General features: G+C 69.7%; 50 protein-coding genes and 3 pseudogenes (1 of these 53 running past the window's edge). 12 read left to right on the forward strand and 41 right to left on the reverse strand.

Features of this window, described 5'->3' with window-relative positions:
- Positions 1–361: 361 nt before the first annotated feature.
- The 3 genes from manD to ACFC96_RS42115 all read right to left on the reverse strand — a co-directional run bounded on the left by manD (position 362) and on the right by ACFC96_RS42115 (position 3279).
- Complete coding sequence (gene manD, locus ACFC96_RS42105) at positions 362–1576, reverse strand: D-mannonate dehydratase ManD (protein ID WP_376617738.1); 1215 nt, start codon at positions 1574–1576, stop codon at positions 362–364.
- A 602-nt stretch (positions 1577–2178) separates the two neighbouring features.
- Positions 2179–2718, reverse strand: a complete 540-nt coding sequence (locus tag ACFC96_RS42110) for a GNAT family N-acetyltransferase (protein ID WP_376263872.1) — start codon at positions 2716–2718, stop codon at positions 2179–2181.
- 222 nt (positions 2719–2940) lie between these two features.
- Positions 2941–3279 (reverse strand): cupin domain-containing protein, encoded by a 339-nt coding sequence (locus ACFC96_RS42115; RefSeq protein ID WP_376617740.1) that lies wholly within the window; start codon positions 3277–3279, stop codon positions 2941–2943.
- 310 nt (positions 3280–3589) lie between these two features.
- Between ACFC96_RS42115 and ACFC96_RS42120 the strand changes: the two are divergent.
- Positions 3590–4054: pseudogene (locus ACFC96_RS42120) on the forward strand (hypothetical protein); the annotation flags it as partial.
- Positions 4055–4113: 59 nt separating this feature from the next.
- Here ACFC96_RS42120 and ACFC96_RS42125 read toward each other — a convergent pair.
- Positions 4114–4506, reverse strand: coding sequence for a hypothetical protein (locus ACFC96_RS42125; RefSeq protein ID WP_376617742.1), 393 nt, complete (start codon positions 4504–4506; stop codon positions 4114–4116).
- Positions 4507–4607: 101 nt separating this feature from the next.
- Between ACFC96_RS42125 and sigJ the strand changes: the two genes are divergently transcribed.
- Positions 4608–5525, forward strand: a complete 918-nt coding sequence (sigJ, locus tag ACFC96_RS42130) for an RNA polymerase sigma factor SigJ (RefSeq protein ID WP_376617744.1) — start codon at positions 4608–4610, stop codon at positions 5523–5525.
- Between the two features lie 318 nt (positions 5526–5843).
- On the opposite strand, the gene ACFC96_RS42135 is transcribed toward sigJ, so the two are convergent.
- From ACFC96_RS42135 to ACFC96_RS42230, 20 genes are all read right to left on the reverse strand, one after another.
- The gene (locus tag ACFC96_RS42135; RefSeq protein WP_376617746.1) at positions 5844–8786 is read right to left on the reverse strand and encodes an alpha-glucuronidase family glycosyl hydrolase; all 2943 of its coding nucleotides are present in this window, start codon (positions 8784–8786) and stop codon (positions 5844–5846) included.
- Positions 8787–9328: 542 nt separating this feature from the next.
- The gene (gene hypE / locus ACFC96_RS42140) at positions 9329–10402 is read right to left on the reverse strand and encodes a hydrogenase expression/formation protein HypE (protein WP_376617748.1); all 1074 of its coding nucleotides are present in this window, start codon (positions 10400–10402) and stop codon (positions 9329–9331) included.
- Positions 10395–11519 (reverse strand): hydrogenase formation protein HypD, encoded by a 1125-nt coding sequence (hypD, locus tag ACFC96_RS42145; RefSeq protein ID WP_340456580.1) that lies wholly within the window; start codon positions 11517–11519, stop codon positions 10395–10397. The genes hypE and hypD overlap by 8 nt, the downstream gene beginning before the upstream one ends.
- Positions 11516–11836 (reverse strand): HypC/HybG/HupF family hydrogenase formation chaperone, encoded by a 321-nt coding sequence (locus ACFC96_RS42150; protein ID WP_376263858.1) that lies wholly within the window; start codon positions 11834–11836, stop codon positions 11516–11518. The genes hypD and ACFC96_RS42150 overlap by 4 nt, the downstream gene beginning before the upstream one ends.
- Before the next feature lie 50 nt (positions 11837–11886).
- The gene (gene hypF / locus ACFC96_RS42155; RefSeq protein ID WP_376617750.1) at positions 11887–14244 is read right to left on the reverse strand and encodes a carbamoyltransferase HypF; all 2358 of its coding nucleotides are present in this window, start codon (positions 14242–14244) and stop codon (positions 11887–11889) included.
- Positions 14241–14993, reverse strand: coding sequence for a hydrogenase nickel incorporation protein HypB (gene hypB / locus ACFC96_RS42160; RefSeq protein WP_340456576.1), 753 nt, complete (start codon positions 14991–14993; stop codon positions 14241–14243). Before hypB ends, hypF begins: the two co-directional genes overlap by 4 nt.
- A 3-nt stretch (positions 14994–14996) precedes the next feature.
- A complete protein-coding gene (hypA, locus tag ACFC96_RS42165) occupies positions 14997–15395 on the reverse strand; it encodes a hydrogenase maturation nickel metallochaperone HypA (protein ID WP_376263851.1) in 399 nt (132 codons plus the stop codon).
- A gap of 134 nt (positions 15396–15529) precedes the next feature.
- Positions 15530–15634 (reverse strand): DUF6893 family small protein, encoded by a 105-nt coding sequence (locus ACFC96_RS42170; protein ID WP_376263848.1) that lies wholly within the window; start codon positions 15632–15634, stop codon positions 15530–15532.
- Between the two features lie 10 nt (positions 15635–15644).
- The gene (locus ACFC96_RS42175; RefSeq protein ID WP_376617751.1) at positions 15645–16187 is read right to left on the reverse strand and encodes a hydrogenase maturation protease; all 543 of its coding nucleotides are present in this window, start codon (positions 16185–16187) and stop codon (positions 15645–15647) included.
- Positions 16184–17620 carry a hypothetical protein gene (locus tag ACFC96_RS42180; RefSeq protein ID WP_376617753.1) on the reverse strand — a complete coding sequence of 479 codons (1437 nt, stop codon included), beginning with the start codon at positions 17618–17620 and terminating at the stop codon, positions 16184–16186. The genes ACFC96_RS42175 and ACFC96_RS42180 overlap by 4 nt, the downstream gene beginning before the upstream one ends.
- Positions 17617–18282, reverse strand: coding sequence for a DUF6084 family protein (locus tag ACFC96_RS42185; RefSeq protein ID WP_376617755.1), 666 nt, complete (start codon positions 18280–18282; stop codon positions 17617–17619). The genes ACFC96_RS42180 and ACFC96_RS42185 overlap by 4 nt, the downstream gene beginning before the upstream one ends.
- Entirely contained in the window at positions 18279–18932 is a 654-nt protein-coding gene (locus ACFC96_RS42190; RefSeq protein ID WP_376263840.1) for a DUF5947 family protein, read from the reverse strand. The genes ACFC96_RS42185 and ACFC96_RS42190 overlap by 4 nt, the downstream gene beginning before the upstream one ends.
- Positions 18929–19525 (reverse strand): hypothetical protein, encoded by a 597-nt coding sequence (locus ACFC96_RS42195; protein WP_376617756.1) that lies wholly within the window; start codon positions 19523–19525, stop codon positions 18929–18931. Before ACFC96_RS42195 ends, ACFC96_RS42190 begins: the two co-directional genes overlap by 4 nt.
- Entirely contained in the window at positions 19522–21300 is a 1779-nt protein-coding gene (locus ACFC96_RS42200) for a nickel-dependent hydrogenase large subunit (RefSeq protein WP_340456568.1), read from the reverse strand. The genes ACFC96_RS42195 and ACFC96_RS42200 overlap by 4 nt, the downstream gene beginning before the upstream one ends.
- A 92-nt stretch (positions 21301–21392) precedes the next feature.
- Positions 21393–22481 carry a hydrogenase expression protein HypE gene (locus tag ACFC96_RS42205; protein WP_340456567.1) on the reverse strand — a complete coding sequence of 363 codons (1089 nt, stop codon included), beginning with the start codon at positions 22479–22481 and terminating at the stop codon, positions 21393–21395.
- Between the two features lie 127 nt (positions 22482–22608).
- A complete protein-coding gene (locus ACFC96_RS42210; RefSeq protein ID WP_340456566.1) occupies positions 22609–24354 on the reverse strand; it encodes an enoyl-CoA hydratase-related protein in 1746 nt (581 codons plus the stop codon).
- Positions 24355–24734: 380 nt separating this feature from the next.
- Complete coding sequence (locus ACFC96_RS42215; protein WP_376617758.1) at positions 24735–25202, reverse strand: SRPBCC family protein; 468 nt, start codon at positions 25200–25202, stop codon at positions 24735–24737.
- Positions 25203–25855: 653 nt separating this feature from the next.
- The gene (locus ACFC96_RS42220) at positions 25856–27028 is read right to left on the reverse strand and encodes a thiolase family protein (protein WP_376227564.1); all 1173 of its coding nucleotides are present in this window, start codon (positions 27026–27028) and stop codon (positions 25856–25858) included.
- 83 nt (positions 27029–27111) lie between these two features.
- A complete protein-coding gene (locus tag ACFC96_RS42225; protein WP_376617760.1) occupies positions 27112–27870 on the reverse strand; it encodes a 3-hydroxyacyl-CoA dehydrogenase in 759 nt (252 codons plus the stop codon).
- 150 nt (positions 27871–28020) lie between these two features.
- Entirely contained in the window at positions 28021–29175 is a 1155-nt protein-coding gene (locus ACFC96_RS42230; protein WP_376617762.1) for an acyl-CoA dehydrogenase family protein, read from the reverse strand.
- Positions 29176–29294: 119 nt separating this feature from the next.
- On the opposite strand from ACFC96_RS42230, the gene ACFC96_RS42235 reads away from it, so the two are divergent.
- Positions 29295–29594, forward strand: coding sequence for a hypothetical protein (locus ACFC96_RS42235; RefSeq protein WP_376617763.1), 300 nt, complete (start codon positions 29295–29297; stop codon positions 29592–29594).
- Between the two features lie 35 nt (positions 29595–29629).
- On the opposite strand, the gene ACFC96_RS42240 is transcribed toward ACFC96_RS42235, so the two are convergent.
- From ACFC96_RS42240 to ACFC96_RS42255, 4 genes and pseudogenes are all read right to left on the reverse strand, one after another.
- Positions 29630–31294 carry a class I adenylate-forming enzyme family protein gene (locus ACFC96_RS42240; protein WP_376617765.1) on the reverse strand — a complete coding sequence of 555 codons (1665 nt, stop codon included), beginning with the start codon at positions 31292–31294 and terminating at the stop codon, positions 29630–29632.
- Between the two features lie 20 nt (positions 31295–31314).
- Positions 31315–32475, reverse strand: a complete 1161-nt coding sequence (locus tag ACFC96_RS42245; protein WP_376617767.1) for a CaiB/BaiF CoA transferase family protein — start codon at positions 32473–32475, stop codon at positions 31315–31317.
- Complete coding sequence (locus ACFC96_RS42250) at positions 32472–33239, reverse strand: crotonase/enoyl-CoA hydratase family protein (protein ID WP_376263817.1); 768 nt, start codon at positions 33237–33239, stop codon at positions 32472–32474. The genes ACFC96_RS42245 and ACFC96_RS42250 overlap by 4 nt, the downstream gene beginning before the upstream one ends.
- Before the next feature lie 214 nt (positions 33240–33453).
- Positions 33454–33588 (reverse strand): annotated as a pseudogene (locus ACFC96_RS42255) (helix-turn-helix domain-containing protein); the annotation flags it as partial.
- 248 nt (positions 33589–33836) lie between these two features.
- Here ACFC96_RS42255 and ACFC96_RS42260 point away from each other — a divergent pair.
- The 4 genes and pseudogenes from ACFC96_RS42260 (at position 33837) to ACFC96_RS42275 (ending at position 37971) form a co-directional block, all read left to right on the forward strand.
- On the forward strand, positions 33837–35078 hold the full coding sequence (locus ACFC96_RS42260) for an RNA-guided endonuclease InsQ/TnpB family protein (RefSeq protein WP_376617769.1): 1242 nt from the start codon (positions 33837–33839) through the stop codon (positions 35076–35078).
- A gap of 62 nt (positions 35079–35140) precedes the next feature.
- Positions 35141–35608, forward strand: a pseudogene (locus ACFC96_RS42265) (cation:dicarboxylate symporter family transporter); the annotation flags it as partial.
- 129 nt (positions 35609–35737) lie between these two features.
- Positions 35738–36652 carry a LysR family transcriptional regulator gene (locus tag ACFC96_RS42270; protein ID WP_376617770.1) on the forward strand — a complete coding sequence of 305 codons (915 nt, stop codon included), beginning with the start codon at positions 35738–35740 and terminating at the stop codon, positions 36650–36652.
- A gap of 236 nt (positions 36653–36888) precedes the next feature.
- Positions 36889–37971 (forward strand): tartrate dehydrogenase, encoded by a 1083-nt coding sequence (locus ACFC96_RS42275; RefSeq protein ID WP_376617772.1) that lies wholly within the window; start codon positions 36889–36891, stop codon positions 37969–37971.
- 85 nt (positions 37972–38056) lie between these two features.
- Here the strand turns inward: ACFC96_RS42275 and ACFC96_RS42280 are convergent, their stop codons facing one another.
- The 4 genes from ACFC96_RS42280 to ACFC96_RS42295 all read right to left on the reverse strand — a co-directional run bounded on the left by ACFC96_RS42280 (position 38057) and on the right by ACFC96_RS42295 (position 42425).
- Positions 38057–38221 carry a hypothetical protein gene (locus tag ACFC96_RS42280; RefSeq protein WP_376617774.1) on the reverse strand — a complete coding sequence of 55 codons (165 nt, stop codon included), beginning with the start codon at positions 38219–38221 and terminating at the stop codon, positions 38057–38059.
- Between the two features lie 299 nt (positions 38222–38520).
- Positions 38521–39861, reverse strand: coding sequence for an MFS transporter (locus ACFC96_RS42285; protein ID WP_376617776.1), 1341 nt, complete (start codon positions 39859–39861; stop codon positions 38521–38523).
- Between the two features lie 38 nt (positions 39862–39899).
- Entirely contained in the window at positions 39900–41381 is a 1482-nt protein-coding gene (locus ACFC96_RS42290; RefSeq protein ID WP_376617778.1) for an NAD-dependent succinate-semialdehyde dehydrogenase, read from the reverse strand.
- A gap of 270 nt (positions 41382–41651) precedes the next feature.
- On the reverse strand, positions 41652–42425 hold the full coding sequence (locus ACFC96_RS42295) for an IclR family transcriptional regulator (protein ID WP_340456552.1): 774 nt from the start codon (positions 42423–42425) through the stop codon (positions 41652–41654).
- Positions 42426–42754: 329 nt separating this feature from the next.
- Between ACFC96_RS42295 and fae the strand changes: the two genes are divergently transcribed.
- The 4 genes from fae (at position 42755) to ACFC96_RS42315 (ending at position 46743) form a co-directional block, all read left to right on the forward strand.
- Complete coding sequence (gene fae / locus ACFC96_RS42300; protein WP_376617780.1) at positions 42755–43303, forward strand: formaldehyde-activating enzyme; 549 nt, start codon at positions 42755–42757, stop codon at positions 43301–43303.
- Positions 43304–43386: 83 nt separating this feature from the next.
- Positions 43387–44322, forward strand: a complete 936-nt coding sequence (locus tag ACFC96_RS42305; protein WP_376617782.1) for an NAD(P)-dependent oxidoreductase — start codon at positions 43387–43389, stop codon at positions 44320–44322.
- Between the two features lie 200 nt (positions 44323–44522).
- The gene (locus ACFC96_RS42310) at positions 44523–45332 is read left to right on the forward strand and encodes a DUF4389 domain-containing protein (RefSeq protein WP_376617784.1); all 810 of its coding nucleotides are present in this window, start codon (positions 44523–44525) and stop codon (positions 45330–45332) included.
- A 127-nt stretch (positions 45333–45459) separates the two neighbouring features.
- Positions 45460–46743, forward strand: a complete 1284-nt coding sequence (locus ACFC96_RS42315) for a hypothetical protein (RefSeq protein ID WP_376617786.1) — start codon at positions 45460–45462, stop codon at positions 46741–46743.
- 16 nt (positions 46744–46759) lie between these two features.
- Here the strand turns inward: ACFC96_RS42315 and ACFC96_RS42320 are convergent, their stop codons facing one another.
- The 4 genes from ACFC96_RS42320 to ACFC96_RS42335 form a co-directional block, all read right to left on the reverse strand.
- Positions 46760–47200: a universal stress protein gene (locus tag ACFC96_RS42320; protein ID WP_376617788.1), complete on the reverse strand. Its 441-nt coding sequence runs from the start codon at positions 47198–47200 to the stop codon at positions 46760–46762.
- Positions 47201–47356: 156 nt separating this feature from the next.
- The gene (locus ACFC96_RS42325) at positions 47357–48865 is read right to left on the reverse strand and encodes a carotenoid oxygenase family protein (RefSeq protein WP_376617790.1); all 1509 of its coding nucleotides are present in this window, start codon (positions 48863–48865) and stop codon (positions 47357–47359) included.
- 136 nt (positions 48866–49001) lie between these two features.
- Positions 49002–50156, reverse strand: a complete 1155-nt coding sequence (locus ACFC96_RS42330; RefSeq protein WP_376617792.1) for a hypothetical protein — start codon at positions 50154–50156, stop codon at positions 49002–49004.
- A gap of 209 nt (positions 50157–50365) precedes the next feature.
- Positions 50366–50878 (reverse strand): MaoC family dehydratase, encoded by a 513-nt coding sequence (locus tag ACFC96_RS42335; protein WP_376617794.1) that lies wholly within the window; start codon positions 50876–50878, stop codon positions 50366–50368.
- A 271-nt stretch (positions 50879–51149) separates the two neighbouring features.
- Here ACFC96_RS42335 and ACFC96_RS42340 point away from each other — a divergent pair, with 271 nt between their 5' ends.
- Positions 51150–52349 carry an acetyl-CoA C-acyltransferase gene (locus ACFC96_RS42340; protein ID WP_376617796.1) on the forward strand — a complete coding sequence of 400 codons (1200 nt, stop codon included), beginning with the start codon at positions 51150–51152 and terminating at the stop codon, positions 52347–52349.
- Between the two features lie 116 nt (positions 52350–52465).
- Here the strand turns inward: ACFC96_RS42340 and ACFC96_RS42345 are convergent, their stop codons facing one another.
- From ACFC96_RS42345 to ACFC96_RS42365, 5 genes are all read right to left on the reverse strand, one after another.
- Complete coding sequence (locus ACFC96_RS42345; RefSeq protein ID WP_376617798.1) at positions 52466–52783, reverse strand: putative quinol monooxygenase; 318 nt, start codon at positions 52781–52783, stop codon at positions 52466–52468.
- Between the two features lie 51 nt (positions 52784–52834).
- Complete coding sequence (locus ACFC96_RS42350; RefSeq protein WP_376617800.1) at positions 52835–53884, reverse strand: phosphotransferase family protein; 1050 nt, start codon at positions 53882–53884, stop codon at positions 52835–52837.
- Between the two features lie 150 nt (positions 53885–54034).
- A complete protein-coding gene (locus ACFC96_RS42355) occupies positions 54035–54847 on the reverse strand; it encodes an SDR family oxidoreductase (RefSeq protein ID WP_340456537.1) in 813 nt (270 codons plus the stop codon).
- A 117-nt stretch (positions 54848–54964) separates the two neighbouring features.
- Complete coding sequence (locus ACFC96_RS42360) at positions 54965–55837, reverse strand: hypothetical protein (RefSeq protein WP_376617802.1); 873 nt, start codon at positions 55835–55837, stop codon at positions 54965–54967.
- 47 nt (positions 55838–55884) lie between these two features.
- Positions 55885–57053, reverse strand: the 3' portion of a protein-coding gene (locus tag ACFC96_RS42365; protein ID WP_376617804.1) for a long-chain fatty acid--CoA ligase. 364 nt of this gene lie beyond the right edge of the window; the window shows 1169 of its 1533 coding nt (coding positions 365–1533); its start codon lies beyond the right edge, outside the window — the gene reads right to left on this strand; its stop codon occupies positions 55885–55887.

Consider the following 57053-nt stretch of genomic DNA (forward strand, 5'->3'; position numbering starts at 1 on the left):
GCCGCGAGCGAACGCCACCTGGGACACCCAGCACGCCAGATCGTTGACCGTGCGCAGCGTGGAGCGCAGCGCGGCGGCCTGTTCGGCCTCCGGCAACAGCTTCACCTGCACCACAATCTTCATACCGAAACCCTATGCGGGGGCACTGACAACAAAGCAGACCCATACGTACACGCAGGTCACCCCCATTTTGAGAAGTGATTCCTCCCGGGCCTGAAGACCCCAGGGTTCCTCACTAGATCCCGCTGAACGAGCAGCCGTCACGGTGACAATCGACGTCGCGTGCCGGCGTCAGCCGGACGCTCCGGTCTCAGTGAACCACCAGTCCAAAAGTACCAAGACCGGAGCTGAGGAATCCGGCTCACCAATCGTGGACAGTACCGTCCTGCAGCCGGTTGACGGGCAGATAGGCGGCCTCGTAGGGGTGAGCGGCTGCCATGTCCTCGTCCAGTTCCACGCCGATACCGGGAGCCTCGCCCGGGTGCAGATGTCCGTCGGTGAACGTGTAGGCGTGGCGGAACACCTCCTCGGTCAGTGCGGTGTGGCCCGAGTACTCCTGGATACCGAAGTTGTGGACCGCCAGGTCGAGGTGGACGGCCGCCGCCATACCGACCGGTGAGATGTCCTCCGGCCCGTGGATGGCACTCTTGATCTGGTACTGGGCCGCGAAGTCGAACAGCTTGCGCAGTGGCGTGACACCGCCGAAGTGCGTGACCGCGGAGCGCACATAGTCGATCAGCTGCTCGTTGATCAGGGTCTGGTAGTCGTACACGGTGTTGAACACCTCGCCGATCGCCAGCGGCGTGGTGGTGCCGGCCCGCACCACGCGCAGCGCCTCCTGGTTCTCGGCGGGGGTGCAGTCCTCCAGCCAGAAGGGCCGGTACGGCTCCAGGTCCTTGCCGAGCCGGGCCGCCTGAACGGGGGTGAGCCGGTGGTGCGCGTCGTGCAGCAGAGGCAGATCGGCGCCGAACTCACCGCGCACGGCGTCGAACACAGCCGGAATGTGGCGCAGGTAGGCGTCGGTGTCCCAGTCCTCCACCAGCGGGCGGGCCTGCTGGTGCAGGACGGCCGAGCCGTCGCTGTCACTGCTGTCCACGCCGTACACGGCTTTGAGGCCGGGGATGCCCGACTGGATACGGACGGCCTGATAGCCCTCGGCGAGCCGCGCCCGCACCGAGTCGATGAGCTCGGGGATGTCACGCCCGTTCGCATGCCCATAGGTACTAATGCGCTCCCGGCTCGCACCGCCCAGGAGCTGGTAGAGCGGCAGACCGGCGGCCTTGGCCTTGATGTCCCACAGGGCGACATCGACCGCCGCGATCGCGGCCATCGTGACCGGGCCCCGCCGCCAGTACGCCCCGCGGTACAGGAACTGCCAGGTGTCCTCGATCCGGTGCGGATCCAGGCCGAGGAGGAGAGGCGCGACATGGTCGGTGAGATAGCTGACGACAGCGAGTTCACGGCCGTTGAGCGTCGCGTCGCCGAGGCCCGTGACGCCGTCGTCGGTTGTCAGCTTCAACGTGACGAAGTTGCGTCCGGGACTCGTGACGACGACCTTCACGTCGACGATCTTCATCGCATACCTCCATGTATACCCCGCCGTTCACGGCGGACAGGAAACAGACTCCTGCGCGAAAGGGAACCGGCCGCGATCCGCCACCATGGCGGATCACCGCGGTCCGACCCGCAGGACTGACGGTTACGTGATCAGCACTAGTCTGCGGGCACAGCCACGAACCAGTTGAAGCGGGGCATGCAGAGGACATCGGGGCGGGCGCAGTCGCGGCGCGCCTGCACGCCGGCAGGTGGGCCGGGTCCCGGTCCGGGCGCCACAACCGGGTGGCATGAGGGATCGAAACTGCGTTTCGGCAGAGTGCCGTCGGACGGTGCGTCATGCTGACGGGCACCCGTGTGACCGGCCGTCAGGGACGGCCGCCTGAGTGCGGTCCGAGCATGGCTCAGATGGTGCTGTCCGGGGGCAGGGTCTGGTGTGCAGCAACTCCCCGGCCTGTTCCGCGGCGTGGGAGGCCGGCAACCGACGCGAGAACGTCCGGCAGGCGGTAGGGACGTCGCTGCTGCCCGATCCACGCCGACACCTGGAGCATCTGTGGACGTACGCGCGCGCTCGGGGACCACGGAAGTCTCGCCCCAGGGCTGACCGACCTCGCGACCTTGGACTCAAGCGGACGGCGTGACCGGGGACCGCAGACCGAGCCACTGCTCGGCGTCCCAGGCCTGGAATCGCTCTACCTCGGTGAACCCCAGCTTTGCCGCGAGGCGCATCGAGCCGGTGTTGGCGCTCTGGGTGGTGAGCACCACGGGCTCACCGGGGAGGGCGCCGTCGAACCAGTCGAGCGCCGCCGCACACGCCTCGGCGGCATATCCGAATCCCCACGCTCGTGGCAGGAACAGGTAGCCGAGATCGGCCTTCCCCGCGGCAGCCGGTCGACGGTGCTCCGTTGCTCTCCTGAGCAGGATCTGGCCGATCATCGAACCGTCCAGATCGACGACGAAGTTCCCGGGCCACCGCTTGGGCGCCCCGGGCATCTCGCGCTCGATCTCGTCACGCGAGTGGGGGCCGCCAAGGTAGGTGTGCACCGCCGGCGACGCCAGCAGCTCGATGAACGCCGCACGGTCCCGGGCCTCGGGCTCACGGAGCACGAGCCTCTCGGTCTTGATCGGCTCAGGCGGCCAGAGGATGGGCCCCAGATCTGACATGCGCGCAGGCTAACAGCCCTAGAGGCGCAGTAGATAGGATTCCTCTCGACCATCACCACCACCCTCCCAGTGGGGCGCCAGGCGGTGGTCCCCCAGCGTCGGTGGCCGCCACCTCCTCGGTCAGCCGGCCTCGCCCTCACCACCGGCACCGTGCCGCAGGGGCCGGCCCTGCAGGTGGTCGGTTTCGACCGGCCCGCCCGCACCGCCCTCCCCCCTCACAGATCAGGCGCGATACCGGATTTCGAGCATCGTGCAGCCGGCCGGAGTGCGATAGGGGCCGTGGCGCATACCGGGTCGGCGGCTCGCATAGTGCCCCGGCCCGAAGGTCTGCCCGAGTGTGAGGTCGACCAGGTCGCCCTCCAGCAGGTACACCTCCTCCACGTAGTCGTGAGTGATCACACCGGCGGCACTGGTGTCCAGACCAGGCATCCAGCGCACAAGCCGGGTCAGCACAACAGGATCATCAGGGTCCCGCGACAGCACCTTCTCCTCGGTGCCCGGCTGTGCGGCGTCCCGCCACGGCGCGACGTCCCCCGCGAAGAACTCGAGTTCCTGTTTCATCACACCTCTTCCTGATCTCCAGCGGCCGTCCGCCGCCGGTATGCGATTCTTCCGGTCTTCCGGTTGAAGCTTCGAGGGTCTTCGTGGCGCCGGGACGGGTGCCGAGGGCTGGAGTTGACCACCGGGGTTGAGTCCCAGTCCGGCCAGCCTTGGCTGGTTGACACGTTGGCGGGTTGGCGGGTTGCCAAGACGGAGTATGGCCACCTGCCCGAACTCCAACGCCTACGCTGCCTCTGGCTCAGCGTTCGGTGTTTCAAAGACCGTGACGGCATCCTTCCCCGCTCTGGAGAGATCCACAAGAAGTAGCGCTCTGCTGGAGGAGCTCGGTGACGGCCACCCGCGTCCGCTCAGCTTCTGGCAGGCCCTCACCACCGCCGCGGAGCAGATGCATCTGGAGCGGAGCGCGGCCTGGTGCCGCTGGCGCTGCTACGAAATCCGGCACGGCATCATCCGAGCCGACCTCACGCTCAGACCCGCCCACGAAGCTCGCCGACAGACGCCCTTCTCAGGAGCGGGCGTCCTTCGATCGATGTGGAACATCGGGCCTCGAACCCCGACAGGCGAACCGCATCTCTACGTTGCCGGCCTCTGGGTGGAGTTCGCGCCGTTCATGGAGCCCGGCGGGCGGGCCACGGTGCGTCTCGCCCCGTTGTCACCGTCCAACTGGCAGCGCCTTCGGCCCGGTCAGGCAATCACCATGCACGAGGACCGGACCGTCGCCGGAACGGCGATAGTCCTGGACATTCAGCGCCCCTCAGCCCCGGTGCACTCGTAAGACAAGAGCTGCCCTGGACCGCGCTCGCGCAGCGCTCCCGGCGGGCCCTTTACCGGGCCTCAGCGCCGAGCCAGCGCCAGCACACTCAGGCCGAACATCAAGACCCCCAGGGGAAGATGGACCGACGGAACGTGCGCGATGCCGAGCACTACCTGGACCGAGGCGAGTGCGAGGAATCCCGACGCGTGCCAGACCGGCCGGGTCGAGCCGCCGCCTCGCTTCCACGCCAGCACCGCCGCGAGCACGTACAGCATCGACGCCCCGTACATGACACGGGCTCCGACACTGTGCAGTGTCTCTCCGTACGACGCGGTCAGCAGCAGCCCGGCGGAGACCGCCTGAAGGAAGATGGTCAGGGTCTGCAGCGCGATCGCGATCTGCAGGAACGAGGAGCTGCGCCGTGCGTTCGCCGTCGTCGTCGCCGTCTCCGTCGCCTTCACCTCAGTGGTCATGTCTCGGTCCCCTTTTCCGCCCTCGGGCAGCAGATCGATAAGGTCTCACCAGCCCGACGACGCGGGCCTGCGAAAGGTAAGGCGAGGGGGCGGCCGGAAGCATGGGGACTGTCGGGGTCAGCACAGAAGAAGTGGCCGGCGAGCGACGCCAACTGATGAATGTCGCTTACCGGTTGCTCGGTTCGGTGACCGAGGCCGAGGACGCTGTGCAGGACGCCTACGCACGCTGGTACGGGATGACGCGAAGCCGGCAGGAGGAGATCCTGTCCCCCGGCGCCTGGCTGACGACGGTGACCGGCCGCATCTGTCTGGATCTGCTCGGCTCGGCGCGGGCCCGCCGTGAACGCTATGTCGGCGCATGGCTGCCCGAACCGCTGCCCGACCGAACCGAGTGGAACCGCGCGCACGGCGCCGACCCCACCGCCTCCGCGGATCCCGCCGACCAGATCGTCCTGGACGAATCGGTGTCCATGGCTCTCCTCGTCGTCCTGGAGACGATGACGCCCGCCGAGCGGGTGGCGTTCGTCCTGCACGACGTCTTCCGGTACCCGTTTGCCGAGATCGCCGACGTTCTCGGCCGGGCCCCCGGGGCCTGCAAGCAGCTGGCGGCCTCCGCCCGGCGGCGGGTGAGCGTCGCGCGCGTTCCGGCGATGGCGACCGGCCAGGCCGACGTGGTGAAGCGCGTGAAGGCGGCGTGGGAGAGCAAGGACATCGCAACCCTCGTCGGTCTCCTCAACCCGGCCGCCGTGATGACCGCCGACGGCGGCGGCATGGTCGGTACCGTCCTGCGCCCGGTCGAGGGAGGCGCGCGCATCGCCCAGTACATGGTCGCCATTGCCGACAAGGCCCCGGGGCTCGAACTCCTGGAGCGGTCGGTCAACGGTGTGCCGGGCTTGGTGGCCCAGCGTGCCGGCGTCGTCATGACCGTAGCCTCGTTCGACGTCTCCGACCGGCGCGTCACCCGGATCTGGGCGGTCCGTAACCCGGAGAAGCTGCGGCCGTGGGGCGCGGCGGGTTAGGACCTTTCGTTTGGATCATGCCCGGCTCGCGGGTCCTGCCTGATTCACTCGCGGGTCCTGCCTGATTCGAGGGAAAGGCTCTGACCCCTGGCTCGGCTCAGATCTGCCACCGGTCCATTGCCCTTCAGACGTCGATTCCGAGGAGACCGGTCCCGAGGAAGGCGGCCTGCGGACCGTGCAGACCGCGCGCGGTGCCTGGGCGGTGCGTGGGCGACATCGACCGGCGACCACCCGTAGAGCGTGCGCCCTCCCGGGCTGGTGCCCGTGAAGCGCCAGGCCCGCGGCGATCTCCTCGCCATCGAGGACCGCCTTCTGACCTCACTTCGCATCAGTGCCGGGGGCGTCGGCCACGACTACGCAGGCGCTGAGATGCCAGGTCTCGCCGTCCCGCGCGGACAGCTCCAGGTCCACTTCCCCTCCGGAGGGCCCACCGTCCAGCGGGATCCGGAGCCAGGTGAACTCCCGGCCGTCGAGCTGTTCGCTGCGGGCCTTCTCGTTCCCGTCGACACTGACGATCAGCGGCCTGTTGAAGGTGTTGGGGTCGCCGGTGAGCAGGTGCGCCGTGCAGCGTCCGGCGGGCAGTTTCAGGCGTAGGACGGTCGGTGCGCTGTCCCGTACGTAGTCCCGGCGCACGACGTCGAACAGTCCGGTGTCGGTGGCTTGCGGCGCATCGCCCACCCAGCCGAAGTCCGCGCCTTCGTGCCAGGCGCTGTCGGGCGAGAGACGGGTGTAGTCCTTGAGCACGGGCGCCGAGGCCGGCCCTGCGTCCAGGGCATGCACACATCGGGCGGCCGGCGGCACCACGACGGTCTTGGCCAGGCTGCGCAGCGAGGCGTCGAGGGCCTGAACGGAGCCCGATCTCGGGCGGGCGTGGAGCGTGGCGAGCGAAGGTGTCGGCGGTGGCACCACGGTCATCTTGACCGTCTCGTCGCTCTCCGAGTCCACGTAGGCGGTCTGCTGCTCGGACCGCCAACCGTCGGGTACGTCGAGCGAGATGACCGTCCGCAGCCCGGAACCCGTCGCGTTGACCACCTGCACCGGCAGGTCGTTGCGTTCCCCACTCAGCAGCACCGTGTCCGCCGGGGCGATGACCGCTTGGAGCCAGCCACGGTGTTCGTCTCGGATCCGGCTCAGCTCGAACCAGTAGGCGACCAGGGTGTCACGCCACTTGGCGGCTTCGGTCGTCTGCCGGCCCAACTGACCGTGCACATCGGCCAGTCGACGGCTGTCTATGCGGCGACGCAGCCCGTCCCAGTCCTCGCGCATGTCCGCCACGCGCGCCGCACCGGCGAAGTGTGTGTCGTAGATGTGCTGGATCACCGTCTTGCCGTTGTCGAGGCGGTGGGTGTAGGGGACGTGGTGGAGGAAGAGGAGCAGTTCCTCGGGACAGCTCTCCAGCGACTCGTAGGCGTCACGTATCGCCGGGGCGTACACCTCGGTGTAGCCGTCGCCGGTGGCGGCGGTGCGGTCGTAGCCGAGGCCTTCGCGGTCCGACTTGTGGAACTGGGTCGTCGTGGTCGGGCTCGGCTCGAAGTGCCCCGTCACGGAGCCGTCCGGCGGGTGGGTGATGTAGCCCGTGCCCAGTGGCGAGGTGTAGTCCTCGTAGGTGTGCCAGGAGCCGAGCAGGAGGGCGGAGACGGTCGTGACGACGTGGGAGTCGTTGCCGAAGGTCATCCGCGTCCACTCGGTGGCGAGGTCCTCGGCGGAGAGCTCAGGGTTCCAGGCCAGGCGGCCGTAGCCGTGGGTGTTGGCCGCGGCCAGGTGGGAGCCGGTCCAGTTCCTGGCGTCGCCGAAGTTCATCACGCCCGCGAAACCGCAGTGCGTGTAGGCATGGGCGTTGCCGGTCACGACCCGGGCGACGGTGCTGCCTTCGCCGGCCTTCCGTGTGTCGAAGTCCAGGACCTCCTTCCACTGCGGCACCAGGTAGCACAGATGGGTGGAGTGACCGGTGTACTCCTGCGTCACCTGGAGCTCGATCATCGAGTTCGTGTGTGGCAGGGAGCCGAACAGCGGGTGCGCGGGCTCGCGGACCTGGAAGTCGATCGGCCCGTTCTTGATCTGCACGATGGCGTTGTCGGCGAACTTCCCGTCCAGCGGCGTGAAGTCGAGGTAGGCCTGCCGGTCCCACTTCGCGTCGCCGTCGTGCACGAACGACCGCCACATGACGATGCCGCCGTACGGTTTCAGCGCGCCGGCGAGCAGATTGGCTCCGTCGGCGTGGGTACGTCCGTAGTCCAACGGCCCTGGCCTGCCCTCGGAGTTGGCCTTGACCAGGAAGCCGCCGAAGCCCTCGATCTTGCCGTAGATCTCTTTTGCCTTCGTCTTCCACCATGCCTGCACCCCGGGGTCGAAGGGGTCGGCGGTGGCGAGTCCGTCCAGGTCGATGGGGGCGGCGAAGTTCGCCGTGACGTACAGCGCCACGCCGTATCGGCGCAGCACACCGGCCAGCGCGGCGAGTTTCGTGAGGAACGGTTCGGCGAGGTAGTCCGCGGTCGTGTTGACGTTGTTGATCACGGCGCCGTTGATACCGAGCGAGGCGAGCACACGCGCGTAGTCCGTGTACCGGTCGTCGAGTTGAGGGAGCTTCTCCCAGTCGAAGAAGGACAGGCCCGCGTAGCCGCGTTCGATCGAGCCGTCGGCGTTGTCCCAGTGGTCGGCCACACGCAGCGGTGCGGCCGGGCGTTCCGTGATGTCGACGCGGTCCAGCGACCGTGCTGTCTGCACGAGTCGCAGCAGGTGGAAGGCCCCGTAGAGCACTCCGCGGTCGGCGTGGGCGGCCACGACCGTGCGGGTCCTGCCGCGAACGGTGACCTGGCGGATGACGTAGCCCTCGTCGCCGAGGTCGGCGAGGTCGGCCGCGGGGACGAGCGACCGGATCAAGGAGGAGCTCGTCGGGGTGCCCACCACGAGGGCCGGGTCCGGCGGGGCGGCGGCGCGTGGCGTCACATGCCTGTCGAGCAGTCCGGTGAGCCCACGGGCCAACTCGTCCACCGCCGAACGCTGGAGTGGACCGCCGCCCTCCCAGACCAGGAATCCCAAGTCGGCCCGGTATCGCCTGAGTTGACCTGGGTCCGCCACTCTCCGATAGCGCAGCCACAGTTCGTAACCGTCCTCGACGGGCAGCGCGGCGGCCGGCGGTTCTGCGCCGAGAGCCGACTGTGCCGCCTGCGCCGATGCGGGCACCGACAGGCCGAGTGATCCGACAGCGCCTCCCAGGGCGGCTGCGGACAGGATGCTGCGGCGCCGTATTCCTGAGCTCATGGCTCTCACTCCCGTTGATGAACGAACCGTGCACATCCGGGCAAGGACCAAACCCCGCAACCGTCACACACGCCACGACAGCCGTCAACACAACCAACCACAAAAGAACATTGAGACCGTGAGCGCCGATCAGCCTTGGTTCATAAGGAAGTTGGGTCTAGCGACACGACACCAAAGATGGAGCCGGGTTGGAGCAGGGGGCTCTACATATGTGAACTCCGGCCGTACATAGCAACGCCCAGAATCAAACAACAGCCGCGTTGACGGCCCCAGTTCCTCGGCGGCATCTCCGGGTCTCGCCACGGTGACTGTGCCGCCGGACTGCGGAGCCGGACCTGCCCCTCACCTGTCGTCGGCAGTCGTGCGCGGATCCGCCTCGGGGGACGTGAACGGGGCTACCGAGCCCATGGTGAACTCCTCGGTCCGCGGCCCGAGGCAGTCGCTGTGGAATCGCGTGAAACGACGGAGCGGCGGTGCCCATGCTGAGCACCGCCGCCGATGTACGTCGCCTGTCGCGCCGCCGGTCCGAACCGTGTCGGCCGTCAGCAGATCCGCGGAAGCTGCTCGCCGATCGGCAGGTCCACGACGCGTGTGCCGCCCAGACCCGTGCGGGCGACCACCATGCCCGGATGCTCCGCGACGGCCTCGCCGATCACTCGCGCGTTCGCGCCCAACGGATGTGCCCGCATCGCGCCGAGTACGGCGTCCGCGTGTTCGCGCGGGACGAACGCCACCAGTTTGCCCTCGTTGGCCACGTAGAAGGGGTCGAGACCGAGGATCGCGCACGCGTTGGCCACAGCCGGCGGGACAGGCACGTCACCTTCCTGGATGACGACGCCGGCGCCGGAGGCCACCGCGATCTCGTTGAGCGCGGCGGCCAGACCGCCACGGGTGGGATCGCGCAGCACGTGGAGGTCCTGTGTCACCGCGAGCATGGCGTCCACCAGGCCGCCCAGCGCAGCGCAGTCGCTCTCGATCTCGACACCGAATTCCATGCCTTCGCGCACGCTCATGATCGCCACGCCGTGAACGCCGATGTCACCGCTGACGATGACGACGTCGCCGGGGACCACGCGCTGGGGGCGGATGTCCACGCCTGCCGGGATGAGCCCGATCCCGGCCGTGTTGATGAACACCCCGTCTCCGTGGCCGCTTTCGACGACCTTCGTGTCCCCGGTCACCACCTCGACTCCGGCACGACGTGCGGCCGCACCGAGTGCCTCGGCGACGCGGGCCACCACCGACATCTCGACGCCCTCTTCCAGGATGAAACCGCAGGAGAGGTAGGCGGCCCGTGCGCCGCTCATGGCGAGGTCGTTGACGGTGCCGTTGACCGCGAGGTCGCCGATGCTGCCGCCCGGGAAGAACAGGGGCCGCACCACGTAGGAATCCGTGGAGAACGCCATCCGGACGCCGCCGAGCGAGACGGCGGCGGAGTCGCCGAGCTGCGACAGGGTCTCGCCGCCGAAGGCGGGCGCGAAGACGTGCTGCACCAACTCGGCGGACAGGGCCCCTCCCCCACCGTGCCCCATCACCACCCTCGGATGATCACGCAACGCGACCGGGCAGGTCCATGCGGTCGGGTCCACGGCTGTCAGTTGGGTGGTCTCAGGCAACGGGGCTCGCCTCCAGCGGCGCGGTGGTGATGTCGAGGCGTCGGTACAGGTAGTAGGCGGCACACGCGCCCTCACTCGAGACCATCGTCGCTCCGAGTGGATTGCGCGGTGTGCAGGTGGTGCCGAACGCGGCGCACTCGTTCGGCTTCAACAGCCCCTGCAGAACCTCGCCGCTGCGGCACTCCGCGGGTTCACGGGTGTCGATGTCACCGACCGAGAATCGGTGCTCGGCGTCGAAGTCCCGGTAACGGGAGGAGAGCCGCCAGCCGCTGTCCGGGATGACACCGATGCCTCGCCAGGACCGGTCGGTGCCCTCGAAGACGTCCGCCAGCATGGCCTGGGCCGCGGGATTTCCCTCGGGCCGCACTGCGCGCGGATAGGCGTTGTCGACCGTGTGCTCACCCCGCTCCAGTTGCCGCACGGTCCGGCGCACGCCTTCCAGGATGTCCAGCGGTTCGAAGCCGGTGACCACGATCGGAACGCGATAGCGGTCAGCGAGTTCGGGGTACTCGCCGACCCCCATCACGCTGCACACGTGTCCGGCGGCGAGGAATCCCTGGACCCGGCAGTTCGGAGACTCCATGATCGCCTTGATCGCCGGGGGGACACGCACATGGGACACCAGGAGGCTGAAGTTCTTGATGCCCAGCTTGCGTGCCTGATAGACCGTCATGGCGTTGGGCGGGGCGGTCGTCTCGAAGCCGATACCGAAGAACACCACTTCCCGGTCGGGGTTCTGCTGGGCGATGTGCAGAGCGTCCAGCGGCGAGTACACGACGCGCACGTCGCCGCCCTCGCCACGTACCTGGAAGAGGTCACGGCCGGTGCCCGGTACCCGGAGCATGTCGCCGAAGGAGCAGAAGATCACTCCTGGCCGGGAGGCGATCTCGAGGGCCTTGTCGATGACCTCGAGCGGCGTGACGCACACAGGACACCCCGGTCCGTGGATCAGCTCCACCTGATCCGGCAGGAGTTGGTCGATCCCGTGCCGGATGATCGTGTGCGTCTGTCCGCCGCACACCTCCATGAGGGCCCATGGCCTGGTCACCACTGAGTGGATGTCGTCGAGCAGACGCCGTGCCAGGTCCGGGTCCTGGAACTCGTCGAGGTACTTCACTGTTGCGCCTCCTGGGGTACGTCCTTGTCGTCGGCCCACCGAGGTCCGCCTGCTTCGGCCGCAAGCTCCCACGGGTCGCCGAACTCCTCCTGGAGCAGGCCGAGCGTCGAGAAGAGCTCCAGCGTCTGCTTGGCCGACTCCTCGTCCAGCTTCTGGAGCGCGAATCCCACGTGGACGATGGCGTATTCGCCCACCTGGAGGTCCGGCAGGTACTCCAGGCACACCTCCTTGACCACTCCGCCGAAGTCGACGGTGGCCATGCGGGTGCCGTCGCGATCCTCGATTTCCGTCACTCTCCCGGGTACCGCCAGGCACATGGGGGGCTCTCCTCACTGTGGTGGTCCGATCCGGCTTGCCGACTGCGGTGTCATCCGGCGGTGGCCCGCCCCGCGATCATCAACTGACCGAGGGCCAGTCCTCCGTCGTTCGGCGGGACTTCGCCGGCCCGCAGCACGGTGAATCCGTCCTCCTCAAGCCCTCGGGCGCAGGCCGAGGAGAGCAGGACATTGGCGAACACGCCGCCGGTCAGGACGACGGTGGCCGCGTCATGCCGTTCGCGCGCCAGCGCACACATCCGCCGCACGAGATCTGCGACTCCGGCATGGAAGCGGGCGGCGATGACCGCCGGTTCCGCGCCCGCGCGTACGTCATCGACCACGGCTCTCACCACAGGTCCAGGGTCGGCGGTGACCGGCTCCGAGGTGTCCGGACTCAGCGCGAACCGGTATCCGGCCCCGTACTCGTCCGCGACCCCCCTCAGCGCGGCCGCCTCCAGCTCGATGGCCGCCTGCGCCTCGTATCCCACCTGATGGCACACGCCCGCCAGAGAAGAGACGGCGTCGAAGAGCCGGCCCATGCTCGATGTCGGCACACAGTTCAGACTCCGCTCCAACTGGCGTGCCAGTACCCGTCGTTCGTCATGCGGGCAGGCGATCACACTGGGCAGGTCGTCCGTCCACGCGATGCCCGCCTCCCGGAGCTGCGCGAGCGCCATGCGGTACGGGCGGCTCACGGCAGCGTCGCCGCCTGGCAGGGGGACGTACGCGAGATGCCCCAGACGCCGGTACGTGTCGTAGTCCGCGAGCAGGATCTCGCCGCCCCAGACGGCCCCGTCGTCGCCGTATCCCGTGCCGTCGAACGCGACGCCGATGACGGGTCGGCTGCCGTCGAGACCGTGCTCGGCCATGACCGCGGCGACATGGGCGTGATGGTGCTGCACACGGACGACCGGGCGGTCGTTCGCGTTGCGTCGGGCCCACTGTCCGGACCGGTAGCCGGGGTGCCGGTCGGCCGCCAGCAGTCCGGGCTGCACGCCTGTGATCGACTCCAACTGCCGTTCTGCGCGGGCGAAGGCATGCTGGGTCTGCAGGTCGTCCATGTCTCCGATGTGCGCGGACAGCCAGGCCTTACGGGCTTCGCCGAGGCAGAACGTGTTCTTGAGGTCTCCGCCCACGGCGAGCGAGGGCCTGACGGACACCGGCAGGGAGACGGGCAGTGGGGCGTAGCCGCGAGCGCGGCGTACGGTCATTCGTTCACCGTCGCACACGCGCAGCACGGAGTCGTCGCAGGGCACGTGGATGGGGCGGTCGTGGGTGAGCCAGGCGTCGGCCAGAGGGGCGAGCCGCTCGAGCGCCTCGGCGTCATCGGTGACGATGGGCTCGCCGGCCACGTTTCCGCTGGTCATCACCAGTGCGCTCGGCCCGTCCGGGTCACCGGGCAGGCCGAGCAGCAGGTGGTGCACCGGGGTGTACGGAAGCATGATTCCCAGGTCGGGACTGCCCGGTGCCACCGCGTCCGAGAGTCCGCGCTCTCCTGGCTGGACGTCATTTCGGCGTCTCAGCAGGACGATCGGCCGGACTCCCCCGGACAGCAGGGTCCGCTCGGGGGGACTGATGTGCACGAGGTGCTCGATGTCGGCGAGGCTTTTCACCATCACCGCGAACGGCTTGTCACCCCGCCCCTTGCGGCTGCGCAGCGCGGACACGGCCTGGGAGTCACCGGCGTCGCAGGCGAGGTGGTAGCCGCCGATGCCTTTGACGGCGACGATGGCGCCGGCGGTCAGAAGCGCGCGTGCCTCATGGATCGGGTCGACATCGGTAGCGGGTCGGGGCGACGCGTACACAAGGCTCAGGCGCGGGCCGCAGGCGCGGCAGGAGACGGGCTGGGCGTGGAATCGGCGGTCTCCGGGGTCCGTGTACTCGCGTGCGCAGTCTGCGCACATCGGGAAGCCGGCCATGGTGGTGTGCGCACGGTCGTACGGGAGTCCGGTGACAATGGTGAAGCGCGGCCCGCAGTGTGTGCACGTGATGAACGGGTGCCGGTGCCGACGATCACCGGGGTCGGCCATTTCGGCCAGGCACGCGGCGCACGTGGCCGTGTCCGGAGAGACGAGTGTGCGCGACGATCCCCGCGACCGCGAGGCGACGATGGTGAATCCGCTGCCGCCTGTGAGGGGGACCTGCTCGTGCTCCACGGACTCCACCAGGGCCAGTGGCGGGGCCTGTTGAGCGATCCGATCGCAGAAGTGCGCGACGGCGGAGTGATCTCCCTCGACTTCGGCGACGACACCGTCTTCGGTGTTCGTCACGTGCCCTGCCAGCTCCAGCGACGTGGCCAGGGTGTACAGGAACGGACGGAACCCGACGCCCTGGACGACACCTCGTACGGTGACGCGACGGCGCTGCAACACCTCGGCGACGGCCGGGCCGGGCTGAAGTGTGCTCATGGGAGAGGCCGTGTCATGACGACATCATCCACGTCGTCGTGGTGGTGATGGTGCTCGTGCGGCTGTACGGCCATGACCGGCGCGTGGACGGCCCCGCCGTCCGCGACGGCGAGGGCGCGGTCGAGCAGTTCACCCACGCCGCCGCCCCGGCGGGCCGAGGTGAGGACCACCTCCACGCCGGGGTTCACCTGCTCGACGTGCGCGCGGAACGCTTCCTCGTCGAACTCGACGGCTTCGGCGATGTCGGCCTTGGTGACCACGACCAGGTGCGCGAGGCCGAAGGCGGTGGGGTACTTCAGCGGCTTGTCCTCGCCTTCGGTGACTGACGCGAGCACGACGCGCAGGTCCTCCCCGAGGTCGTAGGAGGCGGGGCAGACCAGGTTCCCGACGTTCTCCACGAACAGCAGCCGGGTGGCCTCGGGCAGCCAGCCTTCCAGGTGGCGCCCGAGCATCGAGGCTTCGAGATGGCACAGCCCGTCGGTGAGTACCTGCTTGACCGGCACTCCGGACCGGGCCAGACGTCTGGCGTCGTTCTCCGTGGCGAGGTCGGCCGTCAGCGCGGCGGTCGGCACCCCGCGCTCACGCGCGCGCAGGAGCTCGCGTTCCAGCAGGGCCGTCTTCCCGCTCCCCGGGCTGGACAGCAGATTGACCATCGTGGTGCCGCGGCCCGCGAGTTCGGCCCGCAGAGCATGCGCGGTCGCGTCGTTCTTGGCGAGCACCGCCTGATGCAGGTCAACGGTTCGGCACATGGCTCAGCGCTCCTCGGAGATCGGTTCACAGGTTCGTTCTCGGGCGGCCGGCCCTTCCTCCCACCGCACACTGACGATCTGGAGCTCTCGGCCCGACAGCAGTTCCGGCGTCGGCTCACCACAGCGCGGACAGCAAAGGCTCGGCGGCATGCCCACCGACCATTCGTCGGCACACGGTGAGCAGCGTGCCCGGCCGGGCACGGACTCGGTGACAAGCTCGGCCCCCTCGAGGAGGGTTTCGGCGCAGGCGAGTTCGAAGCAGAAGGACAGGGCGTCCGGGACGACGCCGGCGAGCTCCCCCACCTGGAGTCGCACCGAAGTGACCGAGGTGACCCCGCCGTTCCGTTCCGCCGCCTCTTGCACCTGGCCGACGACAGCCATGGCGATGGACATCTCGTGCATCGGTCTCCGTCCTGGCAGAGGCCGATCGTTGGGCGGCCATTGCGCTCGGCTCCATTAGAGGGTGCTCGCTGCCGTGCGTCCTCGGGGCTCGCCGACTCCGCTGCCCTGGTGCACCGTTCGGCGCAAGGAGCCCGTTACATGCTTCTCATACGCAGATACCGCTGGACGTCGGGGACGATCTGCCGTGCGAGCACGGCGAGAGCGACGACGGCGACGGCTCCGATGACGGACTTCTTCATGAACCTCTCCTCACTTACCGGCCTCACGGGCGGCGGTGCCGACCACGGGCGTCTGGCTCTCCCGCACGATCTCCTCGATCACACGTACAGCTTCGGGAACTGCGGCGGCCACCGGAGCACTCAGGCCGATGCCTTCCTCCAGTGAGGCGGGCTCGCAGCCCACCACCACGGTGCGGCCGGGAGGTGTCCCGCCCGTCCCGGAGCAGAGGGTGTCCAGCAGGGCCAGGACCGCGTCCGGTGACATGTGGTGGCCGTCGAGCACGGGTCCTTGCGGCGCGATGTCCCCGGGCGAGTCGACGTCGATGCGGTAGACCGTTCCCGGGTCACCGCCGCGGGCGGTGGCATCGACGAGCACCAACGTGTCGTATCCGTTCAGCAGTTGGTACGCGAGGTGCACACCCCGTACGCCGATGTCCACGACCTCGACATGCGCGGGCAGTGGGTGTGCGGCGAGTGCGCGCACCGTCTCGACGCCGAATCCGTCGTCGCCGAGAAAGATGTTTCCCACGCCGGCGACGAGGGTGCGGGCGCCGGTCTTGCGGTCCTCGGTCACTCGTCCTCCAGTGGTGCGACCTCGTCGGGCTGGAAGTACAGGAACCGGCCCTGCTCCCGACGGATGTCGGCGCCGGGGTCGCCGTCGACGGTCACCGCCAGATGCACTCCCCCGTCGACGTCGTGCAACACGGCCTCGACGAGCGCCGTGCGTCCGTGCAGGAACAGGTCCTGGGCGTCGGTGCGGCGCCGTCCCGCGCGCAGGGTCACCCGGCTTCCGGCACTCACGGGCCGGCCGTCGACCAGGACCTCGTCGCGGGCCGGGTCCAGGCCTGCGTCACCCTCCGGATCCCACCACGGGGTCTCGGGCATGACGACATGCGGCTGACCCGGTTCGACGAGAAGGTCCGCTTCGCCGGTCGCGGTCGGGGCAGAGCCTGTCACTTCCCGGAGGGACCGCACCGCGCCGTGCAGACGTTCCAGCACCTCGGGGGGCATGGACTCGGCCAGGTCGATCACGGCGGCGGCCTTCGGGTCCGTGCCGCGCGCCTCGCGCTTCTCCTGTTCGGTGAGGGCCGCGGTGCGCAGGGCAAGGATCTCGTCGATCTCGGTGGCGTCGTACAGCGCTCCCGGACTTTCGGGGGCGACGGCCGGGTGGTCCTCCAGGATGATCGGCGAGGACAGCACCAGGTCCGCGCGTCCCGGCTCGCCGGCGAGTACCGGCCAGGTGTGCAGGTTGCGGCACTCGGCGACGGCGCCTCTGGCCCATTCCGGAGGGTCGGTCATGGAGAGAAACGAGCCCGCGCCGAGACACAGCAACAGGTGTGTGGCGACGAGCGAGTGCGGGAGCGCGGCGTCGCGGTCGCCTTTGCCGTCAGCCGGGGACCAGGTGCTGGTGTTCTCCACCACGGCGGTCAGCCGGGAGACGCGGTAGGGGCCGTCGACCTCGCGCGTGGACAGGCGTACGACTCCGCTGACCTCTTCGCACCGGCGGACCAGTCTTCCCACCAGCCGGCCCTCGGCGTCGTGAACCGGTTCGGTCTCCTCGCGCGCGGGGCGGCTGAAGGGGACCATGATTCCGCCGCCGGCGAGTTCGGCCACCGTGGCGGTCACCTCGACGCGTTCCTCCGCGCCCTCGTCCCAGGGAACCAGCACACGGTCCGGGAGCGACAGTTCGGACACGTCCTCGAACGAGCCGTCCTGACAGGCTTGTTGCACGGTGCGGCGCTGAGGGTGCAGGAAGCGCACCTCGACCGACAAGGTGGCGCCCGCTTTGGGCTCCATCAGACACTCGGTGTGCTGGAAGTCGTGCTCGTCGCAGTCCGCACCCCAGGCCGGCGGGACCAGCACGCCGAACTGCCAGCGCAGCCGGTTCTTGGCCGCCGACGCCCGGTACGGATAGAGCACGTAGCCCTCGAACAGCACCGCGTCGGCCACCGCGCGGGCGACGGCGAACCGTGTCTCGGTCTCCTGGCTGAACACGGCTGTCGTCACGGCGCCGACCTCTCGCTGGTCCGGGGCAGAGCGTCCGCGGCAGCGGAGTCGAGAAGGGTGCGAACCGTCGCCTCCCAGGAGGACAGCGCCCGCCGCGAACGGAACTCCAGCAGGTCGTCCATGGTGTCGCGGGGCAGCCTCACCCAGCCCGCACCCGGGAAGTGCTGGTCGATCATCTCCTGCCACACCTTGACCGGCAGGAGATACGGGGCCTCGCAATCCCAGGGCACGGGTTCGACGTGGAAGCCTCCGTCGCCGGTGAACGCGGTCCCGGAAAAGAGCAGGAGGAGCGGCACGTCCCCACTCGACAGCGCGTGGAAGTAGCGGGTGGAGGCTACGTCCATGTCGTACGTGCAGGGCACGGCCAGGTCGACCTCCGTCTGCCCGGTGAAACTGGGGACCATGACGGAGATCTGCGCGAACTGCAACGGCTGGAGAGTGCTGCCCCAGCGGGCTCGCCGGCCGAAGAGGTCATGCAGTCCGTCGGCCTCGTCGGTGTCGTAGCCGCGTCTGGCCGGTTCGATGCGCATCTGGCAGCGCAGGGCGAGCGCGTGCACGCGGGTCTGCTCGGAAGCATGGACGCGCAGCCGGAAGACCAGGGTGGGGCCGGCGGCGTACTGGTCGGCGCGGACGCCGACGCAGGAGAACGAGAACTCCGTCATCGGCGGCGCGCCCCCTCCGGTGTCCTGGTCCGCTGCGCGATGTGGTCGAAGAACGCGGTCAGGTCGGCGCGGGCCTCCGCCCCGCCGTCGAAGCCCTGCCACAACATGCGCATCCGTCCGACGAGTTCGTAGCAGATGTCGACCGGCACGAGATAGCACTCGGTCCGCTCCTCGACCCGGCGCAGGAGCAGAGCCTCCACGTCGGGTTCGAGCAGTTCGGCCAGGCGGCTGTTCCCGAGCGCGGTCTGCCAGGTGGACGGGTCGAGTTCGCTCTCGGTGGCGCCGGCCGGGCTGGGGTAGAGCGCGACCAGTCTGTCCAGCGAGGCGTTGCGGAAGAAGAACGCGACGCTGACAGGGATCTGCAGAAGCTCCCAGACTCCCTGGTCGAGTCGGTGGTCCGGGTCTGCCAGATAACGGTCCGGGACGGTGCGGAATCTCCCGCCCCCCGCGCCGCTGTGCTCGAAGAGCATGGCGCACGGAGTGCAGGCGCAGGCGAGGGAGCGGTTCTCGGTGTCGACCATGTGCCGGTGGTTGCCGTCGTCGATCTGCGCTCCGCACAGTTCGCACACCTCGGGCCGGGACGTGCGCGGCTCGGTGAACCGCCGCAGCCCCGATGCGGGCGGACGCGTCCGCTCGTGTGGCGTACTCATGGTGTCTTCGGCGAGGCGGGGGCACTGCCGCGTGCGCCGGAGGGTGGTCGCGAGATCTGCAGCAGAGGCGGTTCCTGCGAGGAAGCCGCCCCCTCGATCTCGACCGTCGTCACTTCCGGCGCGAAGCAGGAGAGGGCAGCCTCCACCTCCTGCCGGTCGGCCGCCGCGGTGCTCGCGCAGCCGCAGCCCGAGCTCTCCGTCGAGCGCAGGTGCACGGTGCCGGTCGCGTCGTCGAAGCTCACCAGCTCGACAGGATGGTTCCGCACGCTTCCCAAGGCGCGGGCGATACGGGCGGTGGTGTCCTCCGGGTGCAGGTCGTGCAGGACCAGCAGACTGGTGACGACGGCGTCGTCGAGCAGCGCGGCGAACGGGTCGTCCTTGGACGTGGGGGCTTCGAGCAGGGAGACCATGCGGGCCAGACCTGTGCCGTAGTAGTCCATCAGTACGCGCACCAGTTCCTCGGCCGCACCGGCGGCTTCGGAGTCCGCCTCGGCGGTCAGGTGGTCGATGATCTCCTCGACCCGCCGGCCGGCCTCCTCCGCGTTCGCCGCCCTTGCGCCGGACGACCGGGCCGTGGTGGTGGACGCGCTCATCCGGCCAGGCCGCTCAGTCCGGTCGGCACGTGCATCTTCTGCACGGTTTTGCCGCCACCGACGTACATGTGGACACCGCAGGGCAGACAGGGGTCGAAGCTGCGCACCGCCCGCATGATGTCGATGCCCTTGAAGTTCTCCGGCGTGTTCTCCTCGAAGATCGGCGTGTTCTGCACGGCGTCCTCGTACGGGCCCGGGGTGCCGTAGGTGTCCCGCACACTGGCGTTCCACGGAGTCGGCGGATAGGGGTGGTAGTTGGCGATCTTTCCGTCGCGGATCACCATGTGATGGGACAGGACGCCGCGTACCGCCTCGGTGAAGCCGACGCCCAGGCCCTCGTCCGGCACCTCGAACTTCTCCCAGGTCTGGGTACGCCCGGCGCGGACCTCCGCCAGGCCCTGCTCGGCGCAGTGGAGCGCGATGGCGGCGGCGTAGGCCTGGAAGTAGGTGCGGGCCCGGTTGCGCTCCAGCGCGTTGCTCCACTGCGGGATCTTCCACTCGAAGCGTGTCTCGGGCTTGGTCATCGTGCGGGGCAGGGTGATGACGACGCTGTTGCCGGTGGCCTTCACGTAGTCGGTGTCGACGAGCCCCGACAGCGCCGTCGACCACAGGCGGGCGATGGGGCCGCCGCCGGTGTCGAGCGCGAGGTAGTCCTTGCCGTCGAACCAGCGAGGTGACATCACCCAGCTGTAGTTGCCCTCGAAGTCGCGCTTCTGGGGGGCCGGGATCGTGTGCTGGTTCCAGGGGTGGCGCGGGTCGACCGGGTTGCCGAGCGGGTCGTGGGTGACGAACTGCTCCTTGCCCTGCCAGTCCTCGTAGTACGAACTGCCGAGCAGGATACGGATACCCAGGTTGATCTCGGTGAGGTCGTTGGTGACGAGTTTGCCGTCCACGATGATGCCCGGGGTGACGAACATCTTCCGTCCCCAGTCGGTCATGTTGGCGTACGTGAAGTCGCAGTACTCGGGGTCGTTCAGCGCACCCCAGCAGCCGAGCAGTACGCGGCGGCGGCCTACTTCCTCGTATCCGGGCAGGGCCTCGTAGAAGAAGTCGAACAGGTCGTCGTGCAGGGGCACCACGCGCTTCATGAACTCCACGTAGCGCATGAGGCGGCTCATGTAGTCGGTGAAGAGCTGGACGGACGCGATGGTGCCCACGCCACCCGGGTAGAGCGTGGAGGGGTGCACATGGCGGCCCTCCATCAGGCAGAACATCTCACGCGTGTAGCGGCTGACCTGGAGGGCCTCGCGGTAGAACTCGCCCTCGATCGGGTTGAGCGAGCGCATGATGTCGGCGATCGTGCGGTAGCCGTGCTCGGCCGCGTGCGGCGCCTCGGTGCGCTCCGCGAGTTCCAGCACCCCGGGGTTGGTCTCGCGGACCATCTTCTCGCAGTAGTCGACCCCGACCAGGTTCTCCTGGAAGATGTTGTGGTCGAACATGTACTCGGCGGACTCTCCGAGGTTGATGATCCACTCGGCGAGGTGCGGCGGCTTCACGCCGTACGCCATGTTCTGCGTGTACACCGAGCAGGTGGCGTGGTTGTCGCCGCAGATGCCGCAGATGCGGCTGGTGATGAAGTGCGCGTCACGCGGGTCCTTGCCCCGCATGAAAACGCTGTAGCCGCGGAAGACCGACGACGTGCTGTAGCACTCCGCCACCCGCTTCTGCTTGAAGTCGATCTTGGTGTGGATGCCCAGGCTGCCTACGATCCGGGTGATCGGATCCCAGGACATCTCCACCAGGCCGTTGCTGTCGGTCTTCGTCTTCGATGCCATCTTCTGTGCAGCGCCCTTCGTCAAGTCTTCGTACGGGAGGTCGGATCACCTGGGACGGCCACCCCCGAAGGCGCGCCGTGCGGTACATGCACTCACCACGGCGACCGGTATCCGGTCGTCAACTTGTCGCCCCGGTGACGCCACTTCGGCTCCTTGTCCACGGTCTTGGCCGTGATGGAGCGGAGCTTGCGGATCACCGAACCGTACGCACCGCTCGCCGTGCTGGACAGCTTGCCGCCGGGCGGCTCGTCCATGAACGGCATGAACTTGTCGGGGAAGCCGGGCATGGTGCAGGCGATGCAGATGCCGCCGACGTTCGGACAGCCGCCGATGCCGTTCATCCAGCCACGCTTGGGCACGTTGCACTTGACGACGGGGCCCCAGCAGCCGAGTTTGACCAGGCACGTGGGCGAGTCGTAGGAGGTGGCGAACTGGCCCTGCTCGTAGTAGCCGGCCCGGTCGCAGCCCTCGTGGACGGTGGCCCCGAACAGCCATGCCGGGCGGAGCTTGTCGTCCAGCGGAATCATCGGAGCCGACCCTGCCGCCTGGTAGAGCAGATAGGTCAGGGTCTCGGAGAAGTTGTCCGGCTGGATCGGACATCCCGGTACGCACACGATCGGGATGCCGGCCTGGGACTTCCAGTCCCAGCCGAGGTAGTCAGGGACGCCCATGGCACCGGTCGGGTTGCCCGCCATCGCGTGGATGCCGCCGTAGGTGGCGCACGTCCCGATGGCGACGACGGCAAGCGCCTTGGGCGCCAGCCGGTCGATCCACTCGCTCGTCGTGATCGGCTGGCCCGTCTCGGGATCGTCGCCGAACCCGCACCAGTAACCCTCGGGCTTGATGGCCTCGTTGGGGATGGACCCCTCGACGACCAGCACGAACGGGTCGATCTCGCCGCGCTCCCCCTTGAAGAACCACTCGATGAAGGTGTCCGCGCCTCCTACCGGTCCGCATTCGAAGTCGATCAGCGGCCAGTGGACGGCGATCTTCGGCAGGCCGGGAAGCACGCCGAGCACGATTTCCTCGATGCTCGGCTGCATGGCGGCCGTCAGAGCCACGGAGTCACCGTCGCAGCTCAGTCCCGCGTTGATCCAGAGGATGTGAATCGTCGGGGATTCTTCCTCGGCGGGCGTATCGGGCACGTCGGAATCGACCACGGTCGACGCTGCTGCATCCATAGGGATGCCTCCTAGGGGGAGGTATACAACGAAAGGGCACAAATAGGCCCTCGTCTTCCTTGATAGCAGGCACCAGGGCACTGCGCGACGTGGCCGTGCGCAGTGCTGCGCGGACCACCCGGACAGGTCACCGGCCCGTCGCACCTACGCGGATCAGGTGGGACGGCGTCTGCGTGGCCGGCTGCTTGCGGACGAACGCACGCCGCAACGCGTGGTAGGGGGCATCGGGATCCGAGAAGGTGCGGAGCATGCTGGCGAGCTCCGCTTCCCGGTACAGGGACAGCGGCCTGACGGATTCGTCCCGCTCCCGCGTCCGCTTCTTCGCCGCGATGCGCTCCTGCATCCCGGGAGACTCGGCGAGCCGTACGGCCGAACGGGTCACTTCGCCCGAGAAATCCTGCGGGCAGCACTCGACCAGCCGGTCCACCAGACCCAGCCGCAAGCCCGCCGACGCGCTCACGGGCAACGCCTCCTGTGTCAGGCGGTCGGCCGCCTCGGCGCCCACGCGGCGCGGCAGCGTATAGGTCCAGTACTCGGACCCGTACAGCCCCATCAGCCGGTAGTGCGGGTTCAGCACCACGCCCGCGCGGCACCACACCTCGTCCGCGGCGAGGGCCAGCATGGCCCCGCCCGCGGCCGCGTTGCCGCCCAGGGCACTGACCACCAGCCGGTCGGTGGTGGTCAGAACGGCCTCGACAAGGTCGTTCATCGCGTTGATGTTGGCCCAGGACTCGGCACCCGGATCGGCGGCCCCCTCAATCACGTTCAGATGGATGCCGTTGGAGAAGAAGTCCCGGGTGCCGCCGAGGACAAGCACGCTGGTGGGACGCGAGCAGGCAGCCACGTAGGCGTCGAGCAGGCGTCGGCAGTGCGATGTGCTCATGGCGCCGCCCGGGAAGGAGAAGGACAGGAAGCCGACCGCCCCCTCCTCGCGATAGCGGATGTCGGACCAGGTGTGCCGGTCACGGTCCGCGGCGGGCGCGAAGGTGCTTTCGGGAAGCCCGGACGGCTTGGCAGGGACCGGCACCTCGGGAAGCGCGGGTAGTCGGCCGGCGAGTGCCTGAACCGCGGGCAGTTTGAACGGCCTTGGCTCCCCCGGTCTGCGGCGGGGCCTCAGTTCGGGGATCCACACGGCGCCGTCCACTGTCGCCCGGCAGATCGCACCGGCTCGGGTGGCGAGCAGTTTCCCTGGGCGCCCCTTCAGCTCGTCCTCCGGGTAGCCGCCGTGCAAGTGCCACTCCTCGCCGAGGAGTTCGTCCAACACACCGGGAGACGAATCGGCGGCACGCAGCTTGCGCAGCACGGCCTCTGTACTGTCCCGATGCCAGCGGATGCGCCGCAGGGTCTGGGGGTAGGAGGGGCGGGTTCCTGCTGCTGCCCTGTTCCGCAACTGAGCCTGGGGCTGGGGCGCATGGACGCCCGAGGCGAATCGGTCGACGGCCAGCAGCACCGCGGCCGACGCCGCGTCCGACACCTCGTTCCGGTACAGGTCACTCTTTGCGACCCGAGGCACCGGGAAGCCGACCGACGCCCACACGTCGCCGGCGTCCATCTCCCCGTTGGCCTGGAGCACCGTGACGCCCCAACGGTCCACGCCCGCGCTGATCGCCCAGTCGAGCGAGGAGGGACCCCGGTCACCGACCGGGCCGGGGTGAACGATGAGGCAGGTGTGCCGGCGCCACACGTCCTCGGGGACGGCCCTCTTCAGCATGGGCGCGATGACGAGTTCCGGCTCGCAGACGCGGAGTGCGTCGCGCAGTGCATCGTCACTGGACGCGAGATGCACGTCCAGGGTGTGCCCTCGGTCCCGCAACTCGGCGTGGACACGCTGAGTGAGGCTGTTGAACGCGCTCGCCACCAGCAGAATGTGCACGGCAACCTCCCATAGCCCCGGGGCAGCGGCCGGAGCGGGTCCGGCCACCCGCGATCCTCAGACACGGGGCAGGAGCGACACCGAAACCGGGCCGCGCCGTCACTCCAAAAGCGCAAGGGTTGACGACCACTCGGCGCACGTGCGAGTCATCGCCGGCAGCGTGGGCACGACCCACTGCTCCTGGGCCCGGCGGGAGCCGAGCCACGGATGCGCGCCACGTCCCTCCCCCGCCGGCTTCGACCAGCCAAGGAAACAGCACAAGAACGAAGTTGAACGGACAATCAAGCACCTTCCGCGCCCCGCTCACGGAGTCAGCGGCGCCGCCACGCCTTCGGGAACGCACCTGAAGCAGTTCCCCGCAGCCACGCGACTGCCCCGTGTCAGAGGGACCCTTCGACGTACGACGCCAGGTTCGCCAGCGAGGAGGCGATCCCGGCCTCATGGGACGCTTGGTCGATGCCGAGTGGAACATCCGTGGCGGTGACCGTCACTTCGGTCCCGGCGCCCGTGGCAGTCAGGTGCCAGGTCATCGTCATGGTGCCCGCGTACGACGGGTCGTCGGACTCGAACACCGCACGCTGCACCACGCGCTCCGGTGGCACCAGGGCGGCGAACCCGACGTCGACGACATCCGTCGAAGCGGACGTCTTGCCCGGGTTGTCGGCAGCGTCGAGATAGGTGAGGACCATGCGGAACCCACCACCGGGCCTGGGGTCCCACCGTTCCACCCGCCCGCTCATGCCGTCCGGCGGCAGCCAGGTCTCGATGGACTCCCGGTCCACCAGAGCGCCGTAGACGACCGCCGGTGGCGCCGCGATCATCCGCCTTGCGCTGTCAGTCCTCCGCATGGGCCCGATTCTAGAACCGAGGTCCCATCAGCCGAGGATGTCGCCGGTCGGCCGAAGGAGAGACCATCCGCCGAGGCCTGGTCATGGATTCTTGTCCTCGATCCGGTGCCCTGTCTCCTACCTACGTTTCGGGGACGGGCCCGAATCCCGCGGACAAGCCCGAAACGCCAACTCCATTACACGTTGCCTGAGTTCGTCAGGAGAGAGGCCGTACAGCGGGACAGGGCCATCGGAGCCGGGCTCGAACGGCGCCACGGCGAGATGCGGCAGCGGCACGCTGCCCAGGGGACCTGGAGACGTCCGGGGGGTACGTACCGTGAGCCTGTGCGGGATGTGCTCGCTGACGGCGCCGGCCACCTCGGCGCGCGGACCGGGCTCAGTTTCCCCCGAGGCGCTTGCGGAGCTGGGGCGTGAGCGCCTTGCCGCTCGGATTGCAGGGGCAGTCGCGTGACGAAGCGAGACCGCACGGAGCTTCTCGCACGGCGCGAGTGGCCCACGCGAACACGATCACCGTCCGCGCCCGGTCCGACGTCCTCGCGCACGAGAAGGCGGACCGCGTCCCGTACCGCCTGGAAGTCAGCGGCGACCATGCCCGCTGTCCCGTCCGGTACGAGACGGGCCCATGTGGCCCGTCCCGTGGCCGCGCCGGTGGGTCAGAGCAGTTCGAGGATCGTGGCGTTGGCCATGCCGCCGCCCTCGCACATCGACTGCAGGCCGTACCGGATGTCGTTGTCCTTCATGTGGTGCACGAGAGTCGTCATCAGTCGCGCGCCGGAGCCGCCCAGCGGGTGGCCGAGCGCCATCGCGCCGCCGTTGGGGTTCATCCGCTCGTAGTCGGCGCCGGTCTGCCGCTGCCAGCCGAGCGAGACGGAGGCGAACGCCTCGTTGATCTCGTACGCACCGATCTCGTCGAGGGACAGTCCCGAACGCTGGAGGACCTTGGCCGTTGCCGGGATCGGGCCCTTGAGCATCGTGACGGGGTCGACGCCGGTGACGACACCGGTGTGGAAACGGGCGATCGGCGTCCAGCCGTTGCGCTCGGCGACCTCGGAGGTGGTGATCAGGAGCGCGGCCGAGCCGTCGGAGATCTGCGAGGCGTTGCCCGCGGAGACGACGCCGTTCTCCTTGAACGGGGTTTTCAGCTGACCCAGCTTCTCGACGGTCGAACCGCGGCGCACGCCCTCGTCGATGTCGAAGACGCGCTCGTTGCCGTCGGCGCCCGTGACCGTGACGGGGGTGATCTGACCCTTGAACCGGCCCTCGTCGATGGCGCGGGCGGCCCGCTCATGGGAGTCGACCGCGTGCTGGTCGAGCTCCTGGCGGCTCAGCCCGAACTCGTCGGCGATCATCTCGGCGCCGATGCCCTGGTTGAACGTGACGTGGTCGTAGCGCTCGCCGACCAGCGGCCCGAACGGGGAACCGAAGGTCCCGCCCGCGCGGGTGGAGCCCATCGGCACGCGCGACATGATCTCGACACCACCGGCTATGGCGATGTCGTACTGGCCGGCGATCACGCCCGCGGCGGCCTGGTGCACGGCCTGCTGCGAGGAGCCGCACTGGCGGTCGATCGTCAGGCCGGGCACGGACTCGGGCCAGCCCGCGGCAAGGACCGCGTAGCGGCCGACGCCACCGGCCTGCTCGCCGACCTGGGACACACAGCCCCAGATCACGTCATCGACGGTGGCCGGGTCGAGGCCGTTGCGCTGGGCCAGCGCCTTGAGCACATGGGCGGACAGGTCTACCGGGTGGACACCGGAGAGGGCGCCGCCCGGCTTGCCCTTGCCGACCGGGGTGCGAACAGCGTCGACGATGACTGCGTCACGCATGGGAACTCCTGCTCGTACGAAGGAAAAGACCGATGTGTACGGGAAGGCCGCGGGGTCTACGGGAAGCCCACGGGCCGGACCGTCTACTTGGGTGCCATCCGGATCGAGCCGTCGAGGCGGATGGTCTCGCCGTTCAGCATCGGGTTGGTGATGATCGCCTCGACGAGCTGGGCGTACTCGACGGGCGCACCGAGGCGGCTCGGGTGCGGCACCTGCGCGCCGAGGGAGTCGCGCGCCTCCTGGGGCAGTCGGCCGAGGAGCGGCGTCTCGAACAGGCCGGGCGCGATGGTCATCACGCGGATGTTCGTCCTCGCCAGGTCGCGGGCGATCGGCAGCGTCATACCGACGATGCCGCCCTTGGACGCGGAGTACGAGCACTGGCCGATCTGGCCGTCGAACGCCGCGACGGAGGCAGTGTTGACGATGACGCCACGGTCGCCGTCGAGCGGCTCGTTGGCGCCCATCGCCTGGGCGGCCAGACGGATCACGTTGAACGTACCGATCAGGTTGACCTCGACGACCTTGCGGAACTTGGCGAGGTCGTACGGGCCCTCCTTGCCGACGGTGCGACCCGCGCCGCCGATCCCGGCGCAGTTGACGGTGACGCGCAGCGGCGCGAGCGCGGTGGCGGCGCCCACCGCGGCCGTGACGTCGGCCTCACTGGTGACGTCACCGGGCACGAACGTGGCGCCGATCTCCTTGGCGACGGCGTCACCGTCGGACGTGGCCAGGTCGAGGATGACGACTCGGGCACCGTTCGCGACGAGGCGCTCGGCGGTCGCCCGGCCGAGTCCGGAAGCTCCGCCGGTGACGAGGGCGGACGAGCTGGCGTCGATCTGCATGGGGAATTCCCTCTCCTGCTGTACGAGGTCCTGTGGTGCGAGGCCCTGCTCTACGCGGTCCTGCTGTACGCATTGCGGTGGTACGAGTTCCTGCTGCAGGCGTTCCTGCTGTACCCGTGCGGGTCGTACGAGTTCCGGGCGAGCTGGGTCTCAGAGGCCGAGCGACTTGGCGACGATGGTCTTCATGACCTCGCTGGTGCCGCCGTAGATGCGCGTGACGCGGGTGTCCGCGTACAGCCGGGCGATCGGATATTCGGTGACGTAGCCGTAACCGCCGTGCAGCTGAAGGCACTTGTCGATGACCCGGCCCGCGACCTCCGTGCAGAACAGCTTCGCCTTGGCGGCGTCGACGACCGACAGCTCGCCCGTGGCGTGCAGTTCCAGGGCGCGGTCGGCGAACAGGCGCGCGGCCTCCGCCTCGGTGGCGCACTCGGCGAGGACGAACTTGGTGTTCTGGAAGGCCGCGACCGGCTTGCCGAAGACCGTGCGGTCCTTGACGTAGTCGGTGGCGAAGCGCAGTGCGGCCTCGGCGGCCGCCGCGCCGCCCAGCGCGATGGCGAGGCGCTCCTGGGCGAGGTTGTGGGACAGGTACGAGAAGCCCTTGCCCTCCTCGCCGAGCAGGTTCTCCACCGGCACCTTCACGTCCACGAAGGACAACTCGGCGGTGTCGGACGCCTTGAGGCCGATCTTCTTCAGCTTGCGGCCGACCGAGAAGCCCTCGGACCCGGTCTCGACACACAGGATCGACAGGCCGGCGCGGCGGTCCTCGGCGTTGAACGGCGTGGTGCGCACGACGACGAGGACGAGGTCGGCGAGGGCACCGCCGGTGATGAAGGTCTTGGCGCCGTTCAGGACGTAGTGCGTGCCGTCCTCCGAGAGCGTGGCGCGGGTCTGGATGTTGGCGAGGTCCGAACCGGTGCCCGGCTCCGTCATCGCGATGGCCGTCATCAGGTCGCCGGTCACGAAACCGGGCAGCCAGCGCTCCTTCTGCTCCTGCGTCGCGTACGCCATGAGGTAAGGAAGGATCAGGTTGGCGTGCACCGAGTAGCTGCCGAAGGTGACGCCCGCACGAGCGGTCTCCTCCATCACGACGGCCTGGTACTTGAAGCCCTCACCGGCGCCGCCGAACTGCTCCGGCACCTCGATGCCGAGAACACCCAGCTCACCGAGCCTACGGTAGAAGTCGCGGGGAGGGTGTCCCTCCTCCTCCCACTCGTGGTGGACGGGGACGACTTCCTTCTCGATGAAGTCCCGCAGCGTCGCGCGGAACGCCTCGTGGTCCTCGTTGAACACCGTACGGCGCACAGCAGCCTCTTCTCGTACTGGCCTCGTTCTGCGCCGCCGCGTGTGGCCTGCGTCGCAAATCCTGTTCGAACGATCGTTAAAGTAATCCGCGGCGCAGAACCTGTCCATATTCCTGACAGGTGACCTGCTTCACGCGGGCCCGCGCGGCCCGCCGCCGGGAGGACCTGCGCCATGCCCGAAGCGCACCCCTGGCAGGGCGCACCGTTCTCATCTCCGGCAGCAGCCGCGATCTCGGGCTCGCCACCGCGCTGCGGGACGCCCGCGACGGCACCCAGGTGGCCCTGCTCGCCAAGGACGGACCCCCCCGACCCGCGCCCGCCCGGCACCGTTCACAGCGCGGCCCGCCGGATCGAGGAGGCGGGGGCGCACACCACGAGCCGCCCGTCCCGGCCCCAGAGCTCGCCCTACGCCCCGCTTGACCGTTCGCACATATACGGACGGTGCTGTCCCTCTCTCAGTCGTGCGGCGGCGAGACGATGTGCCGCTCCCGCAGTTCGGTCTTGAGGATCTTTCCGGCCGCCGAGACCGGGAGCGCCTCGATGAAGCGGATCTCGCGGACGCGCTGGTAGGGGGCGACACGTGCGGCAACGAACTCGGTGAGTTCGCGGGCGAGTTCGGCTCCGGCCACGTGTCCGGGGCGAGCGACGACGTACGCGACCGGAATCTCTCCGGCCGACGCGTGCGGCGCACCGATGACACTGGCGCCCGCGACCGCGGGGTGCTGGTGGAGCAGTTCCTCCAACGGCCCCGGGTAGACGTTGTAGCCCTTGTAGATCAGCATGTCCTTGGCCCGGCCGACCAGGTACAGCCAGCCGTCCTCGTCGAACCTGCCGATGTCCCCGGTGCGCAGCCAGCCGTCCTGGAACTGCTCGGCGGTCAGGTCCGGATGCCCCTCGTAGCCGTCGGTGATCTGCGGGCCACGCGCCCACACCTCGCCTGTGTCACCGGTGGGCACGACGGAGCCGCAGCCCAGTTCCCTGATCTCCAACTCCGTGTCGAAGAGCGGGGCGCCGACGCTGCCCAGAGGCACGGGGTTGTCCCGCAGGAGCGGGTGGGTCGTGAGCGCCATGGTGGCCTCCGTCAGGCCGTAGCCCTCGACGATGCAGGCGTTGGGGAAGAGGCCGTGCAGCCGTTTCAGGGCGATCGTGTCGATGGGCGCGGCGCCGGAGTTGACGAGTTTCACCGAGCTCAGGTCCGCGTCCTCGATGCCGGGCAGGGCGAGCAGGCTGTGGAACAGGGCCGGCGAGCCGGGCAGGGTGTTGACCCCGTGCTCTTCGACGAGCCGCACGAACTTGCGCGGGTCGAACCGCCCGGCGATCACGACCGTGAGGCCGGTGGCCACGCTGACGGACTGGCTGACCAGGCCCATCGCGTGGAACATCGGCGCGAGCGCGACCGATGTCGACTCCCCGATGTCGAGCGTGTGGGGCGTCCGCGCCGCAAGGATGTGCTCGAGATGGATGTATCCCGGCTCGTCACAGACGGGCCGGGCAGCGCCGCGCCAGGACGCCATCTGCAGGACGTTCGCGACGAGGTTGCGGTGCAGGACGCGCACGGCCTTGGACCGTCCGGTGGTGCCTCCGGTGAAGGACAGGTGTGCCACGTCGGCCCCGGACACGCTCTCCGGCGCGCCCGGAGCCGTCTCGAGAAGCTCCTCGAGCGGTGTCCCGCTCAGATCCGCGGCCTCGGGCGCGGGGGCTGCGTCCGAGGCCGGAACCAGCACGGTCAGCCGCAGGCCGGCGATCTCGGCCTCGTCCAGGGTGGCCCGCGTGGACGGGTGGGTGAACACCGCCACGGCACCCGCCTCTTGGAACTGGTCACGCAGGGCCAGGGCCGGCAGGGCCGGGTTGACGGGCGTGACGACGGCACCCGCGAGCAGGACGCCGAAGTAGGTGACCGTGAACCAGGCGGAGTTGGGCTGATGCAGCGCGACGGTCTCGCCACGGCGCACTCCACGCTCCCGCAACGCCTGGGCGACGCGCAGCGCCCCGTCGTACAACTCGCTGTACGTGAAGGCGAGTTCCCCGTCACGCAGGGCGATCCGGTCCGGGTACCGGCGGGCGGAGCCCGCGAGGACGGCGCCGAGCGGCCCCTCGGGATAGGTCAGACTCTCGGACATGCCGTCAGGCACAAACCGCTTCATCCGACGACGCCCCTCTCACGCAGCGTTTCGATGTCCGCGCGGGTGAGCCCGGTCGCCTTGGCCAGGATCTCGGTGGTGTGCGCGCCGATGACGGGCGCGGGCAGGGGCTCACCTGCCGGGGTCGCACCGAACCGTGGTGCGGGCGCCGGTTCGTGGCCTGCGTGGGCGCCCCGCCGGAAGGTGCCGCGGGCAATGTTGTGCGGGTGCTCGGCGGCTTCTGCGAGGGACAGGACGGGGGTGACGCACGCTCCCTGTCCCTCGAACGTGGCCGCCCACTCGTCGCGGGTGCGGGTGGCGAAGACCCGGGCGAGGCGGCCCTTCATCGCGGGCCAGGTCTCCCGGTCGCGCTGACGCGCGAACTCCGGTTCCTGGGACAGGCCGAGGACCCCGAGCAGGGCGGCGTAGAACTGCGGCTCGATCGCGCCGACGGCCACGTGCTTGTCGTCGGCGCAGCGGTACACGGCGTAGAAGGGAGCACCTCCGTCGAGGAGGTTGACACCGGGCTTGTCCTCCCAGTCACCCCGCGAGAGAAAGCCGTACGTCATCGCGAGCAGCAGCGCGGTGCCATCGGTCATCGCCGCGTCGACGACCTGCCCCTCGCCGATGGTACGCGCGTGGAGAAGCGCGCTGACCAGTCCGAGGGCGAGCAGCATGCCGCCGCCGCCGAAGTCGCCGACGAGGTTGATGGGCGGTACGGGGTCCCCGCCCGTGGGGGCGATGGCGTGCAACGCTCCTGCCAGCGCGATGTAGTTGATGTCGTGCCCGGGCTCCTGGGCGAGGGGCCCGTCCTGCCCCCAGCCCGTCATCCGGCCGTACACGAGCGTCGGGTTCGCGGCGAGACACACGTCGGGGCCGAGTCCGAGCCGCTCCATGGCTCCCGGCCGGAATCCCTCGATCACGGCGTCCGCGCCGGCGATCAACTGCCGGACGGCGCCGGCACCTTCCGGGTGCTTCAGGTCGACGGCGACGGAGGTGCGACCGCGGTGGATCACCGGGTGCCTGGTCTCTTCCCCGGCCTCGGCGGGCCGGTCGACACGGATCACTTCGGCGCCGAGGTCGGCGAGCACCATGCCGCAGAACGGGCCGGGGCCGAGGCCGCCCAGCTCGACGACACGTACCCCGGCGAGCGGGCCCCCGCCCCCGTCGGCGGGACTCACTTTCCCGTCCAGCGCGGGGCGCGCTTCTCGGCGAAGGCGCGCGGGCCCTCCTTGGCGTCGTCGGAGGCGAAGACGGGGGCGACGATCTCCCGCATCCGCGGCCAGGCCTCGTCGGCGGCCCAGGTCGGGGCCTCGGCGACGATCTGCTTGGTGGCGCGCACGGCGAGCGGCCCATTGGCGGCGATGGAACGCGCCAGGTCCAGAGCACCCTCCAGAGCCCCGCCCTTCTCGGTCACGCGGTTCACGAGACCGTAGGTGTGGGCGCGCTCGGCATCGAGAAAGTCGCCGGTCAGGGCGATCTCCATGGCCACGGCGTACGGGATGCGCTGCGGCAGCCGCAGCAGCCCTCCCGCGGCTGCCACAAGACCCCGCTTGACCTCGGGGATCCCGAAGCGGGCGTCGCGCGCGGCCACGACCATGTCGCTGGCGAGGACGATCTCGCAGCCGCCGGCCAGGGCATAGCCCTCCACAGCGGCGATCATGGGCTTGCGCGGCGGCGCCTCGGTGATGCCCGCGAGGCCACGTCCCTCGACCACGGGCCGCTCCCCCGCGAGGAACGCCTTGAGGTCCATGCCGGAACAGAAGGTCCCGCCCGCGCCGGTGATGACGCCGACGATCTGGTCGTCGCGGCGGTCCAGTTCGTCGAGTGCGGCTGCCACACCCTCCGCCACCGCGCGGTTCACCGCGTTGCGGGCCTCAGGACGGTTGATGGTGATGACGGTGGTGCCGTCGTCGCGGAATTCGGCGAGTACTGCGTCGGCCATGCGGGCTCCCGGCTCTGGATCACGGACTGCGCTGTGCGGTGGACGAACGGCCTCCGGCCGCGGCGCCCAGCATCACGACTTCTGTCGAACATTCGTTAAGTTACGAGCCGCGCGCATGCCTGTCCAGCCTGTGTGATCCACCGCGCATCACGGGGCCATCTCGATGAGCCTCCCCCGGGGCTTCCCGACGATCACCTACCAGCGCCTCAACCCGAAGGGTCGGCGCAGAGGCGGCCAGAACGAGTTCGACGAGCTCGCAAGGGGCGTCAAGTCGGCGTCCCGTCAGCTGTTCATGGCAGCGCAGGCGGTTGAGCACGGTATTGCGGTGGCACCCCAGGCGTTCGGCCGCCTCCGGTGGGAGGTTCACCAAGAGGTGGGCGTGCTTGTCTTGTCCGTTGAAACTCGATCAGCTCGCACTCGGAGTCGGCGCAGACCGCCGACGTGATCTCCTCCATGCGCCGAAGATGGGCATCTGTGAACACCCTTGTGCCGGAACTTGGTCACGAAGACCAAGTGGGCGTGCATGACGAAAGCACAGTGTCTGCCAGTTCTGAGTTCTGTATCTCGGCCATAACCCACATATGTAAGGTGACGGTCATGCAGCTTCGGTACGCCTTCAGGTTGTACCCGGAGCCCGGCCAACAGACAGCGTTGGCGCGGGCGTTCGGGTGCGCGCGCGTCGTGTTCAACGACGCGGTGCGTGCCCGTCGTGACGCCCGCGCCGCCAAGGAGCCCTACCCCACATCCAAGGTCCTTTCGGCGTCGCTGATCACCGAAGCGAAGCAGCGTCCCGACCGCGCCTGGCTCAGTGGCGTGTCCGCGGTGGTATTGCAGCAGGCGCTGCGGGATGCGGATACCGCCTACGCCAACTTTTTCGCCTCGCTCAAGGGGGAACGCAAGGGGGCGAAGATGGGCGAGCCGTCGTTGCGCTCCCGTAAGGACTCGCGGCAGGCCGTCCGGTTCACCGCGAACGCCCGCTGGAAAATCACCAAGGGTGGGAAACTCTCCCTGCCGAAAATCGGCGAGGTGCGGGTGAAGTGGTCCCGAGCGCTGCCATCAGTGCCGTCCACGGTCACCGTCATCAAGGACGCCGCCGGCCGGTACTTCGCCAGCTTCGTCATCGAAACCGACCCCGTGACCGACGCCGCCAAGCTGCCCGCCCCTGCCCCCGACTCCTGCGTCGGCATCGATCTTGGCCTCACGCACTTCGCGGTCCTGGACGACGGCACGAAGATCGATGCCCCACGGTTCTTGCGCCGTGCGGAGAAGAAGCTCAAGAAGGCCCAGCGGGAGCTGTCCCGCAAACAGAAGGGATCGAAGAACCGGGAGAAGGCCCGGCTGAAAGTCGCCCGCGCCCACGCCCACGTCGCTGACGCGCGCAAGGAGTTCTGCCACCAGCTCTCCACCCGGATCATCCGTGAGAACCAAACGGTGGTCGTGGAGGACCTGGCGGTCAACGGACTCGCGCGCACCCGGCTGGCTAAGAGCGTGCATGACGCGGGCTGGTCGATGTTCGTCGACATGCTGGAATACAAGGCGAAGCGGTACGGGCGCGAGTTCGTGCGCATCGGCCGGTTCATCCCGACCACCCGTACCTGCTCCGCCTGCGGACATGTCGACGGACCCAAACCATTGTCCGTGCGGGAGTGGACCTGTCCCGCCTGCAATACCCTGCACGATCGCGATGTGAACGCCGCGAAAAACATCAAAGCCGCCGGACATGGCGGTTCGAGCCTGCGGAGCGTCGGTAAGACCAAACCCCCAGCATCATCGGGGGCGAGGCACGGCGTGAAGAAACAGGAAGCCACGGAATCCCGTACCGAAAACCGTGTCGCGTAGCGGCACCGCAACCAGTACGGGACGGCCAAAATCCTCGGGCTACAGCCCGAGGAGCATGTCAAAGCTTCAATCTCGACGGCGCCGGCGCCGGCGCCACCCTCTACATCGCCCAGGCCACCGACACCGCGCTCTCGGTGGGACAGCAACTCGGGCTGCTGGCCGTCATGTTGCTCACCTCCAAGGGTGCGGCGGGAGTGGCAGGCGGCGGCTTCATCGCGCTTACTGCCACTCTGTCGACCGTCGGCCACGTACCGGCCGCGGGCATCATGCTGATCTTCGGCATCGACAAGTTCATGTCCGAGTGCCGGGCCCTGGTCAATTTCTACGGCAACGCCGTGGCGACGCTGTTCATAGCCACGTGGGAGAAGGGCATCGACCTGCCGCGCGCTCGGCAGGTCCTGGCAGGCGAGGTCGGAGAACTCCCGGCTGCGGCGCACCCGGCCGACCACGCTGCGCAGCGTCCGGTGCCCGCGGGCCACGCGGACACCGATCCCCACTCCACGCCCCGGTCGGCCTCGTCCCGCCGGTGACCGTGCCGCCCGACTGTGTCCCGGGTACGGATGTCCGACCGCCGGTCACCCGTACCCCGGCAGTCTGCGCCGCAGCCTGACCGATAGGCTGCGGCTATTGCTTTGTCGTCTACGGGTCGGGGAGGCGCCGTGGACGCCCGGCAACTCGAGTACTTCCTCGCGATCGTGGAGCACGGGGGGTTCAGCAAGGCGGCGGCCGCGCTCCATGTCGCGCAGCCCTCCTTGTCTCAGGCGATGGCGAACCTGGAGTCCGATCTGGGTGTCTCCCTCTTCCACCGGCTGGGCCGCGGCGTGGTGCTCAGTGAGGCCGGCGCTGAGCTCCTGGAGCCCAGCCGGCGGGTTCTGCGGGATCTCAGTGCCGTGCGTGAGAAGGCGGCGGGACTGTCGGGGCTGCACGGCGGGACCGTCGAGATGGCGGTCATGCCGTCCCCCGGCATCGAGCCGCTGACGACACTGGTCCAGCGCTTCACCGAGCTGCACCCCTCGCTGAGGGTCAGCACGCGGGCCGCGTTCACACCCGAAGAAGTGATCGCTCTCGTGCGCAGCGGCGCCTGTGAACTCGGCCTGCTCGGAGCGGCCAGCCCGGTCGACGCCCCGGGGATCGAAGTCCTGCCCGTCGAGGTCCAGCCGTTCGTCGCCGTCTCCGCTCCGGGAGGGGAGATCCAGGACGCCGTCCCCCTGCGCCCGGAAGACCTCTCCGGGCGCAAGCTCATAGCGTCCCGCCGCGGCAGTCTGATGCGCACCATCGTCGACGACATCACCAGCGCCGGAACGGACACCGACATCGTCGCCGTGGTCGACCACCGCACATCGATCCTGCCTCTCGTCCTGAGCGGTGTGGGCATCGCCGTGCTCCCGGCAGCCTGGACGCGCCTTGCCCGGCGGTGCGGAGCCGCCGTCGCACCCATCGAGCCGACCGCGCATCTGCACGTCGCCATGATCAGTCTGCCCGCGCACCTGACCCCCGCAGCCCGCTCGTTCCTGGACCTGACCCGGTCCCTGGCCGGACAGCGCACCGCCGAGGGCCGCGCCCACCTCGCCTGATCGGCCGCTGTGCCACCCGGCGGACCACCGCCGGGTGGTCCGCCGACCCTCCTGAACGGCTGATCGTTCCACGCGTCGGACACCGGCGGGTGGTTCAGGTCCCCTGCCGCCCCACCGATCGGCTGCGGCTATGGGTCGTATCGGAACCAGGTCTTGGACGCGGTGCCGGGCCCCTGTGTTGACTCGTGGATGTCCAGCCACGCACCCCATGTGCCCGCTCATCGCCGGAGGCCGTTGTGACCACACCCCAGATTTTCAGGATCGCCGCCATTCCAGCCGACGGCGTCGGCGCGGAAGTCGTCGCCGCGGGCCGCGCCGTGCTGGACGCGCTGGCCCAGGACTCGGGCGGCGCCTTCTCCTTCGCCTGGGAGGAGTTCCCCTGGGGGTGCGACTACTACACCAGGACCGGCAGGATGATCGACGACGACGGTCTCGACCGCCTCAAGGACTTCGACGCCATCTACTTCGGCGCTGTCGGCTGGCCCACGGTCCCCGACCACATCAGCCTGTGGGGACTGCGTCTGAAGATCTGCCAGAGCTTCGACCAGTGGGCCAACGTCCGCCCCGTCCACTTCCTGCCCGGCGTCCGGAGCCCGCTGCGCAAGGCCGACGACACCGACCTCGACTGGGTCGTCGTGCGCGAGAACAGCGAAGGCGAGTACGCCGGCCTGGGCGGACGCAATCTCGCGGGCCGCGGGCCCGGTGGCGAAGTCGCCGTCCAGTCCGCTCTGTTCACCGAAGTCGGATGCGAACGCATCATGCGCTTCGCCTTCGACCTCGCCCGCACCCGCGACCGGCGCAAGGTCTCGAGCGTCACCAAGAGCAACGCCCAGCAGTACGGCATGGTCCTCTGGGACGACGTCTTCAAGCGCGTCGCCGCCGACTACCCGGACGTGGAGACCGAGAGCGTCCTCGTCGACGCCATGTCGGCGAAGTTCGTCCTGCGCCCCGAGGACCTGTCGGTCGTCGTCGCCTCCAACCTCAATGCCGACATACTCTCCGACCTCGGCAGCGCGCTGGCGGGCAGTCTCGGACTGGCCGCGAGCGCCAACCTCAACCCCGAGCGCCGCTTCCCCAGCATGTTCGAGCCCGTGCACGGCTCGGCGCCGGACATCGCCGGCCAGGGCCTGGCCAACCCGATCGGCGCGGTGGGCAGCGCGGCGCTCATGCTGGACCACTTCGGCCTGTCCGAACAGGCCGCCCGGCTGCACCGAGCCATCGAGGCCACGACCGCGGCGGGCATCCTGACCCGCGACGTGGGCGGAACCGCGACGACGGAAGACGTCGTCAAGGCGCTCATCGACGCCCTGAACGTCTGACACCCCGAGACCGTCCCGGGCCGTTCCATGTTCGCGCCATCGGCCCGGGACTTCGTGCGCGTCGGTGCGTACGGCGAACGACGGGCTACTGGTAGCAGGGCGAGCCGCAGAGGACGGTGACCGCGGCCCTCTCCTCAGGGGTCGTAGCCGGGCTGTGGTGGGTGGCGGTCGCCGGGGACTTGCTGGTCTCCCAGGGCATCGGGGCTGCCATGGCCTGCGGAGCCAGAGCGGTGAAGGCTGCGGCAGACACGAAAACTACGGCCATCGCACGCTTGCGCAGGCTCATCTCAACTCCCTGATCGACCGGTGAGGTGCTGCTGTCGGCGCCGCTCGGGACGACGCCGACAGTCAGTCTCAACGTTTTAGACTCCCAAGTGCCATGTTTTTCAGCTGAGTTGGGGTGTCTCCACATGGTCACCGCGACCGGCAGGCCATGTTCCGTGCGGGCCCGCCGATGGTCGCGGTGACGTGGGGGCTCGGTCCCTGCCGGATCCCTGAGAGGGCTCCTGGTGGGGCGAGCCCGCCGCGGTAGGCGTACTTCCGGAGCGGTCAGCGTCCCGCGCGTGCCGTGTGGGCCAAGTCCATGTCGGTGGTCTCCGGCGCCAGGAAGTGGGAGACCAGACCGCCGAGCGCGAGCACCGCCGCGCCGATCAGCAGGACGAATCGCGGGCCCACGTGTTCCAGGCCCATCGGCAGCAGGAAGGTGCCGATCGCCGCACCGACCCGGCTGATGGCCGCAGCGAATCCGACGCCTGTGGTGCGCAGCGCGGTGGGGAAGACCTCCAACGGGTACACCGCCGTGAGCGCGCTGGACGCCGCGTTGAGGAAGATGAAGAAGAGGAAGCCGCCCACCACGACGGGCGTGACGTCCGGCCACACCGCCACCAGAGCGAGGCAGACCGCGGTGATCCAGAACGGGGGGATCAGGAGCTTGCGGCGGCCGATGCGTTCGACGACGAGGCAGCCGAGCGTGACGCCCGCGACCGCGGTGAACGCGTAGACGAGGAGTGCGGCGACCGCGTTGTCGCCCATGTTCAGAGCTTCGAACACCTCGCTCCAGAAGGCGCCGATCGCGAAGTAGGGCAGGACGAGGGCCGCCCAGAACGTGCCGGCGAAGACGGTCGCCCGCAGGTGCTTGCGGCTGAACAGCGCCCGGAATCCCGCCCGTTCGCCACTGTCGGCGAGTTCCGCGTCCGCGTCGAGCTCGATGCCGTACCGCTCGATGAGCGTTCGGGCTTCCTTGGTGCGGCCCCTGCTGAGGAGCCAGCGTGCCGACTCCGGCACTCCCCCGCGCAGTGCCAGACAGACGACGGCGATGACCGCGCCGCTCGACAGGGACCAGCGCCAGCCGCCGTCCATCTCGGCGAACAGGGCGCCGACCACGGTGGCCAGGGCGTATCCCACGTACCAGCTGATCTCCAGGCTGCCGAGCAGCCGGCCGCGGCCCTTGCTGGGCGCGTACTCGGACAGCAGGGGTGCGCCCACGGCGTATTCGCCGCCGATCGCCAGGCCCATCACCAGGCGGATCAGGAAGAGCTGGGTGCCGTCCGCCACGAAGAACTGGGCCACCGAGCTGATCAGGAAGATCAGCATGTCGACCATGAAGACGGGGCGGCGCCCGAACCGGTCGGCGAGCCAGCCGAAGGCGGGTCCGCCGAAGAAGATGCCGATCAGCGGCGAGGCGCCGACCAGCCCCTGGGCGACCGTGCCCAGGTGCAGGTCCGCGGTGAGCGCGGTCATGGCCATGCCGATGCCGCCGATGACGTAGCCGTCGAGGCCCTGGCCCAGCTGGGTCGCGGTCTTCAGGCGGAAGTGCAGCCGGGCCCGGTCACGGGGGCTGCTCGCCGTGGGCACGCCGTGAGGGCGTTGGGAGACTGGCGTCATTGCCATGGGGACTCCGTAGGTTATGGGGACGGGGGCGGGCCGGGTCAGGAGGTGGGCCAGTCCAGGGCGACGTACTTGGTCTCGAGGAACGCCTCGATTGCCTCGCGGCCTCCCTCGCGGCCGATGCCGGACTGCTTGACGCCGCCGAAGGGGGCGGCCGTGTCGGAGATCAGGCCACGGTTGAGGCCGACCATGCCGGCCTCCAGGCGCTCGGCGATCCGCAGGCCGCGGGCCAGGTCGCGGGTGTAGACGTACGCGGCGAGGCCGTACGCGGTGTCGTTGGCGGCGGTGAGCATCTCCTCCTCGTCGGCGAAGGTGACGATCGGGGCGACCGGGCCGAAGACCTCGGTGTGCAGGATCTCGGCGTCGGCGGGGACATCGGTGAGGACGGTGGCCGGGTGGTACCAGCCGCCGTCGCCGGGCACCTCGCCCTGCGCGGCGATCCGGGCCCCGCGCCGCACGGCGTCCGTGACCAGGCCGCTGATCCGCTCCACGGCCGTCGGGTTGATCATCGGGCCGAGGGTGACGCCCTCCGCGAGACCGGGTCCGGCCTGCACCGCGCGCATCGCGGCGCCGAACTTCTCGGTGAACTCGGCGGCCACGTCGGCGTGCACGTAGAACCGGTTGGCGGCGATGCACACCTCTCCCCCGCCGCGCATCTTCGCGTCCATCGCACCGCGTACGGCGGCTTCGACGTCGGCGTCGGCCAGGACCACGAAGGGGGCGTTGCCGCCGAGTTCCATCGTCACGTTGACGACGTGGTCGGCGCACTGGCGCAGCAGGACGCGGCCGGTGGCGGTGGAGCCGGTGAAGGAGAACTTGCGCACGCGCTCGTCGCCCAGCCAGGCGGAGACGGTCTCGGGGGCGCGGTCGGTCGGCAGGACGTTGAGCAGCCCGTCGGGGAGTCCGGCCTCGGCGAGCAGTGCGGCGACGGCCAGCGCGGTCAGGGGTGTCTCGGGGGCCGGCTTGAGCACGACGGGACAGCCGGCGGCGAGGGCGGGGGCGATCTTGCGGGTGGCCATCGCGGCGGGGAAGTTCCACGGCGTGACGAACGCGGTGACACCGACGGGCTGCTTGGTGACCACGTGCCGGAAGCCGCCGGCCGGTGCCTCGCCGAAGCCCGAGCCGACGCGTACGGCCTCCTCGGCGAACCAGCGGAAGAACTCGGCGGCGTAGCCGACCTCGGCCTTCGCGTCGCGGTACGCCTTGCCGTTCTCCAGGGTGATGAGGCGGGCGAGGGCGTCGCTGTGCTCGTGCATCAGACGGAAGGCGCCCGTGAGGATCTCCGAGCGGCGGCGGGCCGGGGTGCGCCGCCACTGCTCGGCCGCGGCCGACGCCGCGTCGAGAGCGGCGGCCGCGTCGGCGGCCGAGGCGGCGCCGACCTCGCGGACGACCTCGCCGGTTGCCGGGTCGTACACGGGGTACGTGCGACCGTCGGACGCGGCACGCCATTGCCCGCCGATCCACAAGTCCCCTTCTCCGTATGGGGACTTGACGATGCGGTCGATGTCGATGTCGATGTCCATGGACTGCTCCTTGCACCGGGTCGCGGGCGCTCGGGGCGCGCGGAACCGGCAGGTGGAAGAAAGTGTTGCCGAGCAGACCGGCGAAAAAGGGCGTGCCGAAGGGCAGGCCCGGTGCGGGGCGGGGACGTCTCTGGGGTCTCTGTCCGTCGCGCTGAGGCCGGGATGCGAGGAATTTACGGGCCGCCAACCATGGAGAACAAGGTCTCAGTGGCGATCGAGACGCGAGTTGCGCTCAGCGCAACCGCTCCTCGTGGCGGCGTTCGCCACCGCCTACGGCCGCGGCTCCCAGCCGAGCTGGGCCGACACCTTGGCCGCGGCGGCCGCGGCCGCCCGTCCGGCGTGGTCGAGGCGCGCCGCGAAACGGTCGGTGGGCGCGGTGACGTTGAGCGCGGCCACGACCCGGCCGCGGAAGTCGCGCACCGCGGCGGAGACGCCGACCAGGCCGGGCTCGAACTCCTCGAACTCCCGGGCGAACCCCTCCGCCTCGGCCCGCCGGATGCGGGACCAGAGGTCGGGCACCGACACCTCCTCCGTGGCCCCGAACCGCACGTACAGCTCGTCCGGGCTGGCGCCCTCCAGGAGCACGGGTCCCGCGGAGGTGATCCAGGCGGGGCAGCCGCGGCCCTCCCATTCGCGCAGCCGGTAGGAATGCCCGGACACCGAGAGCAGGGTGCGCACCTCCCTGTCGTGCAGCACGCACAGGTGAGTGGTCTCCTCCAGGTCCGCGGCCAGCCGGTGCATGACGGGCCCCGCCACCCGCACGACCCGGCTCTCCGAGGTCCGCGCGACCAGCGAGAACAGCCGCCAGCCGAGCCGGTACTCCAGACTGTCGGGGTCCCGCTCGACGATGCCCTCGTCGGCGAGCGCTTTCAGGGCCCGGGACACCTGGCTCTTGTCGCGTCCCACCAGCTGGGCTATGCGTACGACGCCGAGGCCGCCGGTGCGGTGGGCCTCGGGCGAGCCGAGGGCTTCGAGCAGATCGACGTCACGGCGCAGGCCATGGCCCTGGCTGCGGACGGATCGAGGGACGTTCGCTTCGTTCACGCTCGCATCGTAAAGCCGCCGGCCTCCCGCCGAAGTGCCTGGTCAGAGTGTGGTCGCGCGGGCATCCGTGCCACCGGGGAGGCCAGGGGGTTGCGCGCATCGCAACCCCGGTTTCGATTTCAGGTGCGGGCTTGCACGCCGGACGCGCGGCGACCTAGTTTCGCCGAGCAGCCAACCGAAGGCGGGGCACGTCCCGCCGGTGCGGCCACGTCTCGTGCCGCGGGTCGGCACACCCTTCGCCTCGTCCGGCGCGCCCGCCTGTCGGGCCTTGTGCGCCGCTGCCTCGACCCCACCCCTTCCCGCCCTGATCCTCGTACGGGAGCACCACCATGTCCTTTGCCCCCACCGCCCTCATCGGTGAAGCCTTCGTCGGCGACGGCGTCAACGCCGCGCACACCAACATCGTCCTCGGCCGCAAGGGCGGTCCGGTCGAGACCGCGTGGGCCACCGCCCTGGCCACACCCAGCGCGGGACACGTGCCGTTCATGACCGTCGTACGCCCCTCCGTCCCGGTGAAGCCGCTGACGCTGTTCGTCAACAAGGCCGCCGCCGACGGGGAGTTGCACGAGCGCGCCACCTGGGGCTCGGCCCAGGCGGGCCTCGCGCAAGGGGTCACCGACGCCTTGATCGACGGCACCATCCCCGCCGACGAGGCGGACGACCTGCTGATCATCGCCGCGATCTGGGTCAACCCGGGCGTCGACGACCTGGACGAGTCCTTCCGCAACCAGCGCGTCGCCGCGCACCAGGCTCTGCGCGCCGCCGTCGAGGGCCGACCGACGGCCGGGGACGTGATCGACGCGGCGAAGTCGGGCGTCACCAACCCGTTCTACACGCCGTCGGCCCGGCAGCTCGCAGACTCGGCGCCCAAGGCCTGACCATCCGCCCAACTCACCAACCTCGCACCACACTTACGGCATTTCCCTTACACCCCCGTACGTCGCTGCAGTAAGGAAAGATCATGAGGATCGGATTCATCGGTCTGGGCAACATGGGCGGCCACATGGCCCGTCATCTCATCCAGGCGGGGCACCAGGTGACGGTGCACGACACCCGCCCCGAGGCCGCCGCCGAGCACGTGGCTCTCGGCGCCGCGTGGGCGGAGACCGCCGCGCTGTGCGCGAGCGACGCCGAGGTGCTGGTGACGATGCTGCCCAACCCGCGCATCGTCGAGGACGTGCTGCTGCGCGGCGCGGTCGCCGAGTCGCTGCCCGCCGGGTCCCTGTGGATCGACATGTCTACGTCCACGCCGGCCGCCGCCGACCGGGTCGCCGCCGAGGTGCTCGACAAGCGTGGTGTGCGCCGGCTCGACGCACCGGTGAGCGGTATGGCGCACGGCGCGAAGGCCGGGCAGCTGCAGATCTTCGTCGGCGGCTCCGACACCGACTTCGCGGCGGCGCTGCCCGTCCTCGAGGTGATGGGCGACCCCGACCGCATCCTCCACGTGGGTCCGCTGGGCGCCGGTTACACGGTCAAGCTCATGATCAATCTGCTGTGGTTCACCCACCTCACCGCGTCCGCCGAGGTCCTGGCCATGGGGGTGAAGGCGGGTGTCGCTCTGGACACCCTGCGCAACGCGCTCCTGGCCAGCCCGGCCGCCTCGAACTTCCTCGAGAACGACATCATGTCGATCCTCACCGACGGGGACTACGACGACTCGTTCGCCATGGCACTCGCCTGCAAGGACCTGGGGCTCGCCGTGGACCTGGGCCGCGACATCGGCGTCTCCACCGAACTGTCGGCCCTGGTCGAGCAGATCTACCGCCGCTCCAAGGCCCAGCACGGCGACCTGGCGGGCGAGATGAGCCCCGTCCGTCTGTACGAGTCCCTGGCGGGACAGGAATTCCGGCTCCCGGCGACCGAGGTACAGGAAGCGGGTACGCCGGCGGCCGTGTGACCGCGGCGGGCTCGGCTGAACTCGGCTGACTCGGCGGTATGAGGCAGCGCCCGGGTCCGGTGCCGAATGTGGCACCGGACCCGGGCGGTGGGCTCCCCCGCAGCCGCCTGCCGCCTCCGTTTGGCTCTGTGCCCGCGCGGGCGCGTCCGGGAGGGCACAGCATGTCGGTGTCAGCCGTACCGGAACGATCAGGAGTGCTCATGGCGACAGGCTGGGGCGAGCGACCCGCGACCGGCACCGCCGGAGGCAGTACCGAGTGGCTGCCTGCCCTCGACGTCCCCGCGCCCGAACGTCAGAGACGCTGGACCGTGCTGCTGCGGTGGTTGCTGCTGATTCCCCAGTACGTGGTGCTGTTCTTTCTCGCCGTCGCGGCGTTCTTCGTCGTGATCGCCGGCTGGTTCGCGGCTTTGTTCACCGGGCGTCTGCCGGACGCGATCTTCTCGTTCCTGGGCTCCGTCCTGGCGTACGAGACCCGGGTCAACGCAAGCGCCACGCTGTTGGTCGACCGCTACCCGCCCTTCGCCTTCTCGGCCCCTGACTACCCGGTGCAGATCGAACTCCGCGCCACCCCGCTCAACCGTCTCGCGGTGTTCTTCCGCCTGATCCTGGTCATCCCCGCGGCCATCGTCGCGACCCTCGTCCGCAGCGGCTGGGTCACACTCTGCTGGGTGTTCTGGCTCGTCGCCCTCATCCTGGGGCGCCTGCCCGCTCCGCTGTACGCCGCGACAGCGGCCGTCGTCCGGTACAGCCTGCGTCTGAACGCGTATCTCCTGCTGCTCACGCCCGCCTACCCCAAGCGCCTCTTCGGCGACGAGCCGGTACCCGCGGAGCAGGTCCGTTCGGGGACACGGCCGCTGCTGCTCGACACCGCGGCCAAGGTCCTCGTCGTGCTGTTCCTGCTGCTCGGTCTGGTCGCGCAGATCGCCAACAACACCGTCCACTACGACTCCGACGACACCTACGACATCACCGATCACTCGGCCGGCGCCGTGACACCGGCGCACCTCTGACCGGCCCCACCGTGCCAAAGGGGTGACGACACACCCATCATGACAGGTCAGAAGGCATTTTCGTAGGACGAACGGCACAGGTCACCAGGCTTGTTCGGCCCTCTCCGACGCACGCAGAATCTCCGCCATGACTCACTCGGGGAACGTCGATCAGGACGACATAGTGCGGGCACGCAATGTACTGCTCGCCTCCGGACGCCGCACTCCGCGCGAGGAAGTCGACGCCTACCGCGTACTCGCCCACGTCAGCCCCGCCGCCTACCTGCCCCTCTTGGCCAAGGCCCTGCAGCGCCTCAGCTACGACACCGGCTCGGGCCGACCCCACGTGGCGTGTCTCGCGCTGCGCAAGGAGGCGGTGGCCGCGGCGCGGGCCATCGATCCGGCCGAACCCGCCCGTGCCGACGTTCTATACGAAGCGCTCGACGCCTGCCAGAGAGAGCTGTACGCCCAGGGCCGACGCTCCGAAGGTCTCGCCCTGCGCGCCGAGATGCTCGCCGTCGGCCGTGCACAGGCCCGACTGTCCGGAGACTCCCGGGTCCGGGGGCTGCGCGACTGGGCCGCGGCTCTCTCCGAGGAAGGCCGCTTCGCCGAGGCCGCCGACGCGCTCACCGAGTGGGTCGGGGCCCTCCTGCCCCACGGACCCAACAGCGGGAGTCTCGCCTGGTCAGTCCTCGAATGGATCGCCGCTCTGGATGCCGCAGGCCGGTCCGGAGAAGCACTCGACGCCTTCGCCACACTCGTCGGCTTGGAAGCGGACGAAGCCGCGAACGACCGCGGCACGATGGCCTGCCACCTCTACTCGCTGATCGGCTACGCGCACCTGCTCGACAAAGGGGGCCGGGGCGAGGAGGCCACCGCCGTACGGCAAGAAGCGCTCACCGTGCTCACGGAATTGGCCGCCACGGGTGAGCGCAGGTCCTGGAGCGGACATCAAGCATCCTTCTGGGCGGTGCTGCTGCTCTTCTCCGGCGCCGACAGCGAGCGGCAGCCGTCCGGTGAACCGCACTTCCCTTCGGGGTCGACGCCCATGCTGTGGACTCCCGATGTCAAGCAGAGCTACTTCGACAGCCGGATCACTCTGCGCGAGAGGGTGGACAGCCTTGCCCCGCGAGCCGCCGAAGACCCGGATCAGCACCTGGCCGAACTGGTGCGGCTTCACCGCGTCCTCACCGTCCGCTCCGCTGTCTACTGGGAGCAGCGCACCCATCTGTTCGCGGAGCGAGTACGCCCACTGTTCGACGAAGGAGTGAGCCTGGCCCACCAATTGTCACTGCAGGACCCGGCAGACGGTCCCCGCACACTGGCCGGGATGCTGATCGACCGGTCGACCTTTCACACGGCGGCCCGCGAGTTCGGGCCAGCCCTCGATGACTTCCGTCAAGCGCTGAGCCACCTGGGTGAGGCCACATAGCACAACGGGCGGGAGGTCACTGGACAGACATGTCCGGCCGGATGATCGTCACCGGGCACGGAGCGTGGTGCGCCACCTGCTGACTCACCGAACCGAGCAGGGCCCGGCGGAAGCCTCCGTGGCCGCGGCTGCCCACGACCAGCATCTCGGCGCCCTCGGCCGCATCCACCAGTACCTCGGCCGCGTTCCCACGCACCAGCCGTTCGTGCACCAGGTCCGCGCCGTTCTCACCGAGTACGGCGCGGACCTCCTCGACCAGCCCCCGCTCGGCCTGGCCCTCGTCGAAGTCGGTGTCCACCGCCGGGGCCGACCATGACGCCATACCGGGTACCTCCCACGCCGACACCGCCTCCACCCTCCCGCCCACGAGGCCCGCGTACCGGACCGCCCAGCGCAGCGCGGCCTGCGAAGAGGGCGAACCGTCGACGCCCACGACGATCCTCGGCACCCTGTCCATTGCGTTCACCCTTCCGACGCCCGTACAACCACAGTCTCCGAAACCCCTGCACACCGCCACGCGAGGCCGGCAGTGTCCGGCGGTCCCTCGGAGCGCCGCTCCGAACGTCGAACAGCGCGCGCCCGCTCTACCCGACCAGACACCGGATGCCCGGCCTCACGCGTCCGGCACCCAGCTCCCGTGGAAGCCGAGCGGTACCCGGCCCGGAAGATGGATACGGGCCAGGGGACGGGCGGTGAAGTCCTGGGCGGAGAGGATCACCAGGTCGCTCGCTCCGCGGTCGGGATCGTGCACGTAGGACAGGAGGTAGCCGTCGTCCTCGTCCCGTGCGCCGCGGCGTGGTACGAACACCGGCTCCCCGGCCGCCGCGCCGTGCGGGAAGCGGTGCACCTGCCGGTTGCCGCGCAGCATGTCGTGCTTGACCAGGCAGTTGGTGAACTTGTCGTCCGGCGGCACTCCGTCGACCGTTTCGTAGGCGCGCCACATCTCCGCGGCGCTCGCCGCGTACGCGAAGCGGTGCCGTCGCGACACGAGGGATTCGTTGACCCGGGGGAACTCCTGCGGCAGGTCGTCGAGCCGGGTGCTGGTCACACGGCCCGCGCGCAGGTCGATGGTCCACCGGTCGAGTACGGGCGTGCCGGTCGTGGAGGGCCCGCCGTTGCCCCGGCCCGCGGCGTAGAAGGGGGCAGGCATGGTGGTCAGCTCCATGACGACGGTGTCGCCCTGGTCGTACGCGTTGAGCGTGTGCGAGTAGAACACCGGATCGATCTCGAACCAGCGCGTGGCGCCACCGCTCCGGGGCATCACCCCCACGCGCATCGGGTGCTTCGAGTTCCACACATAGGGGACGGGTGCGCCCGCCTCGGCGGCTGCCATGTCGAAGGTGATCGGCACGTCGACGATCACCACGTACTTCCCGGTCAGAGCGAAGTCGTGCATCATCGGCGCGTCCGCGACCGGGATCCTGGTGGTCCGTGCCACGCGGCCGGTCCCGTCGATCACGAGGTGCCGCACGTGGTCCCAGGTCGGGTAGTACGCCACCGCGTGCAGTTCGTCCGCTGCCGCGTCGTACTTGGTGTGCGCGGTGAACGCGCCCTCCAGTGTGGAGCGGAAGTCGTAGGGCCCCAGCGTGTTCAGCTCGCCGTCCAGTTCGTACGGCAGTGGTCCGCTCTCCTGGAGGGCCAGGACGCGGCCCTTGTACGGGATGACGTGTGTGTTGCAGGCGAAGTCGTCCGGCGGGGCCTGGCCCGGGTACGGCTCGCCCAGTTTCCGTGCCACCTGCGAGGAGCGCACCCACCGGTTGCGATACCACTCGGCGCGCCCGCCGCGCAGCCGCACCCCGTGCACCATGCCGTCGCCGAGCATCCAGTGGTGGGCCCGCGGGTCCTCGACTCCCAGAGCGTTGGGCCCGGTACGCAGGTAGCGGCCGTCCAGGTCCCGTGGCACCCGTCCGGTCACCTCGAGGCCGAACGCCGTGAGTTCCTCGGTGACCGGCGCGAACGCGCCCTTCAGGAACGGAGTTGACTCCCCGTCCCCGGCATCCGTGCCACGCCTGGCGGCCTGTGCCGCGGTGGCGTGGTGTCCGGGACCGAAGCCCCCCACGACGCTGCCGGCCGCCGCGACTGCCGCTCCCTGGAGAATCCTCCGGCGTGTGTGACCGCTCATCGCTCTTCCCCGTCCATGGCCTGTGCCCGGCGTTTCTCCGCCGGTGCTGGGAAAAGCCTGCCGCGCGGCCGACGGCGAGTCAGGTGGCCTGAGCCCCAGGGTGGGGGTGGTGCCGGCACCACCCCCACCCGGGTCGCTACCCGGGAACGTCAGCCGTGTCTCGGCCGACGGGCACAGCACCAGTGTCGGAGCCCCCGGCAAGGCGCAGTGTCGCGACGGCCGCCAGCGCTGCCGCGATGCCGAAGGTGAGCGCGGCCGGAACACCGTTCCCGAGCGCCGAGAACCGGTGCACGGGCCCGTACACGCCGGCCGTGTCGTCGATGGCCATGTGCAGCACCTGGCTCGCCAGCAGCCCCAGTACGGTCGCGCAGACCGCACCCATCGCCATCGCCGGCACCGTGGCGCGCGTGAGCAGGCCGGGCAGCAGTCGCAGCGCCCACCACACCACGGCCAGCATGAACACGTCGACAGCCCGGTACAGCAGCCAGTCCCCGAGCCCGCTGCTCGCGGGGCCCGTCCAGCCACCGAGCAGCAGCCACTGGCGCAGCAGGTCGCCGGGCTCGGACAGCATGCCCGCGCCGCTGAACGAGGTCTGGATCCAGGCCGCCACCGATTGGTACGAGAGGACCACCAGCGACAGTGCGACCACCCCTGTCCCCACGCTCGCCGCTGTGCGAGCGGCGCGCGGCGGCACACTGCGCCGGGGCAGCGGTTCCTCGCCCTTGGCGGTGACCCGTGCCACGAGCACCGTGACCACGGCGGTCGACAGCCCTGCGAACACCACGACCGGGCCGCTCGACGCGACCACGCCCGCCAGCGCCGGCAGGACCCGGTAACTGCCGTGCCCCCTCGACGCGATCAGCCACGGCGCGGAGACGGTCACGGCCAGCGTTCCGGCCACCGGGGCCCAGGCCCACAGCGCGAGCAGCGTGGCCGGCGTACGGCCCTGCGTCGGCGGGATCCTGCGGACCAGAAGCAGCGCACCGGCCAGGAAGAGCACGAAGACCGCCACGAATCTGATCTGCATGGCCGTGCTGTGCAGCTCGGCGTACTGGGTGTCTCCGCCCGTCACCATGCTTCCCCCGACAGGCCCGCCCGACATCAACTCCGCTGTCGAGTCGTACGACCAGGGCGTGAGCCACCGTTCGAGTTCGCTCACGGACTGGGGGTCGAACACGCTGGTGGCGCCGCGCACTTGCAGCGCATGCGTGCTCGCCCCCGCCCACCACAGCAACAGCGTGAGCAGCAGGCCTCCGACCAGTGCCGGTATCACCGCGCGCCGATATGTCATGTGTCGTCCCCCGCCTTGTTCCCGCAGCCGTGCGTGCTGCGATCAGCGGAAGAATAAGGGGTGGCGATCTCGTGCGGCATGCGGTCGGCCGGCCGCCAGACCATCGTCGGCGTCCGGCCCGGTGATCCCGCCCCTGCGTAGTCACAAGCCTGGTGCCGCGCTGGCGCAACTGGACCGGCCAGCACGATCACCGCACTCCCGGACGGCACTCATGACGTCGCCCCTTGCGCCGCACTCTCGCCCTGCGTGCGCTCGGTGAAGCGGCCGATCGACTCGGCGACGACGATCGGCTTGTCGATGCCGTCCGCCTCGATGGTCATCTGCGTCACGACGTTGACCTCGCCGGGCCTCACCACATCGACCGACAGGAACGTCCCGCGCATCCGGATACGCGAGTTCACCGGCAGCGGATGAAGGAACCGGACTTTGTTGTAGCCGTAGTTGAGACTGTGCGCGAAGCCGTCGAACGCCATCAGCTCCTCCATGAAGTGCGGACCTAGCGACAGGCTGTACAGGCCGTGCGCGATGGTCGATCCGAACGGGCTCCGCGCCGCACGCTCGGGATCGACGTGGATCCACTGGTGATCGCCGGTGAGGTCGGCGAAGGCGTTGATCCGTTCCTGTGTCACGGTGTGCCACTGGGTCGGGCCGATCTCGGTGCCGACGAGGTTCAGCAGATCTTCGACGGTGGTCGGGCGCAGTTGTGCCGCGGTCTCGGTCATGGCAGCTCCTGGGATCCGGGGGACGCCGACGACGGTATTCGAAGATGAATCCGGCTTCAATATCTGGACCGGATCGCCTCACTCCTTGACGTCGCCTGGCGCAGGGCGGCACGCTCAGTAGAACTTGAACCCGACGTCAATACCGACATCGTCACACTCGCGGGCCGCAGGGACGCGCCGCTCGCCGGCAAAGCCGGCTCTCAACACCCCTCCCCCGCACCGCAATTACTGATCCACATGCCGAACGGCCCCACACACACCTGGAGCACCCTTGAGGCAAGCCGTCATCGTTTCGACCGCCCGCACCCCCATCGCCAAGGCCTACCGCGGCGCCTACAACGACACTCAGCCGCAGGAGCTCACAGCCCATGTGCTCGCCGCTGCCGTCGAGCGTGCCGGACTGGAGGGCGGCGAGATCGAGGATGTCGTCATCGGCGTCGCCGCGCAGCAGGGCGCCGGCGGTTTCAATCTGGCACGGCAGGCGATCCTGCGCGCAGGGATACCCGACTCCGTGCCCGGAATGACGATCGACCGGCAGTGTTCGTCGGGGCTCATGGCCATCGCCACGGCGGCCAAGCAGATCGTCCACGACGGCATGCAGATCGCCGTGGGCGGTGGCGCGGAGTCCATCTCGCTCGTGCAGAACGAACATGCCAACTCCTATCGCGCGCAGGACCCTTGGCTCGCGGAGCACCGTCCGGACCTGTACTTCCCGATGCTCCGGACCGCCGAGATCGTCGCGGAGCGCCACGGGGTCAGCCGTGCGCGGCAGGACGCGTTCGCGCTGCTGTCCCAGGCGCGGACCGCCGCCGCGCAGGAGGCGGGCCGGTTCGACGCGGAGATCGTGCCGCTGGACACGACCAAGCTCGTCCAGGACAAGGCGACCGGCGAGGTGCGCCGGGAGAAGGTCACGCTCACCGCGGACGAGGGCAATCGGCCCGGTACGACCCTTGACGGTCTCGGCATGTTGAAGGCGGTCCTGCCGGACGGTGCCGCGGGAGCCGTCTCGACGGTGACGGCGGGTAATTCGTCCCAGCTCTCGGACGGGGCGTCGGCGTCGGTCCTGATGGAGGCCACGGAGGCGGAGCGGCGCGGGCTCGAACCGCTCGGCGCGTACCGCGGCATGGCCGTGGCCGGGTGCGGGCCCGACGAGATGGGCATCGGGCCCGTGTTCGCGATCCCCAAGCTCCTGAAGGAACACGGGCTTTCGGTCGACGACATCGGCCTGTGGGAACTCAACGAGGCGTTCGCTTCCCAGGCGGTGCACTGCCGGGACGCACTCGGCATCGATCCCGACCGGTGCAATGTCGACGGTGGCGCGATCTCGGTCGGCCATCCGTACGGCATGACCGGGGCTCGTCTGGTCGGGCATGCGCTCGTGGAGGGGCGGCGGCGCGGTGTCCGCCATGTGGTGATCACCATGTGCATCGGCGGCGGGATGGGGGCTGCCGGGCTCTTCGAGGTGCTCTGACGGGTCCGAGGGATTCCGAGATCTTCTCAATCACTCCGGTGCCCGTGCTTCCCGCCACGGGCACCGGAGCCATCAGCGCGTAGGGACCACTGCGTGGCCGATGTGATCGCGCGCGTCTACAGCGCGCCCTTCTCGGGGTCTCCCGCCGGAAGCGCGTCGAAGACGGCGACGTCGGCCGGTCCCTCCAGCGCGTCCTTGAGCGCGCGTCCGATCCCGGCGAGCGCGGCGCCCTTGCCGTGGGTGTGGAGCGCTTCCTTGGACTCCCATTTCTCGACCATGACGAAGTGGCCGGTGGTTCCCGTCTTGCGGTGCAGGGCCCAACGGGCGCACCCCGGCTCCGCGTGCACATCGGCCGCGGCGTCCCTCAGTGTCTTCTCGACGAGTTCCTCCTGGCCGGGCTTGGCGATCATGGTGGCGACGACGACGTAGGACACGGGGTGCTTCTCCTTGAGTCGGGCGATGGGCGGGCGGGGCTTGGCGCGGTGTCAGAGGCCGTAGTGGGTGGCCAGTGCCCAGGCCTGGTCGACCATCTGATCGATGTAGGCGGTGCTGGGCGGGCCGCCCTGTGCGGCGTTGCGCGGCTCGTCGAGAGCACGGCGCAGGACGCCTTCGCCGATGACCGCCACCTTCCACACGGCGAGTACGTGCCAGAAGGCGAGTTCCGGCCCGATGTCGCGGCCGCTCGAAGCGGCATAGCTCTGGATGAGTTCGTCGCGCCGGGCGAAGCCGCCCAGTGCCGTGACACCGAGGGCGGGGCGATCCGCGGGGACTTCGCCGGGCTCGGGCCAGTAGGCGAGCAGGGTGCCGAGGTCGGCCATCGGGTCGCCGAGCGTCGACAGCTCCCAGTCGAGCGCGGCGCGTACGGTGCCGGTGTCCGGCGCGCAGATCACGTTGCGGACGTGCAGGTCTCCGTGGACCAGGACGAGGCTCTGCCGTTCGGGGACGCGTCGGCGCAGCAGCTCGGTGAGCCGGTCGAGGGCGGGCAGATCGCGGGTGCGGCTCTGTTCCCACTGCCGGGACCAGCGCTTCAACTGCCTTTCGGCGTAAGGCCGGTGGCTGGCGAGGTCGTGCAGGCCGGTCTTCGCCAGGTCCACCGTGTGGATCGCGGCGAGGGTGCGCGTCAGCGACGGCCCCACGCCCGCACGTACGGGAGTGGGCAGGGCCTCGGCCACGTCCAGGCCGTCGAGCACGATCCCGTCGACGTGCTCCATCACCAGGTGGTGCACGCCGTCGTCGTCACACAGGCCGACCACGGCGGGTACGGGGACCTGAGTGCCGGCGAGTGCCGCCAGGATGCGGTGTTCGCGCCCGATGTCGTGGGCGGTGGGAAGCAGGTTGCCCAGCGGTGGTCTGCGGACCACCCAGCAGTGGCCGTCGGCGTCGTCGACACGGTAGGTGAGGTTGCTCTGGCCGAGGCCGATGCGCCGGGCGGTGAGCGGACCGATCACGTGCTCGCCCCGCCGGCCCAGCCATCGGGCGAGCGCGCCGAGGTCGGTGCCCGTCGGCGCCCCGGCGTGGGCGTCGACGGACTTCATACGGCGCCCGTGCCGCGGGACAGCTCGCACACGAATCCTCCAACGGTCATGTCTCTTACGGTTTCAGCGACGGCCGCCCGGCGCGAGGTCCACGCGAGATCCGCCCTCGTCAGGCACGAGCGGTGCACAGCAGCGATGTGCCGCCTCCGGTCACTTCACCGCATCCTGATAGCGCCGCATGCCGCGCAGCCACCGGTCGTAGTCGCTGCCCTTGTGGCGGTAGAAGTCGAGTACCTGCGGGTGGGGCAGAACGAGGAACCGTTCGTCCCCGACCGCCTCCATCACATGGTCGGCGACGTCGAGCGGCCGCAGCAGCTCGCCGGAGTCCAACACGGCGCGTGCCGCTGCGCGTTCCACCGGATCGTCCGACCGGGTGCCGGACATGAGCAGTTCGGTCTCGACTCCCTGCGGGCACAGGCAGCTCACTCGCACCCCACTGTCCCCGTACGTCACCGAGAGCCACTCGGCGAACGCCACCGCGCCGTGCTTGCTGACGGAGTACGTCGCGGAGCCGATCTGCGTGAGCAGGCCGGCGGCCGAGGCCGTACTGAAGAAGTAGCCGGCGCCGCGCTCGACCCAGCGTGGCACCAGCAGCTTCGCGGCACGCACGTGCGCCATCACATTGACGTCGAGCGACCGGCTCCACTCCTCCTCGCTCGCGTCGAGCCCCGCGCCACCGCCGACGCCGGCGTTGGCGAAGTACAGGTCGACCGGTCCGAACCGCTCCTCGGCCGCCTCGACGATCCGCTCCAGATCCGCCGTCGACGCGGCATTGCCCGCCACTCCCCCGACCCGCTCGCCGTGCGAACCTGCCAGCAGTTTGACCGTCGCCTCCAGGCGACCGGCGTCGAGGTCCGTCAGCAGGACGCCTTGAGCGTCGTGTTCCAGGAGGCGCTGGGCGATGGCCGCTCCGATGCCGCCCGCCGCTCCCGTGACGATCGCGACTTTCCCGTTGATCTGCACGAACTCTCCCGTTCAGTTGCTCGACCGGCCCCTTCGGGCCCCTGCACCGTAGATGAATCCGGCGTCACCTTCAATGGCGTCTTCACCGCCGACCGCCCGGCCCGCGCGGAGTGCGCGTCAGCCCTTGAGTCGCGCCGCGGCCCAGGGCATCAACTCCGTTGCCAGGGAGCGGCTCCAGGGCCGCACCAGGTCGCACAGCTCGGCGCAGCCGTCCCGCCCCAGGGCGGTGTAGGGCGCGGCGGCCAACCGGTCCGTTGCCTCCTCCACGGCCGATCGCCACTCCTTGCCCTCCGCAGTGAAGGCCGGCTCCTGCCCGCTCGCGAGCCACCCTCGTGTGCGCAGCCCGTCCACCGCCCCGGCCCATTCATCTGTCGACCAGGAGCGCGTCGTCCGCAGGGCCTCGGCCCCCACCGGCCCGGCCGCGGCATGGGTGACCAGCGCCTCGATGCCGCTCAGCCCCGCATTCAGGAGCGCCGCCACATGGCCGTCGCCCCGATATTCACGCAGCAGCGTCTGGGCATGCCACAGGACCAGATGCGGCTCGTCGGGCCAGGGCAGTGCGGCGTGCGCGGCGAACAGCGGCCGGCCGTGCAGATGCGCCGACGTGGATTCCGCGGCTCGCCTGCCGAGCTCCGCGGCCCGCCGAAGCTCTTCCGACGCCAGAACATCGGCCCCGAGGATTCTGCGCAGCGTCGCGTCGATGCCGGCCAGCCGTGCGGCGAGGAACTCCTCGGGCGGAGCGGCCCGCCAGGCGGCGGGAAGCGCTGCCCGTACGGCCTTCGGGCTGAAGTTGTAGAAAGCGGCGATCACGACGTCCGGTGCGGCCGGCCCCAGGGCCGCCGCACGGGAGGCGAAGTATCCGGGCCCGCTCTCCACTCCCAGAGCCGCGTAGGCGGCGTGTGCCTCGGGCGAGAAATAGACCGCGCCGTGGTAGGGCTCGAGCGTCTGCCAGGTCTCGCGGGCGTAGGCCGGTGCGTGTGGCGTCGTCATGCGTGTGTCCCGTCGCTGGTTCGAGGCGTTCCAGGAGGCGTGGCTGCTCAGTCCCGCGGTGTCGGCTCGGCGGCGTCCGCGTCCGCCTTCAGCAGGGCCGGATCGATCGCGCGCTTGAGGATCTTCCCGGTCGCTCCCTTCGGCAGCTCGTCCACGACGGCGACCAGATGGGGCACCTTGTAGGCGGAGAGGCGTTCCTTGGCCCAGGCGCGCAGTTCGGTCACGCCGAGGCGGGCGCCGGGCCGTACCGCGATGACGGCCGCGACCTCTTCGCCGTAGAACTCGTCGGGGACTCCTATGACGGCCGCTTCGACGATGTCGGGGTGTTCGTACAGGACCTCCTCGACCTCGCGCGGATAGACGTTGTAGCCGCCGCGGATGACGAGATCCTTCTTGCGGTCGACGATGCGCAGGTCTCCGTCGTCGTCCGTGGCGCCGAGGTCGCCGGTGCGCAGCCATCCGTCGTGCAGGGCGTCGGCGGTGGCGTCGGGGCGGTTCCAGTAGCCCTTCATCACGACGGGGCCCTTGATGTGCACCTCGCCGACCTGGCCGGGTGGCAGCTCACGACCGTCGTCGTCCCGTACGGAGACGGCGCAGCCGGGCAGGGCCCGTCCCACGTGTCCCGGTTTCGCCGGTCGGCCCGCGAGATGGCAGGTGGCAGCGCCGGTGGTCTCGGTCAGGCCGTATCCCTCGACGATGGTGCAGCCGAACCGCTCCTCGAAGGCGCGCATCACCTCCACCGGCAGTGAGGCGCCGCCGGAGGACGCGAGGCGCAGGCCCGTGAAGTCGGCGCCCGTGTCGTCGGCGGTGCGCAGCAGGGCGTTCCACATGGTGGGTACGCCCGCGATGAACGTGGGGCGGTCGCGGCGGATCAGGGCCAGCATGGTCGACGGGTGGAAGCGTTCGAGCAGGGTGAGACTGCCGCCTGCGCGCATCGTGGTGGCCATCACGCATGCCTGCCCGAAGACGTGGAACAGGGGCAGGCCGGTCACGGCGCAGTCGTCGGCGGTGATGGCGTGCACGTCGCAGAAGACCGCCGCGCAGGCGTTGAGGTTGCCGTGGGTGAGCTGGGCGCCCTTGGGCCGGCCCGTGGTACCGGAGGTGTAGAGGAGGGCGGCCGTGTCGTCGTCCTCGCACGGGTGCGCATCGAGGGCCGTGGGGGTCGCGGCCGGTCCCGTCTCGGCGAGACCGGGCCGCAACTCCCAGTACGGCAGGG

The organism is Streptomyces sp. NPDC055955 (genome assembly GCF_042270245.1).
Taxonomy (GTDB): Bacteria; Actinomycetota; Actinomycetes; order Streptomycetales; family Streptomycetaceae; genus Streptomyces.

Coding starts and splice junctions, on each gene's coding strand:
- ACFC96_RS42170 (WP_376263848.1), bottom strand. CDS start 15,634: ATGAAGAAGTCCGTCATCGGAGCCGTCGCCGTCGTCGCTCTCGCCGTG.
- ACFC96_RS42260 (WP_376617769.1), top strand. CDS start 33,837: ATGCAGCTTCGGTACGCCTTCAGGTTGTACCCGGAGCCCGGCCAACAG.
- ACFC96_RS42200 (WP_340456568.1), bottom strand. CDS start 21,300: ATGGCATCGAAGACGAAGACCGACAGCAACGGCCTGGTGGAGATGTCC.
- ACFC96_RS42195 (WP_376617756.1), bottom strand. CDS start 19,525: ATGAGCGCGTCCACCACCACGGCCCGGTCGTCCGGCGCAAGGGCGGCG.
- ACFC96_RS42225 (WP_376617760.1), bottom strand. CDS start 27,870: ATGCAGATCGACGCCAGCTCGTCCGCCCTCGTCACCGGCGGAGCTTCC.
- ACFC96_RS42360 (WP_376617802.1), bottom strand. CDS start 55,837: ATGACGACGCCACACGCACCGGCCTACGCCCGCGAGACCTGGCAGACG.
- ACFC96_RS42115 (WP_376617740.1), bottom strand. CDS start 3,279: ATGAAACAGGAACTCGAGTTCTTCGCGGGGGACGTCGCGCCGTGGCGG.
- ACFC96_RS42110 (WP_376263872.1), bottom strand. CDS start 2,718: ATGTCAGATCTGGGGCCCATCCTCTGGCCGCCTGAGCCGATCAAGACC.
- ACFC96_RS42285 (WP_376617776.1), bottom strand. CDS start 39,861: ATGGCAATGACGCCAGTCTCCCAACGCCCTCACGGCGTGCCCACGGCG.
- ACFC96_RS42135 (WP_376617746.1), bottom strand. CDS start 8,786: ATGAGCTCAGGAATACGGCGCCGCAGCATCCTGTCCGCAGCCGCCCTG.
- hypB (WP_340456576.1), bottom strand. CDS start 14,993: ATGTGCCGAACCGTTGACCTGCATCAGGCGGTGCTCGCCAAGAACGAC.
- ACFC96_RS42310 (WP_376617784.1), top strand. CDS start 44,523: ATGGCGACAGGCTGGGGCGAGCGACCCGCGACCGGCACCGCCGGAGGC.
- ACFC96_RS42215 (WP_376617758.1), bottom strand. CDS start 25,202: ATGCGGAGGACTGACAGCGCAAGGCGGATGATCGCGGCGCCACCGGCG.
- fae (WP_376617780.1), top strand. CDS start 42,755: ATGTCCTTTGCCCCCACCGCCCTCATCGGTGAAGCCTTCGTCGGCGAC.
- ACFC96_RS42220 (WP_376227564.1), bottom strand. CDS start 27,028: ATGCGTGACGCAGTCATCGTCGACGCTGTTCGCACCCCGGTCGGCAAG.
- ACFC96_RS42190 (WP_376263840.1), bottom strand. CDS start 18,932: ATGAGTACGCCACACGAGCGGACGCGTCCGCCCGCATCGGGGCTGCGG.
- ACFC96_RS42325 (WP_376617790.1), bottom strand. CDS start 48,865: ATGAGCGGTCACACACGCCGGAGGATTCTCCAGGGAGCGGCAGTCGCG.
- ACFC96_RS42315 (WP_376617786.1), top strand. CDS start 45,460: ATGACTCACTCGGGGAACGTCGATCAGGACGACATAGTGCGGGCACGC.
- ACFC96_RS42125 (WP_376617742.1), bottom strand. CDS start 4,506: ATGACCACTGAGGTGAAGGCGACGGAGACGGCGACGACGACGGCGAAC.
- manD (WP_376617738.1), bottom strand. CDS start 1,576: ATGAAGATCGTCGACGTGAAGGTCGTCGTCACGAGTCCCGGACGCAAC.
- ACFC96_RS42330 (WP_376617792.1), bottom strand. CDS start 50,156: ATGACATATCGGCGCGCGGTGATACCGGCACTGGTCGGAGGCCTGCTG.
- ACFC96_RS42350 (WP_376617800.1), bottom strand. CDS start 53,884: ATGAAGTCCGTCGACGCCCACGCCGGGGCGCCGACGGGCACCGACCTC.
- ACFC96_RS42185 (WP_376617755.1), bottom strand. CDS start 18,282: ATGACGGAGTTCTCGTTCTCCTGCGTCGGCGTCCGCGCCGACCAGTAC.
- hypF (WP_376617750.1), bottom strand. CDS start 14,244: ATGAGCACACTTCAGCCCGGCCCGGCCGTCGCCGAGGTGTTGCAGCGC.
- ACFC96_RS42240 (WP_376617765.1), bottom strand. CDS start 31,294: ATGTCCGAGAGTCTGACCTATCCCGAGGGGCCGCTCGGCGCCGTCCTC.
- ACFC96_RS42150 (WP_376263858.1), bottom strand. CDS start 11,836: ATGTGCCTGGCGGTACCCGGGAGAGTGACGGAAATCGAGGATCGCGAC.
- ACFC96_RS42335 (WP_376617794.1), bottom strand. CDS start 50,878: ATGACCGAGACCGCGGCACAACTGCGCCCGACCACCGTCGAAGATCTG.
- sigJ (WP_376617744.1), top strand. CDS start 4,608: ATGGGGACTGTCGGGGTCAGCACAGAAGAAGTGGCCGGCGAGCGACGC.
- ACFC96_RS42250 (WP_376263817.1), bottom strand. CDS start 33,239: ATGGCCGACGCAGTACTCGCCGAATTCCGCGACGACGGCACCACCGTC.
- ACFC96_RS42320 (WP_376617788.1), bottom strand. CDS start 47,200: ATGGACAGGGTGCCGAGGATCGTCGTGGGCGTCGACGGTTCGCCCTCT.
- hypA (WP_376263851.1), bottom strand. CDS start 15,395: ATGCACGAGATGTCCATCGCCATGGCTGTCGTCGGCCAGGTGCAAGAG.
- ACFC96_RS42305 (WP_376617782.1), top strand. CDS start 43,387: ATGAGGATCGGATTCATCGGTCTGGGCAACATGGGCGGCCACATGGCC.
- ACFC96_RS42290 (WP_376617778.1), bottom strand. CDS start 41,381: ATGGACATCGACATCGACATCGACCGCATCGTCAAGTCCCCATACGGA.
- ACFC96_RS42205 (WP_340456567.1), bottom strand. CDS start 22,481: ATGGATGCAGCAGCGTCGACCGTGGTCGATTCCGACGTGCCCGATACG.